At 40.1% G+C, this 57671-nt stretch carries 38 protein-coding genes and 1 tRNA gene (2 of these 39 cut by a window edge); 36 read left to right on the top strand and 3 right to left on the bottom strand.

Annotated elements, in window-relative coordinates; all coding sequences use genetic code 11:
- The 3 genes from ACY2A0_RS00395 to ACY2A0_RS00385 form a co-directional block, all read left to right on the top strand.
- Positions 1 to 218: the end of an MFS transporter gene (locus tag ACY2A0_RS00395; protein WP_113638886.1), read on the top strand. 1222 nt of this gene lie to the left of the window's left edge; only the last 218 of its 1440 coding nucleotides appear in the window; the start codon falls outside the window, past its left edge; the stop codon is at positions 216 to 218.
- A gap of 85 nt (positions 219 to 303) precedes the next feature.
- Positions 304 to 1923 carry an NADP-dependent glyceraldehyde-3-phosphate dehydrogenase gene (locus tag ACY2A0_RS00390; protein ID WP_461787660.1) on the top strand — a complete coding sequence of 540 codons (1620 nt, stop codon included), beginning with the start codon at positions 304 to 306 and terminating at the stop codon, positions 1921 to 1923.
- 312 nt (positions 1924 to 2235) lie between these two features.
- Positions 2236 to 4260 (top strand): FUSC family membrane protein, encoded by a 2025-nt coding sequence (locus tag ACY2A0_RS00385; RefSeq protein WP_461787659.1) that lies wholly within the window; start codon positions 2236 to 2238, stop codon positions 4258 to 4260.
- Between the two features lie 72 nt (positions 4261 to 4332).
- Here ACY2A0_RS00385 and ACY2A0_RS00380 read toward each other — a convergent pair whose 3' ends face one another.
- Entirely contained in the window at positions 4333 to 5721 is a 1389-nt protein-coding gene (locus tag ACY2A0_RS00380) for an MBL fold metallo-hydrolase (protein ID WP_461787657.1), read from the bottom strand.
- Between the two features lie 333 nt (positions 5722 to 6054).
- Here ACY2A0_RS00380 and ACY2A0_RS00375 point away from each other — a divergent pair, with 333 nt between their 5' ends.
- The 27 genes from ACY2A0_RS00375 to ACY2A0_RS00245 all read left to right on the top strand — a co-directional run bounded on the left by ACY2A0_RS00375 (position 6055) and on the right by ACY2A0_RS00245 (position 49877).
- Positions 6055 to 6573 carry a YMGG-like glycine zipper-containing protein gene (locus ACY2A0_RS00375; RefSeq protein WP_461791199.1) on the top strand — a complete coding sequence of 173 codons (519 nt, stop codon included), beginning with the start codon at positions 6055 to 6057 and terminating at the stop codon, positions 6571 to 6573.
- 146 nt (positions 6574 to 6719) lie between these two features.
- Positions 6720 to 7103, top strand: a complete 384-nt coding sequence (locus ACY2A0_RS00370; RefSeq protein ID WP_461787655.1) for a hypothetical protein — start codon at positions 6720 to 6722, stop codon at positions 7101 to 7103.
- Positions 7094 to 7942: a hypothetical protein gene (locus tag ACY2A0_RS00365; RefSeq protein ID WP_461787654.1), complete on the top strand. Its 849-nt coding sequence runs from the start codon at positions 7094 to 7096 to the stop codon at positions 7940 to 7942. The genes ACY2A0_RS00370 and ACY2A0_RS00365 overlap by 10 nt, the downstream gene beginning before the upstream one ends.
- Positions 7935 to 8882: a tRNA (adenosine(37)-N6)-dimethylallyltransferase MiaA gene (miaA, locus tag ACY2A0_RS00360; RefSeq protein WP_461787653.1), complete on the top strand. Its 948-nt coding sequence runs from the start codon at positions 7935 to 7937 to the stop codon at positions 8880 to 8882. The genes ACY2A0_RS00365 and miaA overlap by 8 nt, the downstream gene beginning before the upstream one ends.
- Positions 8875 to 10854: an alpha/beta hydrolase family protein gene (locus ACY2A0_RS00355; protein ID WP_461787652.1), complete on the top strand. Its 1980-nt coding sequence runs from the start codon at positions 8875 to 8877 to the stop codon at positions 10852 to 10854. The genes miaA and ACY2A0_RS00355 overlap by 8 nt, the downstream gene beginning before the upstream one ends.
- Positions 10855 to 10902: 48 nt before the next feature.
- Positions 10903 to 11994 carry a hypothetical protein gene (locus ACY2A0_RS00350; RefSeq protein WP_461787651.1) on the top strand — a complete coding sequence of 364 codons (1092 nt, stop codon included), beginning with the start codon at positions 10903 to 10905 and terminating at the stop codon, positions 11992 to 11994.
- A 401-nt stretch (positions 11995 to 12395) separates the two neighbouring features.
- On the top strand, positions 12396 to 15422 hold the full coding sequence (locus tag ACY2A0_RS00345; protein WP_461787650.1) for an Ig-like domain-containing protein: 3027 nt from the start codon (positions 12396 to 12398) through the stop codon (positions 15420 to 15422).
- 29 nt (positions 15423 to 15451) lie between these two features.
- Positions 15452 to 16204, top strand: coding sequence for a hypothetical protein (locus ACY2A0_RS00340; RefSeq protein WP_461787649.1), 753 nt, complete (start codon positions 15452 to 15454; stop codon positions 16202 to 16204).
- A 21-nt stretch (positions 16205 to 16225) separates the two neighbouring features.
- Complete coding sequence (locus ACY2A0_RS00335; RefSeq protein WP_461787648.1) at positions 16226 to 17146, top strand: T9SS type B sorting domain-containing protein; 921 nt, start codon at positions 16226 to 16228, stop codon at positions 17144 to 17146.
- 1 nt (position 17147) lies between these two features.
- Complete coding sequence (locus ACY2A0_RS00330; RefSeq protein WP_461787647.1) at positions 17148 to 18131, top strand: PorP/SprF family type IX secretion system membrane protein; 984 nt, start codon at positions 17148 to 17150, stop codon at positions 18129 to 18131.
- Positions 18132 to 18209: 78 nt separating this feature from the next.
- On the top strand, positions 18210 to 22343 hold the full coding sequence (locus tag ACY2A0_RS00325) for a hybrid sensor histidine kinase/response regulator transcription factor (protein ID WP_461787646.1): 4134 nt from the start codon (positions 18210 to 18212) through the stop codon (positions 22341 to 22343).
- Between the two features lie 345 nt (positions 22344 to 22688).
- Complete coding sequence (locus ACY2A0_RS00320; protein WP_461787645.1) at positions 22689 to 25862, top strand: SusC/RagA family TonB-linked outer membrane protein; 3174 nt, start codon at positions 22689 to 22691, stop codon at positions 25860 to 25862.
- A gap of 6 nt (positions 25863 to 25868) precedes the next feature.
- A complete protein-coding gene (locus ACY2A0_RS00315) occupies positions 25869 to 27557 on the top strand; it encodes a RagB/SusD family nutrient uptake outer membrane protein (protein ID WP_461787644.1) in 1689 nt (562 codons plus the stop codon).
- 50 nt (positions 27558 to 27607) lie between these two features.
- Positions 27608 to 30646: a SusC/RagA family TonB-linked outer membrane protein gene (locus ACY2A0_RS00310; protein ID WP_461787643.1), complete on the top strand. Its 3039-nt coding sequence runs from the start codon at positions 27608 to 27610 to the stop codon at positions 30644 to 30646.
- Between the two features lie 4 nt (positions 30647 to 30650).
- Positions 30651 to 32399, top strand: coding sequence for a RagB/SusD family nutrient uptake outer membrane protein (locus ACY2A0_RS00305; RefSeq protein WP_461787642.1), 1749 nt, complete (start codon positions 30651 to 30653; stop codon positions 32397 to 32399).
- Positions 32400 to 32407: 8 nt separating this feature from the next.
- Positions 32408 to 34228, top strand: a complete 1821-nt coding sequence (locus ACY2A0_RS00300) for a glycoside hydrolase family 2 protein (protein ID WP_461787641.1) — start codon at positions 32408 to 32410, stop codon at positions 34226 to 34228.
- A 182-nt stretch (positions 34229 to 34410) separates the two neighbouring features.
- On the top strand, positions 34411 to 35487 hold the full coding sequence (locus ACY2A0_RS00295) for an endo-1,4-beta-xylanase (protein WP_461787640.1): 1077 nt from the start codon (positions 34411 to 34413) through the stop codon (positions 35485 to 35487).
- A 13-nt stretch (positions 35488 to 35500) separates the two neighbouring features.
- Positions 35501 to 37981: a T9SS type B sorting domain-containing protein gene (locus ACY2A0_RS00290; RefSeq protein ID WP_461787639.1), complete on the top strand. Its 2481-nt coding sequence runs from the start codon at positions 35501 to 35503 to the stop codon at positions 37979 to 37981.
- A 32-nt stretch (positions 37982 to 38013) separates the two neighbouring features.
- Positions 38014 to 38895, top strand: coding sequence for a PorP/SprF family type IX secretion system membrane protein (locus ACY2A0_RS00285; RefSeq protein WP_461787638.1), 882 nt, complete (start codon positions 38014 to 38016; stop codon positions 38893 to 38895).
- 37 nt (positions 38896 to 38932) lie between these two features.
- Positions 38933 to 40570 carry a T9SS type A sorting domain-containing protein gene (locus tag ACY2A0_RS00280; protein WP_461787637.1) on the top strand — a complete coding sequence of 546 codons (1638 nt, stop codon included), beginning with the start codon at positions 38933 to 38935 and terminating at the stop codon, positions 40568 to 40570.
- 160 nt (positions 40571 to 40730) lie between these two features.
- Complete coding sequence (locus ACY2A0_RS00275) at positions 40731 to 41981, top strand: endo-1,4-beta-xylanase (RefSeq protein ID WP_461787636.1); 1251 nt, start codon at positions 40731 to 40733, stop codon at positions 41979 to 41981.
- 24 nt (positions 41982 to 42005) lie between these two features.
- Positions 42006 to 44225 carry a beta-glucosidase BglX gene (gene bglX / locus ACY2A0_RS00270; protein ID WP_461787635.1) on the top strand — a complete coding sequence of 740 codons (2220 nt, stop codon included), beginning with the start codon at positions 42006 to 42008 and terminating at the stop codon, positions 44223 to 44225.
- A gap of 157 nt (positions 44226 to 44382) precedes the next feature.
- The gene (locus ACY2A0_RS00265) at positions 44383 to 47304 is read left to right on the top strand and encodes a DEAD/DEAH box helicase (RefSeq protein WP_461787634.1); all 2922 of its coding nucleotides are present in this window, start codon (positions 44383 to 44385) and stop codon (positions 47302 to 47304) included.
- Positions 47305 to 47559: 255 nt separating this feature from the next.
- Positions 47560 to 47991, top strand: coding sequence for a cold shock domain-containing protein (locus ACY2A0_RS00260; RefSeq protein ID WP_461787633.1), 432 nt, complete (start codon positions 47560 to 47562; stop codon positions 47989 to 47991).
- Positions 47992 to 48013: 22 nt separating this feature from the next.
- A complete protein-coding gene (locus tag ACY2A0_RS00255) occupies positions 48014 to 48205 on the top strand; it encodes a cold-shock protein (RefSeq protein ID WP_461787632.1) in 192 nt (63 codons plus the stop codon).
- Between the two features lie 326 nt (positions 48206 to 48531).
- Positions 48532 to 49707, top strand: coding sequence for a mannonate dehydratase (gene uxuA / locus ACY2A0_RS00250; protein ID WP_461787631.1), 1176 nt, complete (start codon positions 48532 to 48534; stop codon positions 49705 to 49707).
- 96 nt (positions 49708 to 49803) lie between these two features.
- Positions 49804 to 49877 (top strand) — tRNA-Arg (locus tag ACY2A0_RS00245).
- Positions 49878 to 50005: 128 nt separating this feature from the next.
- Here ACY2A0_RS00245 and ACY2A0_RS00240 read toward each other — a convergent pair.
- Together ACY2A0_RS00240 and ACY2A0_RS00235 are read right to left on the bottom strand one after the other, a co-directional pair.
- The gene (locus tag ACY2A0_RS00240; RefSeq protein ID WP_461791198.1) at positions 50006 to 50464 is read right to left on the bottom strand and encodes a JAB domain-containing protein; all 459 of its coding nucleotides are present in this window, start codon (positions 50462 to 50464) and stop codon (positions 50006 to 50008) included.
- 380 nt (positions 50465 to 50844) lie between these two features.
- The gene (locus tag ACY2A0_RS00235) at positions 50845 to 51426 is read right to left on the bottom strand and encodes a hypothetical protein (protein ID WP_461791197.1); all 582 of its coding nucleotides are present in this window, start codon (positions 51424 to 51426) and stop codon (positions 50845 to 50847) included.
- A 480-nt stretch (positions 51427 to 51906) separates the two neighbouring features.
- Here ACY2A0_RS00235 and ACY2A0_RS00230 point away from each other — a divergent pair, with 480 nt between their 5' ends.
- From ACY2A0_RS00230 to ACY2A0_RS00205, 6 genes are all read left to right on the top strand, one after another.
- Positions 51907 to 52386, top strand: a complete 480-nt coding sequence (locus tag ACY2A0_RS00230) for a hypothetical protein (RefSeq protein ID WP_461791196.1) — start codon at positions 51907 to 51909, stop codon at positions 52384 to 52386.
- A gap of 191 nt (positions 52387 to 52577) precedes the next feature.
- Complete coding sequence (locus ACY2A0_RS00225) at positions 52578 to 53030, top strand: hypothetical protein (RefSeq protein WP_461791195.1); 453 nt, start codon at positions 52578 to 52580, stop codon at positions 53028 to 53030.
- A gap of 858 nt (positions 53031 to 53888) precedes the next feature.
- Complete coding sequence (locus ACY2A0_RS00220) at positions 53889 to 55148, top strand: transposase (RefSeq protein ID WP_461791194.1); 1260 nt, start codon at positions 53889 to 53891, stop codon at positions 55146 to 55148.
- Positions 55149 to 55545: 397 nt separating this feature from the next.
- Positions 55546 to 56616 (top strand): IS110 family RNA-guided transposase, encoded by a 1071-nt coding sequence (locus tag ACY2A0_RS00215; protein ID WP_461791193.1) that lies wholly within the window; start codon positions 55546 to 55548, stop codon positions 56614 to 56616.
- A 468-nt stretch (positions 56617 to 57084) separates the two neighbouring features.
- A complete protein-coding gene (locus tag ACY2A0_RS00210; protein ID WP_461791192.1) occupies positions 57085 to 57528 on the top strand; it encodes a MarR family winged helix-turn-helix transcriptional regulator in 444 nt (147 codons plus the stop codon).
- Positions 57525 to 57671 carry the start of a TolC family protein gene (locus ACY2A0_RS00205; RefSeq protein ID WP_461791191.1) on the top strand. 1236 nt of this gene lie beyond the right edge of the window, so the window shows 147 of its 1383 coding nt (coding positions 1-147); it begins with the start codon at positions 57525 to 57527; its stop codon lies beyond the right edge, outside the window. The genes ACY2A0_RS00210 and ACY2A0_RS00205 overlap by 4 nt, the downstream gene beginning before the upstream one ends.

Below are 57671 nucleotides of genomic sequence, written 5' to 3'. Positions count from 1 at the left end.
GTATTGGCGGTTTAGCGGGTGGCTTAGGCTCTACTTTCATCAATAAGTTTTCTGGTTGGTTGTTTGACCACGCCGAGCAAACCCAAATGAAATTCATGGGCTTTCAAGGCATAGAAGCTGGTTACTTCATTATTTTCTCTTTCTGTGCAATAGCGTATCTTATTGCTTGGGTAGTAATGAAATCTCTAGTGCCAAAAATGAAAGTAATTCAACTTTAATCGAATATATCCTCTCTTTAAATAGGAGAGGATATATTAATAATTCAAAAATCTAGTAAATCTATAAACTAAGTAAATAAATCAAATGTCCCTAAACCTAGAAAGTCTGTTTCCAGTAGAAACGGATATCCCAGAAGCCTATGCGCTTGAAGGACCTTTAGACCAGCGTAGCTATTTATCCAATGGAGATATGCTTACATGGTCGGGAGATGTACACACTGTACTGTCACCCATTTGTGTTAAAACCAAAAAAGGCTTGGAACGTAAGCTGATTGGTACTTATCCGCTTTGCGGCGAAAAGGAAGCACAGATCGCTTTAGATGCTGCAGTAGCTGCATATAACAATGGTCGTGGCGAATGGCCAACCATGAGCGTAGCACAACGTATAGATTGCGTGGAGAAATTCACCCGAGATATCATGGCCAAAAAGGATGAAGTGGTAAAACTCATCATGTGGGAAATTGGCAAAACCTACGGCGATTCAGTTAAGGAATTCGACAGAACCATCGAATACATTAATGCCACTATCGATGCATTAAAAGACATTGATCGTCAGTCTGCAGGTTTTACCATCGAACAGGGTATTGTTGCGCAAATTCGCCGTTCTCCTTTGGGTGTGGTTTTATGTATGGGACCATTTAATTACCCTTTGAACGAAACTTTTACCACACTTATTCCCGCCCTAATTATGGGTAACACCATTTTATTTAAACCGCCCAAGCATGGTACATTATTGTTTTATCCACTGTTAAAAGCGTTTAGAGATAATTTTCCTAAAGGCGTAGTGAATACCATTTATGGTCGTGGGAATAAAATTATCCCAGGTTTAATGGAGTCTGGAAAAATCAACGTACTGACTTTAATTGGCTCAAGCAAAGTAGCAGATCAATTGAAGAAAATGCACCCTAAAGTAAATCGTTTACGTGCTATTTTAGGTTTGGATGCTAAAAATGCGGCCATTATAACGGCCAATGCTGATTTAAACTTGGCTGTGAAGGAAACGGTACTCGGTGCTTTGTCTTTCAACGGGCAACGTTGTACAGCACTTAAAATTATTTTTGTACATAAAAAGCAGGTTGATCAATTTGTGAAAGACCTTTCTGAAGAAATAGCGAAGTTGAAATTTGGAATGCCTTGGGAAGCTGGCGTTTCGTTAACGCCGCTGCCCGAGCCACAAAAACCTGCTTATTTAAAGGAACTTATTGACGATGCTTCCGCTAAAGGAGCGCAGGTGGTTAATCCAAACGGTGGGCAGGCTAATGAATCTTTCGTTTATCCAGCGGTAGTATATCCGGTAACGAAGGAAATGAAATTGTACACCGAGGAGCAGTTTGGACCGGTAATTCCTGTGGTAACCTTTGATGATATCGAAGAACCAATCAATTATCTGATTGAATCTACCCATGGTCAGCAGGTGAGTATTTTCAGTAACGACCCAGCAGAGGTTGCAGCGTTAATTGATCCAATTGTGAATCAGGTGAGTCGTGTGAACATTAATTGCCAGTGCCAGCGTGGACCAGATGTGTTTCCATTTACCGGAAGAAAGGATAGTGCCGAGGGTACACTTTCTGTAGTTGATGCGCTAAGAGCCTTCTCCATCCGCTCTTTAGTTGCAACAAAATTGAACGATAACAACAAACATTTGCTCAACGAAATCATCGATGGCAACAACTCGAATTTTTTAAGTACAAAATATTTATTTTAATGTATTCGCTTAATACTTCGTTTACTGCATGTTATGGATAAGCGAAAAAAATATTCTTACTTTTTTTTAAATAATGTATTGAATATTAAAAAAATGTTTTTACATTTGGGCTTACCCTTTCGGGGGTATGTTTTTCATAGGTAGATGTAGGGTCAGGAACTAGTTTCTTGGCCCTTTTTTATTTTAGCTGGTTTTTCGTGGTTTTAAGTTGATTTAAAGTACTGAAAAAGACGTTTTGTTATTTCCGCTTACAACCTGTGCGAATTTAACATCGCTTTATACTTGTGAAATTTGTCTAACTTTGCGCCCGAAATGAGATTTGAGCTTCGGAAAATCCCTTACTTGCTGCGGGAAATTGTAAAAAGCGAGCATACGGTTGATGCTTTGCGAAATACTTTGGCAGTGATCATTCCAATTGTCTTCTTTTTTTACATTGGCTGGCCTACCACGGGTATTGGTGTGGGCATTGGTGCATTGATGATTTGCATGACAGATTTGCCGGGAAACCGCACTGAGAAATTTAGGGCCGCCTGGATTAGTACTTTGATTTTTGCTTTGGTAGCATTTTTAGCCGCATGGAGCACACAATCAGCCTTGCTAATGGTTTTTACGGTAGTTGGACTCACTTTTTTGCTAACGATGGTGGGTGTAATGGGGCAGCGTATGTCGGCAATTGGTTTAATGGGAATCATTTTGGCTACTTTCACCATTGGACTAAAACCTAAAAATCCATTACTTTATGCTAATTACATTTTATTTGGCGGGGCGTGGTATTACTTGATTAGTTTATTACAAATCTCGATTTTCCCTTATCGGAGTTTAAACAGAGCTATCGCCCAAACTATTCGAGAAACAGCTGAACTTCTATTTTTAAGAGCAAAAGGCTATAATCCGCTAGCAGATTTAACCGGATTTAACCGACAAAATATACGCTTGCATTTAAGGTTAGCTAATCAGCACGAGCTGATCCGACAGTTATTGCTAAGCGACAAGCGTACCATGCAACAGCGGGACACCAAAGCGCAGCTACTTCTCGAAAAATCTATTAGCTTGATTGATTTGTATGAGCAAGTAAGTGCGGTACATTATGATTATCCTTATTTGAGGAAGAAACTCGCTAATACCGGGGCACTACCTTTGATTAAGGAAGGAATAGAGGTGATGGCAAAACTACTAAGAAAGCCAAATTCGCCAATGTTGGAGAGTTTTGACAATATCATTGCTGATTTAAAAAAGACTGCCGCAAAATTACCCGTGGAGGAGCAAGCTTTGGTTAGCCAAATATTAGCAAACATTGATGAGATTTTTGCTTTAATCAATGCCATACATTCTCCTAATAGCAATAGGCAGTCCGATGAAAGTTCGGGCAGATATACTGATTTTCTAACAACAAGTCCTGTACAAACAACGGCGTTCAAAAAGCACTTTTCATTACAGTCCTCTACATTTCGGTTCTCACTTCGTTTATCAGCTCTAAGTTTGGCGGCTTTGCTTTTAATCAATTGGTTATCGCCTCAACATTACAGCTATTGGTTGTTACTTACTATGGTAATTGTGAGTAGGCCAAGTTATGGACAAACTTTAAAAAGGAATGTTGAACGTTTGAGCGGTACATTGCTTGGTTTGTTGATAGGATGGGGGCTAACGCAAACCGATAGTATTTCGTTGCAATTATTCATTAGCGTTTTTGGTTTGTTTGGTTTTTTTGCATTTAATCGGATTGCTTACGGTGTAAGTGTGGTATGCATTACTGTTTCAGTTATTCTGTGCTTAAATGCCTACGAAGGAAATTTATGGCAACTGCTCACCGATAGAGTGGTTTTTACTATTGGCGGTGTGCTTTTGTGCTTGTTGGCTACTTTCTTATTTCCTATTTGGAACGCACCAAGGTTGGGAGATTTGTTTGCGCAGGTGATCAATTCTAACCTCGATTATTTTAAATCGGCAAGTGCCTTAACCCCATTTGATTTGGAGAAACTACATGAGAGCAAATTGGCTAGAAAACAAAGCCATAGGCAATTGGCTCAATTAAGCGAAGCCATTTCAGCAGCTTTGAAAGAACCATTACGTAGGAGACTAAATTGGCGACTGATTAAAAGGATGCAATTGCTCAATTTTCAGTTCAATGTGCTGAATGCCACTTTTGCGAGTAGTCAAAAACAAGGACTATCCCTGCTTTCTTTGGAAGATATCAAAAATATTGAAGCTGATTTGTTCCAGTTGCTGGATCAAATTCAAAACATGGATTGGTCAAACCCTAAAGAACTTCCCATGAGGGATGAAAAGCCACTTAACCTAAATGAAGTGTGCAAAGAGATGCTGATGTTAACGCATTAGTTGTTTTTTAAATAAAAAGCGAAACTTTACTTTTTTGGAATACTTATCGGTCGAGAAGGCTGGCAAGTATGCCTATAGTTCATAGCTTACACCTCGTTGCGGTATTTCAGCTTGGTAACCATTTTCTTCTAAAGCGGTTTTAAATGCCGTTAAACTATTGATTTCTCCATGTACCAAAAACACTTTTTTAAGCAAATTTGGAATTTGTTGTTTTACGATATCCATTAAGTCTTCATGGTCGCCATGGCCGCTTAGTAAATCTGTTTTGGCTATTTTAGCGTAAACCATCAAATCTCTATTTCTTAATCTGACAATTGGATCACCTCGTAAAAGCCGATCACCTAAAGTACCTTTGGCGCAGTAGCCGATAAATAAAATGGTACAATAATAGTTTTGTATGTTGTAGTAGATATGGTCTTGAATTCTGCCTCCTTCGAGCATGCCTGCAGAGGAAATGATAATGCAAGGATCAAGATAATTAGTGACCGCCATGCTTTCTTTTTGCGTTTGCAGGTAAGTCAGGTTCTCAAACTCAAATTCATCACCCTTTAACTGGTAAAAACTTTTCGCCTCCTCATTCACATACTGATGATGTTTTCTATAAATTTCAGTCGCGTGGTTAGCTAAAGGACTATCCACAAATACTTCAACTGGAGGTAACAATTTTTTACTGAAAATCTGATTGAGTTTGAAAATCAGTGATTGTGTACGACCAATACTAAATGCCGGAATAATCAGTCTGCCCGGGTTTTTAATGCATGTATCTTCGATAGTTTTAATCAGAACATCATCTAAAGAAGTGTCTTTGGAATGAAGGCGCCCACCGTAAGTGGATTCGCAAACCAAATAATCTACTTGCGGCAGTGTATCGGGATTTACCAATACCGGGTAGTTTTTTCTTCCAATATCGCCTGTAAATGCAATTTTTTTGGTGGTTCCGTTTTCATTTACCGTTAACACTGCTGCCGCTGCGCCTAACAAATGACCAACAGGTACAAAAGTCAATTCAATATCTCCGTTGATTTTAAAAGGTTTATGAAAACCGATAGTTACAAACCTATCCGTTGTTTCCATCACATGTTTTTGCAGATATAAAGGTTGTGGGCCGCTACTAAATCTCCGTCTTCCCTTAGGTTTGCGCTTTTGTTTGCCTAGAAAGATGTTTACCGAGTCAAACAATAGGATCTCAGTAAGATCCGCCGTAGGCCCTGTGCATAAAATCTGACCTTCGTAACCAGCTCGAACCAAAGTTGGTAGGTTGCCTGAGTGATCAATATGGGCGTGTGTTAAAATCACTAAATCAATATCAGCTGGATTAAACGGGAACATTAAGTTGGCTTCTTGGTAAGTGCCTTTCTCGTAGTCCAGTCCGCAATCAATCAATATGTTGTAGTTGTTGACTTGTAGCAGATGCATGCTTCCAGTTACCTGTTGTGCAGCTCCCCATATAGTTAGTTTCATCAATAGCAGTAAGAAATAAACGCACAATATATGTTTTTTGTACGGAATAGTCGACACTCGCTACATACTTTCAGTTCATTTTATGTCATTCCAATTAGGAATTAATTCTATCAAGTTATCGCTCAAAGCAGTAGAAAAAAAATATTTTATACAAAATTTTCGCTCTAATTTTTATCGTTATAGCTATTTGTTGTATGTTTTTTTGTTGTTGATCATAAAATCAGACGAATTTACTTTTACATTTTTGGCACAGTTTTTACGATTACCGTATCAAATCATTATTGATAAATCGGTAGTTGTTTTTTAATTAAAGCGCTACAATCAATACTGACAATGAATAGAATTACTAAAACTAAAAATATCAATAAGATGAAAAAGATAATGGCAATAGTCGCAATTGGTGCAACAGTTTTGGCCTCTTGTGGAAAAAGCGAAAAACAAATAGCATTAGAAAAGCAACAAGCAATTGCTGCTTATCAGGATAGTATTAAGTTAGATAGTTTTAAAAGAGCAGCCGCTGAAGAGCAGCAACGGAAAGTAGAAGAGCAGCATCAGGCTGAACTTGCAGCAGCTAGACGTAGTGCAGCTGCATCTGCAAGAAGCTATCGTTCGTCAAATACGGTAACTACATCGTCTGCTGGTGTAACAAGCACTCAAGCTCAAAAGAAAGGTTGGAGTGATGCTGCTAAAGGTACAGTGATTGGTGCTGGTGTAGGTGCGCTTGGCGGTGTTTTAATTGATAAAAACAATGCTCGTGGTGCTATCATCGGTGGTTTAGCTGGTGCTGGTGCTGGTTACGCAATCGGTCGTGCAGAAGACAGAAAAAGCGGTCGAGTTCAACCAAAGCAATAAACTCTATCATATATAAACGAAGCGCCCATGTGTTAAGCATGGGCGCTTTTGTTTTAAAAGAAAAGCCTAGAACATTTGAGTTTTTTAGGTGTTATAGCATTAAAATTACTTTAATTTGTGGACAAGTTCCATATAAACGGAATTGTATGAAAACTGATTCAATCGAGATATTTCAAACTATTAGAGCTGCAATGCAGCCATACACCGCACTTGGCTTTACGGCCAGGGCTAATACTGATGATCATTACGATTTATGGAGCGAGAAAAACGTAGTGATTGATGGAGGGAAAAAATCAGAGTTACATTTTGCAGAAGTTAAAGTGTCAAAAGATACGGTACAATTTTGTGTGTATGCAATTGAAATGATGGGCGAAAACAAACAAAGCGTCATTGATCAAAGCTTGTCGGCCTATCAAGACAATGATGCGGGATGTTTTTCGATAAAACAACTTGACGAGTCGTTGCTTGAAAATTTGACAGAAGTGCTAGAACGATGTTATCAGTTATTTAAACAGAAGGAATGGGTGTAAACGTTGAATTTTATAATGAGTTTTTTGAGGAAATTAAACTTCGATTTTATGGTGCTACTTGGATAGAGCTGCCGCCGTTTAAAATTGTTGCAGTTAAAGATGATGTCTACGTTAATCTTTTATCTGTTAAAAGCTCCTTTACTCCTCAACAGCTCATTTCTCTTCAAACGTTACATGCTCAAAGTGGTATTTTATTGGTGCACCTTTGGGAGGATGTTTGGGAGCAAAAAAAATCCCAGGTCTTGAGCCGAATTAACTCTTTTTGCGGTTTAAATCAAACACTTCATGCTAGGCAAGCTAAAATTTTGCCTGTCGATGCGGCTCAAGCTAGAGATTTTCTAACACTACATCATTTGCAGGGTTTTTCAAAGGTGAAGCATCATTTAGGTTTAACTATGGGTGGAGAGTTAAAAGCGTTAGCCTGTTTTGCTTCGTCTCGTCCTATGAAATCAAAAGGAGCGCATTACAAATCTGCCGAATTGGTGCGTTTTGCTACACAAAGTGGTTTTACCTTGGTAGGGGGTTTAAGCAAGTTGATCAAGAGTTTTCTTCAAGAAATCAACGCAAATGATTTGATGACCTACGCAGATCGAGACTGGTCGGTTGGCAAAGGCTATGATAAATTAGGTTTTCAGTTAACTGCTGCAACTGCGCCAGTGGAATTTACGGTTGACACTAGTGCCATGACACGATATTACACGCATCGTTTGCCGAAAAAAATCTTAACTAATTTCGAAGCTCAAAATGTGTTAAATTTGGATGAATTTTTAGCCCAAAATGGATTTGTAAAAACTTTCAATACGGGCAATCTTAAATATCATCTTTATACTAATGTCTGATCCGAATATCCTGATAATTTTAGGTGCAACGGCTACTGGAAAAACACAGTTGGCAGTTCATTTAGCTGATGTTTTTGGAGGAGAAGTGATTAGTGCGGATAGTAGGCAAGTGTTTAAAGGAATGGATATTGGTACTGGAAAGGATTTGCACGAATATGAGATTAATGGAAAACGGATTGTTCATCACTTGATAGATATTAAAAATGCAGGTGAAAAATATCAGGTTAACGCTTTTAAAGAAGATTTTTATCGGGCGTTCGAACAAATCAATCGGCGTAACAACTTGCCAATTTTATGTGGTGGCACCGGTATGTACATCCACAGTTTACTGCAAAACCATGAACTCACCGCTATTCCGGTTAACCAACTTTTGCGTGATGAACTGACACTTTTGTCTAAAGAGGAACTGCAAAACAGGATCAAGCAATTTCCTTTAGCTTTACGTTTACACGTAGATTACAGCTCTGCTAAGCGCTTGGTTCGAGCCATTGAAGTTGCTGATTTTTTAAATAAGAATGAGCTTGTAGATGTGCCACGCCCTACACTTAATCCCGTTGTTATTGGACTTTATAACGAAGTGGAAACCAGAAAGCATAAAATTGCCGAACGATTAAGATTGCGTTTAAAGAGCGGATTGATTGAAGAAGTTGAAAAGTTGATAGCTAGTGGCGTAACTGAAGATGCATTGAATTTTTACGGTTTGGAATATAAGTTTGTAGTTTCCTACATTAGGGGCGAAATGGATTTCGACACAATGGCGGAACGGTTGCAAACGGCAATTTTTCAGTTTGCTAAAAGGCAGATGACTTTTTTTAGAAAGATGGAAAAAGACGGTGTGGCTATTGTTTGGTTAGAAGCAGTCGAAAATAAAGCCTTAACCAACAAACATGCTGTTGAGTTAGTGAATAGATTTTTTAAAAGAAGCTCCAAAGATGCATAGATCACTTATTGCGATATTTTTCTTTCTTTCAACTTTTCAAGCGCAGGCTCAAAAGCAATATCAGGTAATGGATTGGAAGACTGACGTGACTTTGAACACCTTTTTGGTGCAGCAAATGAAAAGTCAGTACGAGGAACGCGTTCAAAACCTAAATAAAGCGTTGTTAAGCAAAAGTACGGCAATCGAATATCAAAATGAGCTTAAGGCAAACGCGAAATTGTTGTTCAGCAATATGCCTCAAAAAGCTGCGCTTAATACAGAAGTTACTGGTTTAATACAACAGACTGGTTATCATATCGAAAAAATTGTTTACCAAAGCTTCGAAAATCATCACGTTACTGCAAATTTGTACGTGCCTAGTAGCAAGGGAGTCTTTCCTGCGGTGCTGCTTTTTTGTGGTCACGAAGATACATCCAAAGCCACAGAAAGCTATCAGAAAACAGCCCAGCTTCTTGTTAAAAACGGATTCATAGTTTTAGTAGTTGATCCAATTTCTCAAAGCGAGAGGGTGCAGCTCACTGATGGAAATGGGAAATCCTTAACTAGAGGTTCAACTACTGAGCATACCTTGTTAAACTTACAATCCAACTTGTTGGGCACTTCTGTAGCGGCTTATGAGTTATTTGATAACCAGTGCGGCTTGGATTATCTACTGACTAGAAAAGATGTTGATGCTAGTAAGATTGCTTGCGTTGGCAACAGCGGGGGCGCTATACAGGCTATTTACTTTGCAGCAGTAGATGCGCGTGTGAAAGCAGTTGTGCCTTGTAGCTATTTATCAAGTCGCGAAAACACGTTGGCTACCAGCGGCGCTGCCGATGGTTGCGCTCAAATTCCAAATGAGGGTGCTTTAAAGCTTGAAATGAGCGATTATTTGATAGCTGCAGCACCGAAGCCAATTTTGGTTCTAGCAGGCAGGTATGATTTTATCGACTACAATGGTACGTTGCAATCAGTTGCTGATTTGCGGAAGTTTTACGCCAAAGTAGGAGCTTCAGACCGTGTTAGTTTGTTTACTTACGACGATGGTCATGGGATATCTAAACCTAAAAGAGAGAAAGCAGTTCAGTGGTTAAGGAAATGGTTCTACAACGATAATAGGAAAGTTGTTGAGGCGGAATTGGCTGTGTTGAGTGAAGCCGACTTATTCAGTAGTGCCAAAAACAAAGTCAGTTTGAGCTACCCAAAGGAGATTACGGTGCAGCAGTTCAACTCACAATTGTTTGATCAATATGCGCAACGTAGAGCTGAATTTTCAAAAAGTCCGATAGATTTTAGATTGAAGAGCTTACAGCAGCTGTTGAATATAAATCCATTAAAGAAAAGTGTCGAAACAGAGCAGGTGGGGCGTGTAAACCAAATGAATTTGAGTTTCGATAAAGTAATTTTACGAACAGCGGGTGAAATTCCGATGCCGGTATTGTTGTATCGCCCAGAAAAGTTGGTTAAAAAAGTAGTGATATTTATCAGTGATGCTGGAAAAGCAAATTTGGCCGACAGTATTTCATTGTTTAAAAAATATGTAGATGATAATAGTACGGCAATCATTTTATCCGATTTAAGAGGTTTAGGTGAAACGACTGACAAACCTTCGTTAAACGATCCGAAATATTTCAGCGACGATTATCGCAATGCGATGCTGGCCTTACATGTTGGAAAACCAATGCTTGGACAGCGCACTACGGATATGCTTACGCTGCTGGATTTTTCTGCAACACTTAATGAGGTCGGGAATCTTGAAATTGCCGTTGTATCCTTTGGTAATGTAGGTTTGGCAGCACTACATGCATCATTGTTTAATGATAAGGTTACGAAAGTGGAATTGCATCAATGCCTCAAATCTTTTAAAGAAGTATTTGAACATCCGTTAGCTAAAAATAGGTATGGTTTGGTAATAGATGGCGTTGCCAAATATTATGACATTCCAGATTTAATACGTTGGCAACAGGGCAAGTCGATCAAATTTTATTAGAAAAAACGAGCCTTCTCGCTTTCATTTCAGTCTATCTTAAAAAGATTGATGATGAAATTAAATAAGCTTCGATTGGCGCTTTTGGCTTTGCCAGCAACTGCGTTGGTAATGTCGTTTAATAAAGGGCGTAAACCTGCAGAGCCGCTATTTGTGTATGAAGGCAAAGACTACAAGCCTGGCGATACAGTTTTTGGGTATAAATCCTATACAAAGTTGGTGGTTGGAGATAATGATGCTCCCTTGTTATTAGGTGTGCCACATGACGGCGTGGCGGTAGGAGAGCCTGAAATTCCCGAAACTGGAACTACCGGACGAGACATTAACACTTTGCCATTAGCTTTTGAAATTGCGGCCAATTTTAAATCGGCGACAAAGAAAAGACCTTGGATAGTAATTAATACCATTGCCCGTAAACGTGTTGATCCTAATACTTTTCCTAACGAAGTTGATAAACGCTACACTAGTCCTGAGGCAAAGGCAACTTACTTAAGTTATCATTCGCTACTTGCAGCAGCTCGTGCACAAATGGCGGCAGCCCAAAAAAGTGGAAGAGGCGCACTGTTTTTAGATTTGCATGGTCAGGCACATAGTTATCAAACTCCCCAGTCATATCTCTCCGTTTCTGGCAAAACTTTAAGTAGTAAGTTTATAGATCAAACCGAGTTGGGATATGGTTTGAGTAATTATGCTATTTCGCAAAGCGATGATTATTTGAACAAATTAGCTGATTCCTCTTCCATTGCCGCTATTGCCAAAGCCAATCCTAATGTTCCGTTTTCAGAACTGATTAGAGGGCCGTATAGTTTCGGCGGGCTGTTAGAGGCGCAAAAAGTAGTAGCTGTTCCGGGTACCAATATTAAAACCCTAGATGCCAACGAAGCGCTTTTTGGAACAGATGCTAGTGGGGTTGCCAAAAAGCGACCTTATTTTAATGGAGGTTATTGCACAAGAAAATACGGTACGGTAGTTTTGGGTTCAACGGTTGGATTTGCCGATAACATTTCGGCCATACAAGCGGAAACTCCAGGTATTACCGTTAGAAACAACGATGCTATTCGGAGTGTTGCCGGAGAAAGATTCTCCAGAGCAATCATTGCTTTTATCAATAAATGGTATGGATATCAATATCCTATAAAATAAAATTCTATCAATTTCAAGACAGTTCCCTCATTTAATTTTAATCGCTCAACCAAGTGCCGACCGCAAGTCGGCATTTTTTTTTAAACAAATTTTCGTTTTGTTTGTTGTGTATTTTTGGGGAAATTTCATACCGTTTTCATGGTATCTTTTATTGGTGTTTCAAGATTTTATTGTGTATAAATTTACACGATAATATTGATTTTAGGTGGTAAAAATCAATATGTGTAGAAAATATTTCTCTATTTGTGAAATTAAACTTATTTTCGAAAGGTTGATCAGTTTTACTGTTTTGAAGATGATCAATTGCCAAACACAATAAAAAAATACACACCATCTTGTTAGGATTTTTGCTTTTAGAAATGAATGCTTAAACAAAACTTGTGCAGGTGTTTTAGTGAAAAATGCCAATTAGAACGCTAAAATTTACTGTATCAAATAGTGCGAAGTTTGTAGAAAAGCTAGGCCTAGTTGCGTTTTTGTTAGTTTTTCTGAGTTTCTCATTGCAAGCGCAGGTTTGTGGTACTTCTGGTATTGATGGTCCAAGTACCAACACCAATCCGATAAATACTTATTATCCCGTTTCTGGAAATCGCAGTTTGAATGCTGGGGCAAAGTCAATCCTGTTGGAAGCTGTTCCGGCCACAGATGCTTACGGTAATAATTACGGTAATATTGGCGTGCGCCCCGGCGATTTAATTCTGATTATTCAGATGCAAGACGCGATAATCAATTTTAACGATAGCGATTTATATGGTGGAGGAGCTAGCAATACTGGGCCCGATGGATTAGGTGGTACGGGTTATACTAATATTGGTTTTTCAGGAAAATTCGAATATGTGATAGCCCTGAATGCAGTACCAATTACTGGCGGTACCCTAAACTTTAGAGGTGGTAGCGCAGGCGGTGGGGTGGTTAACAGTTACGTTAATGCAGCGCCAACAGCTACAAGGGGCCAAAGGCGTTTTCAGATCGTGAGGGTACCTCAATATTCAAACCTTACGTTAACCTCGGATATTACTACGGTTCCTTATAATGGAAAGGCTGGGGGTGTAATTGCATTTGATGTAGCTGGTAACATGAATTTCAATTCCTTTAAAATAGATGCTTCTCAGAAAGGTTTTAGAGGTGGTTATGGGAAACAGGGTAATTCTGGTGCAAATGTCGAAAATGTATATGTGGTTAATTCTTCCAGCACAGTTTCGGTGGGCAAAGGCGAGGGAATTGCAGGTACGCCCCGGTACATGTATGATGGTTATAAAGACTTTGATAATATAGCTGAAGGTCTACCTGGCGGCTCCTATGGTAGAGGAGCGCCTGCTAACGGCGGAGGCGGGGGTAACGATCATAATGCTGGTGGTGGCGGCGGTGCTAACGGAGGCTTTGGTGGTGTTGGTGGCTGGGGCTGGCAAGGAGCTGGCGGCTCTTCTCCTAGTGGAGGCAGGCCAGGTACAGCTCTTCCGCAAGATTTAACTCGACTTATTATGGGCGGCGGCGGCGGCGGCGGAGATGCTAATAATGTTTTAATAAAAGATGAGAACGGAAATCCTCTTTCAGCCGTTAAAGGAGGTGTTGGAGGGGGAATCATCTTGGTTAATGTGGAGAAAATTACAGGTGCTGGTTTAATTGTAGCCAATGGGGGAGCCGGTGCACCAGGCGTTTTGGGATCCGCTCCAGATGGTGCCGGCGGTGGCGGAGCCGGTGGTACTGTATTCGTCAGATCTTTAGCCAATAGTGCAGGAGCTACGCTTACTATTCAAGCAAATGGTGGCAGAGGTGGCAATACAGAAGGTGATAGAAATAACGAGCATGGTCCTGGCGGTGGAGGTGGTGGCGGTGTGATATATCATAATGTGCCAGGCGCTGTTATCACACCAACAGCTACAAAGGGTCTTTCCGGGAAAGCTGATGAAGGTAACGGTACAAGTCACTATGCAGAGGATGGAACCGCTGGTTTAATTGTCGGTTTTTTAGACAATCAGCTTCCTTCGCATTTACAAGGTGGTGGAAAAATTTGTTATCCAGAACTTACTACAGTACTTGCTGAAGCAAATCCCGGCATTCCGGGGAGTAGAAACCCTGGGACAACTGCCACTTACACGTTAACAGTAACTAATGCTAATACCGGTGGAAACGCTGGTGGTGTACAGGCGGCATTTCAACTTCCAGCGGGTTTCACTATATCGTCTATTGCGGCAACATTAACTGGTGGCGCTGCTGGTGCTACCAATCCGCCTTTCATGTTAACCGGCGGTATTTATCAAATCGGGGCCGCTAGCGTGGCCGATGCTTATAACATTCCGCCGGGAGGTCAGGTGACTTTTACAATTAATGTAAATATTGCTAACAATGTTGCAGAAGGGATGCATCATGCCAGTGCGCAAGCTACTTATCTAGATCCAACACGTACTTCGGTGAATCCAAATAGAACGGTTACCGCAAAAAATAATGCCTTTTCTGGAAGTAATATAGCGTATGAAACTGGTGGAGCTGGAGATGTTACCGGAAACAATTATAACGGAAATGCAGTAGCAGCGACCGCAGAAGATGTACATATCAACGCCAAACCTCGTCCAAACGCTTTTGAAATAGATGTGATTGAGTGTAATCCTAAAGCTGAAGGAACGCTAACCGCAAATGATCCTGATGCGGCTCACACGGCCTCAACTTTAACTTATTCCTTAGAAGGAACTTATGACACCAGCAAAGGAACTTTAACACTTAATGCCAACGGATCTTTTTCATTTATTCCTTTAGTTAGATTTTTCGGAACCATCACCATACAATTTAGAGTTACTGATCCGCTTGGTGCTTATGATATCGGTACGCTAAAAATCAATCAGCCAAAGCCTTTAATTGCTATTACCGAAACAATTACTCATATCAGCGCTTATGGTGCTAATGATGGCTCAATCAATATTGTTTCTAGCGGCGGCGTGGGAGTGCGTACGCACAAGTGGTTGTATCCTGACGGTTCTCAAGTAAACGCAACAAGCATCAGTAATTTAGCGCCTGGATCTTATACACTAACCGTCACAGACGAGAATAACTGTAAATACAGCGAAACCTATATCGTTAGGGAACCACCTTTAGTGACCTTATTGCCCGCCAACGGTATTTGCGTTGGAGAAACATCCATTCTTTTGCCTTTTACAAATCCCAAAGTTAACCCTACTACGTATAGCATAGTTTGGGACAGTGTTGCGCTAGGCGCTGGATTAGCTAATGTAAGTAACGGCACTTTGCCAAACATTGTTGCTCCGGCCACGCAAGCAAATATTACCATCACCGTACCTGCAAATATCGCTATTGATACCTACAACGGAGTGTTGCGGGTGCAAAATGCCAATGGAGATAGTAGCGGTACCATACCATTTACCATTGTCATACATCCTTACCCTGTGAAGGCACTTATTCAGCTCATTAATTAAATTATATAATCACCGTAAAATTCGTTAAAATGAAAAAAACAATTACCCGCACCGCACTTGTAACGTTAGTTCTGCTAATTACAACAGTAGTTTCCAGTTACGCACAAACTTATTACAACCTTTATTTATGTGACGATGCCACTGCAAAACTGCGTCCACAGCAGGAGGCTACTTTGGTTGCCGGCGACAAGGTACACTGGTTTTTAAATGGAACTCCAGTTGGATCACCAATTACCTATACGGGTACGTCAGGTTCTACTGACTTGACTGTTCCTGCCAACCTATCCGTTGGACTACATAAATATACTACAGCTATCGAATCGAAAGATGGATGTTTGGGGCCACAGTCTGACGCTTTTGAGGTTTATAAACTTCCTACTAAAACTTTGGCTTTAAGTGCTCCTACATTTGCTTCATATTGTGGTGATGCTAGTGGAGCAACTGCTAGTTCACAAATTACTGCGACAAGTACGCCAGCATCGGCTTTGCCTGATGGAATTGCTTACACCTATACTTGGTCGGCTACTTTTAATGGAACTGCTGTAACGCCAATTACAACTATTGGTTCAAGCAACGGTAGTACAGGAAATACCAATGTGTTTACTTTAAACACCATCACAGCGGGTACTTACGTATTTAGTGCAAAAGTAGATTATACACTAACTGCGGCAAATACTGGTGTATTGAAAGCAGGCGCAGGATGTAGTGTTTCGTCTACTACTTCACAAACTATTACTGTTAATCCTAGACCTGGTAAACCATCAATTATGTTGGTAAACTAAGTAGGTTAACCTAAGCTGCTTTTGTTTGGTAGACTGACATATGTTTTAGTGCTGCTATTGTGGTGCGTATGTACCCAAGCGCAAGCCCAAAACCCGATAAGAGTGCCGCTTGGTACGCCAGTAACCCTTGGCGTCAATAATGCAAACGGGACTTACACTTATCAATGGTATAGGGATGGCCGTGCTTTGCCTAATGAAACCCGGTCTACTTTTACCACTACCTTGGGTGGACAGTACCAAGTTAGGGCGATCAGTCAAACCAATTGCGTTTCAGAGCTTTCGGACATTTTTACGGTGATTTTAATGTCGTCAGATCTGCAGGTAATTAAAAAATCTGAAACAAGACCAGTTGGGCCAAACGAAGCCTTTACCTACACCATTAAAGCTCGAAACAATGGGCCAATGGATGATACGCAAATTGTAGTTACAGATCACCTGCCTTTAGGACTGGAGTACGTAGGCATGAATTCGACGGCTGGTAATGCTAGTATCAACGCAGGTTTAATCACTTGGAGGATTCCTCTACTTCGGAATTTGGATGAGGCGAGCTTAGTAATTACGGTTAAAGGAAAAATGGCAAGTGTAATAACCAATACAGCAACCATTACTGGCACATTGCCTGATCCTGTTCAGGGCAACAATATTTCCACCGATGAGAAAAAAATTGTAGGTAATATCAAAGTGCCTAACGTAATTACACCTAATGGAGATGGAAAAAACGATGTGCTCAAAATAGAAGGTATTGAGCTTTATAAAGAAAATACCTTAGCCATTTTCAACAGATGGGGTAATGAAGTTTACCGAAGTGCAGGTAACTATCAAAATAACTGGAGTGGCGATGGTTTAAGCGAAGGTACTTACTATTACGTGCTAAAGCTGGTATCCAAGGAGGGGGTTGCTAGTAGCGCAACAGGTTATATTACTTTATTAAGAGATAAATAGTATGGTGTGTAGACGTTGGTATATTATCTTTTTGGTTGTATTGGCGAGTTTAAACAGCTTTGCACAGCAAGATGCGCAATACAGTCAGTATATTTTTAATGCAGTTTATATTAACCCAGCATACGCAGGTTACAGGGAGCGTTTAAACCTTAACGCTACCTACCGTAACCAATGGACCGGCATTAATGGCGCACCGCGAAGTTTTTCGATAGCTGCGGATATGTTGATGCCAAACGAAAGGGTAGGATTGTCGCTCATATTAGGGGCAGATCAGTTAGGTGCTCAAAAAAATCTGTCCGCATTTGCAAATTACGCCTATCGGTTCCCTGTAAACGAGGATGAGACTTCTAAATTGGCCTTCGGCGTTGGCGCCGGTTTTCAGCAATTTGGTATCAACGGTGATTTGTTTGATCCAAGTGATCAAGGTGATAATTTTATTCCGGTAGGACAGGTTAACGAGCTGGTGCCAGACATCAGAGCTGGTGTATTTTTCTCTACACAAAAGGCGTACATCGGCGCCTCGGTAAATAGTTTAATTAGCAAATATATTTTAGATAAGCGTAAATTAGATTTCAATTTTCCTACACCAAAGCCACATTATTACCTCACTGGCGGCGTTTTAATTCCACTTGTTGAATATGAAATCGACTTTAAGCCATTTTTCTTAATTAAGGATGATGCCGCTGGCCCAACAGTGCTAGATATCAATGCTTTCTTCTTGTTTAAACAAAAAGTTTGGATTGGTGCAGGTTACAGAACAGGCGTAAAGCTTTATAATAAACCCGCTGTGGTAGGTAACGTGAAAAACTCCAATGCCTTAATTGGCATGGCTGAAATATTCATCAGCGAAAAACTACGCTTAGGCTACTCCTATGATCACAGTGTGGGTAGCTTGGCTGGCTATAGCGGTTCAACTCATGAAATTTCAGTAAGTTGGAACTTCATGAACGAAAGAGAAAGAAGAATCAATTTCTGCTATTTTTAGCTCTCTCTTAAATGTTTTTGTTGTACATTGCATTAATAGCCAAGTAATAAATATATTTACGGCCACTAAGCAATCCATTTGATTTTAAGACGTTACATATTTCTTCTGCTTTGTGCAGCATTTTCAGCTATTTGTCCTCTTTTAGCGCAACAACAACCTATTGCTTTTAATCATTTGTCGTTTAGGGAGGGCTTGGCTCAAAGCCCAATATCAACCATTATTAAAGATAGAAAAGGATTTATATGGTTAGGCAGTTGGAAAGGACTTACACGTTACGATGGCTATACCTTTAGAATTTTTCAGCATCAAAATAATCAGTCCAAAAGCATTAGCAACAATCGGGTTAATGCCATTGTAGAGGATAGTAAGGGAAAATTGTGGATAGGCACTTCTAACGGCTTAAACATTTACAACCCTGCCACAGAAGTTTTTAAGCGAGTAGATATTAGAGACGTAAAAGGTGGCAGAAACTACATTTCATCGGTATTGATTGATAGCTACAAAAACGTTTGGACCGCCACTTTCGACGGTATTAAACAGGTAGATACATTAAACTGGAAACTCAAGGAGATTAATGGTTTAAAGGATACTTCTGCTAGCAGTCTTTACAATTCGGTAACGTTCACCATGTTTCAAGATCAGGCCAAACAAATATGGGTGGGATCTAAATTTGGGGTGAAACGCTTCAATCCAAAAACCAAGCGTTTAACGCAGCTACCGAGCGCAATAGCTAATTCTAAAGCGTTAATGAGCGCAAAAATTATCGTTATTAGGCAAGATAGACAGGGTAATTTATGGTTCGGATCGGAAACGTCGGGTTTATTCAGGTACAATTCAACAAACAATGAACTCAAAGTATTTAACTACGATGATGCTAACAATAACAGTATTCTATCCAATTGGATAAGAGATGTTTATGTTTATGATAACAAACATATTTGGATAGGTACACGGAATGGTTTAAGTATTTTTAACACAGAAACACAACGTTTTGATAACCACACGCACAGCCCGCTAAATACCAAAAGCTTGAGCGACAATACCATTTGGAGCATCATGCAGGATGAGGCTTCGGGCATTTGGATTGGGACTTTTGCTGGTGGCTTAAATGTTTACTATCCATCGAACGCCAATTTCAATAATATAGGTGAACGGGTAGGAGATCGGATGGGCTTGTCGCATTTAGTGGTAAATGCCATCTCCGAAGATAAAAATGGCGCACTTTGGGTAGGAACTTACGGCGGTGGCATCAACTATTTAGATAGAAAAACCGGTGCATATCGTTATTTCGATATCAGGAATGATCAAAAGCAAACCAGAAATGGTGTGAAATCATTAGCTGAAGACGCCAACGGCAATCTTTGGGTAGGTACGCTTGACGGCTTGTGCCATTTCGACAAGTCCACTAAAAAAATCAAATTCTTTAAATTTGCAGTAAGTCAGGGTAAATTCAGTGAAAACTTAATCAATTCTATCATTCCCGAAACGGATGGCGTTTGGGTGGGTACTAATGGCGGTGGTATGAGGCACCTAAATCCCGACGGTTCGTACGAAACGTTTGTACATTCGCCCAAAGACAGTACTAGCATTAGCGATAATTTTGTGGTGGCTTTAATTAAAGATGCGCAAAACAACATTTGGATTGGTACCCAGAACGGCCTGAACTACTACGACAGAAGAAAAAATAAATTCAAGCGTTTCATCAAGCGCAATCAGCCAAATACACTTAGCAATAATAGTATCATCACGTTATTTAAAGATGCAAAAGATAGGCTTTGGATTGGAACAGATGGTGGAGGATTAAATTATTATAACCCCATTACCAATAAGTTTTATGCTTTGAACGAAATTGAACCACTAACTGATGAGGTAGTTCATGCCATACAAGAAGATGAGAGTGGTGATATTTGGTTGAGCACTGACAATGGTTTATACCGATTGCATTTTAAAACTTTTGACCTGCCTTTTACATCAAAGAGTGTAGAGGTTACGCATTACAACGCGGATGACGGCTTAGCAAGCAATCAATTTCAAACGAATGCGGCACTACGCTTAAAAAGTGGTGAGTTGCTTTTTGGGGGGATCAATGGATTAACGTCATTTTTTCCTGATAAGTTAATTAAAAACAAAACTAAGCCGAAGGTTGCATTCACTGATTTTTTAGTAAGAAATAAGCCTGTTTTGGTCGATTCTGCCGATTCTCCGTTGGAAAAATCAATCACTTTTGCTGACCACGTGGAGCTAAAGTACGACGAGGGCTATATCACCATCAAGTTTGCTGCGCTAAATTTCATCAATCCCGAGAAAAATCAATATGCCTACAAAATGGAAGGTGTAAAGGGTGATGATTGGCATTATTCAGGCACCCAGCGTGAAGCGCATTATACCAATTTAAGTCCCGGAAAATACACTTTCAAAGTAATGGCAGCCAATAATGATGGGCTTTGGAACACCGAACCTATTAGCCTGTCCATTACCGTATTACCACCTTGGTGGCAAACGTGGTGGGCTTATTTAATTTATGTGGTGATACTTTATTATCTGGCTAACACCATTTATAAGTTCCAAAAAAACAGACTGAAATTGAAGAAGGAACTTTATCTAGAGCACTTGGAAAAAGAGCGTCAGGAAGAGCTGCATCAAATGAAAATTGATTTCTTTACCAATATTTCTCATGAAATTAGAACGCCACTTACGCTGATTTTAGGTCCATTAGAAAAGGCTTTGGGTAGTGCGAGTTTGGCAACCGATGCAAAACGCCAGTTGCAACAAGTGCAGCAAAATGCCAACAGATTAATGCGTTTGGTGACGGAATTAATGGACTTTAGAAAAGCCGAAAGCGGACACATGAAGCTCAATTTTTCTGCTTGTAATGTGGTGCATTTTGCCGAGGAAATTTACCTGTCATTTCAAAACTTGGCTTACGATAAGCAAATTAGCTATTCCTTTAAAAGTGATGTAGACCAGCTGGAAGTATATTTTGACAAAGACCATTTGGAGAAAGTGCTTTTTAACCTTTTATCTAATGCTTTTAAGTTTACACCAGAGCGTGGGGAAATTGTCTTTGCCATCCAAAAACTTGAAAACGAAGTAGCGATTAGCGTAACAGATAATGGAAAAGGAATTTCGGAGAAGAATATCAATCAGTTATTCACCAAATTTTTTCAGGTTTATAACGATGAAGTGTCCAACAGCGGCTACGGAATAGGTTTGGCGCTGTCTAAAAGTATCATCGATTTGCACCAAGGTAAAATTGAGGTAAGTAGTGACCTTACAAATGAAACCAATAAAAGTACAGTGTTCACCGTAACACTTCCATTGGGTGCCGCCCATTTGGATGAAAAGTCCATCATTCCAGAGTACATGAATAGCGATAATCCGGTGCATTATTATCTACAATCGGAAGTAGGAGGGATCATCAATGAGCCTAGGATCAGTGAAGGGGATAAAAAGTACACAATTTTAATAATAGAAGACAATACAGAACTGCGCAATTTTATCAGTGATTCATTTAAGGAGGGCTACAAAATTTTGCAAGCTACAAATGGTTTGGAAGGACTTGAGCTGGCATTGAACGAGCTTCCCGATTTAATTATTAGTGATGTAATGATGCCGGAGATGGACGGACTGGAGCTCTGCAGGCGCATCAAAACGGACGATCGGATCAATCATATTCCTGTGATTTTACTAACTGCAAGGGCCGCCTACATTCATCAGATCAACGGCTATGAAAAAGGTGCCGACGCTTACATCACCAAACCTTTCAGTATACAAGTTTTAACGTTAAATGTTAAAAATATCTTATCTACTAAAGAGGCTTCCCGACAGAAATTTGTGAGGGATATTTTGTTAAATCCGGCACCAATTGCCGTTGAAACACCAGACGATAAATTTTTGGCGAAGCTGATGAAACTTATTGAGGATAACCTGGATAATACCGACTTAGATGTTTCCTTTTTGGTGGAAGCTATTGGTATGAGCAAAACGGTATTGTATAAGAAAGTTCAAGCCATCACTAATTTATCTGTAGCCGACTTAATAAAAACGGTTCGTTTGAAACAAGCTGCTTTACTGTTGGAACAAAATCAAATGAGCATTGCAGATATTGCTTTTGCCGTAGGTTTTAACGACCGAAAGTATTTTAGTAAAGAATTTAAAAAGCAATTTGAGGTATCTCCATCTGAATATATTGCAACGAAAGATGCGAAATAGGAGCATTTTCCTTATCAACTATTAAGCAGCTAATTTTTATCTACATAAATCTGAAATTACAGAAATTAGCTCGAAAATAGCTTTAAATACAATTTTACCCCTATTTAAGGACAATTTTACCCCTCGTTTTTTGATGCGTAACTACATCTTTGCTACAACCAAATATTGTATGATGCAATCTAACCAAAACCAAATCGAGGTGTCGCTTGGTATCGCAACCAAGTTCAACAATTACTACACTTTGCTTGTCAGAAATTATTTATCCGCTATCAACTTTAGTTCGGTCGCATAAGCCTTGCTATATAACTGTATATTTTAACAACCATATATATAAGCCCAATTTGAATGATACTACTTTACAAGAAAATTAGTTTTTATTCGCCACGTTTATCCATAGCTCACTTCAAGGCAGTATTGCTTTTGACGCTGATGCTGGCATGTAGTCACATGCTTTATGCTCAAAATAGATCTATTAAAGGCGTAGTAAAAGATAATGTAGGCTTGCCTATACCAGGTGCATCCATTAAACTAAAAACTGGTAGCACAACAGCAATAAGCGACGGTGATGGTAATTATACCATTAATGTACCCGCTGGTCCGGCCACTTTGGTTTTTAGCTTCATTGGCTTTACAGCGCAAGAAATTACGGTTGCTGCGGGTGTAAGTGTACAAAATGTGAGCTTGAAAGAAGACAACACTAATTTGAATGAAGTTGTTGTGGTAGGATATGGAACGCAGAAAAAATCTACCCTTACTGGCGCAATTAGCACCATTAGCAGCAAAGAAATTCTTCAATCGCCAACATCCAACGTTACCAATAGTTTGATTGGCCGCACACCGGGTTTAGGAGCGGTGCAGCGTAGCGGTCAGCCGGGTTCCAATAGTGCGGTAATTAACATTAGAGGTTTGGCCACTTACAACGGTTCAGGTGCAATTGTGGTAGTTGATGGTATCGAACGTCCTGATTTCGGAGACATCGATCCTAATGAAATTGAAACAATTAACGTTTTGAAAGACGCTTCTTCCACAGCCACCTTTGGTATTAGGGGAGCAAATGGCGTTATTATCGTAACTACAAAATCAGGGAAAGAAGGTAAACCAAAAGTGAGTTACAGCGGTAACGCCAGCATACAAACTTACACTGGTATTCCAAAGGCTTTAGATGCCTATTCCAATGCTTATTTAATTAACGAAGCCAACAGGAATGATGGGCTAACTTCAGTTACTTGGAGCGATGCGGCTTTGCAGAAATTTAAAGATGGTTCTGATCCAATTGGCTATCCAAATATTGATTGGTTTGATTATGTGACCAGAAAATACTATCCGCAAACGCAGCATAACGTTAATGTGAGTGGCGGAACTAAAATGGTTAAATATTTTGCTTCGGTTGGTTATCTTTTTGAGGATGGTATTTTCAAGCAGTTCGATTCTCCGTACCAAATCAACTCTGTTCCGAATTACAATAGATATAATTTTAGATCGAATTTAGATATTAAACTTACGGAAGATTTAGAAGTGAGTGTACGTTTAGGTGGTCGTCTGCAAAAGCGTTACCAACCTAGCGGCTTGCGTTCAGGAACTGGATCTTTCTCGTATGATAACGTGGAAGCGATGATTTCCCGTATTTTACAAGTGCCTGCATTTGCGTATCCGGTAACTTTACCTGATGGAAGGTTGGCACAAAATCCAAGCGTTGGTACAAACATTTGGAATCCATTAGGGGTGTTAACACGTTGGGGTACACGTAATGATGATTACAACAACGTACAAAGCACATTTAACATCAATTATAATTTAGGGAAGTTTGTGAAAGGACTTTCTTTCAAAGCTAATTTAGGCTACGATTCATATTTTGAAAATACGACACGCCGTAATGCTGTTTGGGCTGCTTACGTAATTGATAGAGATACCAAGGAGGTAACCATTGCAGGTGACAGACCAAGAGACGAGCCTTTAAGCGGATTGATTGCGGATAATGGCGGTACTATTCATACCAACTTACAAGCGGGTTTCAACTATAATCGCAACTTTGGCAAACACAACTTTACCGGATTAATTTTAGGCACCCGTCAGCTAATTAACGTACAAGGCTCAACGGCTACAACAGCTCCTCCACGTGCTTCACAAGGCGTAGTTTCAAGGATTACTTACAATTATAACGATAGATTTTTCGCAGAGTTCAATGCAGCCTACAACGGTTCTGAAAACTTCCCGGTAGGATTAAAGTATGGCTTTTTTCCAGCGGTTTCCGCGGGTTGGACCATCAGCAACGAATCTTTCATGGATGATGTGAAATGGCTAAGCTATTTAAAGTTACGTGGTAGTTACGGTTTAGTAGGTAGCGATGAAATTGGTCAGCGTTTCCTTTATATCACCAGCTATTTACGTAATGCGGCGGGTTTCACGGCATCAACGCCAGCATTTACTCGTCCGGGCATGCCGGTGCATTTTGGTGATCCAACCAGTGTGGTTACTTACCCAGTGGTGTATTTGCCGAGCAGCAGCATTGGTAACCCAGAAATTACTTGGGAAACAGGTTTGAAAAGAAATATCGGTATCGAAAGTAAGTTCTTCAAAAATTCATTGTCGCTAAACATTGATTTATTTGATGAAAACCGAAAAGATATTTTAACACAACGTAACTCAGGTTTAACGTCGTTGGGACAAGGCTATCCAGCATTAAACGTGGGCGAGGTTTACAACAAAGGCTACGAGGTTGAACTTGATTTCAATAAGCAAAAGGGCGAGTTAATTTACGGTTTGAATGCGCAGGTTTCTTTTGCTCGTAACAAAATCATCAGTAGAGATGAGCCAGTTGGTGCGCCAAGCTACCAAAAACAGGAGGGTAAAAGGGTAGGACAGTTCTTTGGTTACGTAACCAATGGTTTCTACACGTCACAGCAAGATATTGATAGCTATGTGCCGAATGAGTTAGGTCGTCCAATTCCTGGAGATTTGAAATATGTAGATATCAATGGTGATGGTCGCATCAATAGTGACGACAGAACAGCAATTGGCTATTCAAGAGTACCGGAATACATTTTCAGTATTTCTCCTCGAGTTTCCTACAAAGGTTTTTCTGTAACGGTGATGTTCCAAGGTGTAACCAATGTTAGCTCAGATGTGATTTTGACCGAACAAAACAACGGGCAGCAAATGTACGAGTTCATGCTAAATAGATGGACGCCACAAACTGCGGCAACGGCAACTTGGCCAGCCTTACATTCTAGAGGAAATACTTTCATCAGTTACCAGTTGAATGATTTCATTTTACAAGATGCCTCTTACCTTAAACTGCGTAATGCCGAAATTTCCTACAACCTTCCAAAAAGATGGTTGGAGCCATTAAAAATTTCATCGCTTAGGGTGTTCTTAACTGGCCAAAACCTAGTTACATGGACTCGCTTCAAAATGTATCTCGATCCAGAGAACATCAACGTTAGCAACAGCGATTTTTCGAGACAATCAATTTATCCAACCTCAAGAATTTACAACTTGGGTGTAAACATTCAACTATAGCTTAACATGAGAAACAGATATTATCACCTTATTTTTCTTTTTGTAGCTCTTGTACTTGGTTCATGTAAAAAGGACTTTCTTGACCGCACACCATCTGCAGATTTAGACGAGGAAAAAGTATTTAAAGATCCTGCTTTGGTAGCGGCTTATGCCGATAACGCTTATAATCATTTGATAGATGAATATGCCCGTTTTAATGCACATCGTGGTACTACATCTCAAGCGTCAGATGAAGCGGTTTCTGGCAACACCGATGTGTCGGTACGTACTTTAAATCAAGGTTTGTTCCATGATCATTACGAACGTGGCGGTGCACAACTTAATGACATTGGAGATGTTTGGGACAGAGCTTACGCCGGAATTAGGATAGCTAATGTGATGCTAACCAGAATGAAAGCTGCCGAACCTAACACCATTGTAGCTAATCAAGTTCGAGTAACAGGCGAAATGCACTTCATCAGGGCGTTCCTCTATTTTGAGTTGATTAAACGTTTTGGTGGCGTGCCAATTTTCGATAAGCCAGCCAGCATTTTTGATAACATCGACATCCCAAGAAATTCTTATCAGGAATGTTTAGACTTTATTTTAGCTGATTTAACGCAAGCGGAAAGCATGTTGTCAGATAGTTACAATGCGTCCAACTACGGTCGTGCTACTAAATCTGCTGCCATTGCGTTAAGGGCAAGAGCGTTACTTTACGCCGCAAGTCCGTTGAATAACCCAAATAACAGTACTGAAAAATGGCAAGCAGCAGCTGATGCAGCGGCATTATTACTCGATAAATTCAAACTTCATCCATCCTATGCAGAGCTGATGAACCTGCAAAGCTCCGAGGAGTATATCATGATTAAAATTCGTCCACCACGTGTAATTGATGGTTTCTTACTGGATTTTGTAATGTCTCCAGGTTCGGGAGGCGCACAAGGCTCTATGAATCCAACGCAAAACCATGTGGATATGTACGATATGCAAGCTACAGGCTTGCCCATTACTAATGCTGCCTCAGGTTACAATCCGCAAAACCCTTACGCAGGCCGTGATCCTCGTTTTTACGCTAATATTTTGTATAACGATGTGTCTTGGCAAGGACGTAAAATGGGCATGTGGTCGCAGTACAATGCTACTACCGATACTTATACTTACGGTGCTGATTTCAGACCAAATAATATAATTTACTCAGCTACTCGTTACTATTGTCGTAAAATGTGGCCTGAAGTTTATGTGCGCAACGCCACTCAAAGAGCACTTTTCAATTTCATCTTTTTCAGGTATGGGGAAGTATTGTTGAACTACGCTGAGGCCATTAATGAAAGTGCTGATAATGTTGCCAATCGCAACTTGGCTATGGCAAGAGTGAATGAAATTAGAAGCAGAGCAGGTATGCCTAATTTACCGGCAAACTTAACTCAATCTCAGTTGAGAGATGCTATCATCAAAGAACGTGCAATTGAGTTAGCTTTTGAAGATTTCAGGTGGTACGATTTAATCCGCTGGAAGAAAGCAAAAGAAGTGCTCAACCAGCCAATGAAAGCGATGGATGTGGTGCGTAACACCAACGGCAGCTTTACCTACAGTGTGGTCACATTACCTAATATTTATCAAAAGAAATTTGAGGATTACATGTATTTGTATCCAATCCCAAGGAGAGAGGTTTTTAAAAGTAATGGCATCTTAAAACAAAATCCAAGTTGGTAAAAGTGTAAAAAACTTACACTTAATAACCTAAATAGTTTACAACAGAAAATATGATGAAATTTCTAACAAAATATCTTTTACTTTCTATACTCAGCTTGGCGATTTCATCGTACGCTTGGGGGCAAACTGAACAACTTACGGCAAAAGGCAAGGTAGTTGATCAAGCCGGAGCTCCAATTGCTGGTGTGGCCGTTATTGTGCAGGAGAAAACCAGCGGTGTAAGCAGCAATGCAGAAGGTAAATTTAGCATACAAGTGAATACAAATGATCGAATCGTTCTTAAAATGAACGGTTATAATACCGCTTACATTCCGGCTTACGAGTTATCGGAAGTGAAGCCAGTGGTATTGGTGAAATCGTTAATTGAAGCGGGAGATGACGATAATGTGTACATCCCATCTGGTATCAGAAAAAAACGTGAAGTAACGGCGACGATAGCTACTGTAAATACGCAAGAGCTGCCACAAATTCCCTTGTCTACGCTTAACAATGTATTAACTGGTAGGTTGTCGGGATTGCATATTCAGCAGACTGGTAATCGCCCGGGAACGGATGATGCTACGTTTTTGATTAGAGGTAGGTCATCATATAATAGCGGGCAATCACCTTTGGTATTGGTTGATGGAGTAGCCCGTGATTTTGTAGACATGGATTTGAACGAGGTTGAAAGTATCAGTGTGCTTAAAGATGCTGCTTCTTTATCATGGTACGGCATGTATGCAGCTAACGGTGTAATTTACGTAACTACTAAACGCGGCAGTGCTAGCGCTACAAAAGTAACCTTCGATGCACAGGGTGGCGTACAAACTCCCATCACGCTAATTAACCCGCTGAATGCTTACGCTCATGCTTATTTGTACAACGAGGCTCGTCAAAACGATGGCCAAGCACCGCAGTACACGCAAAATCAGCTGATTGGTTATTATACCAAATCAGATCCTTACCTATATCCAGATGTGGATTATCCATCGGAATTTTTAAAGAAAGCTTCGCCTGTGCAACGCTATGTAGCAACTGTAAGTGGCGGCAACGCATTTGCAAGATATTTTACTTCGGTAAGTTTTTACGATCAGGATGGTTTATACAAGGGTGGAGAAACACCAAACTATAATTCAAATACCAATTTCAGAAGATACAACTTCCGCACAAACTTAGATATCCATATCAATAAAACATTGGATGTAACTTTGGATGTTGGCGGTAGAGTATCTAATCTACGCTATCCACGTGATGGCAATACCAGTTTTTTAACGGCCATTTTTGGTACACCTGCAAATGCTTTTCCTCTACTCAATCCAAACGGAACTTATGGCGGTAGCTCTTTATTTCGTACCAATCCTTTGGCTATGTTGCAGGCAAGAGGTAACGTGACCGACGTATATCGTACGTTGTTGGCTACCATTACTGCCCGCCAAAAGTTGGATGCTGTATTGCCCGGCTTATCGTTAAATGTGGCGTACACCTATGATATGACAGGTTTGTACACTTATGGTTTCAACCAAAACTATATGGTTTACGAGTGGCAAGGCGGCAGCTCTTATCAAGGTTATGGTACAGAAACACCTTTAAATTACGCTTCGAGCGCATTTAGTGCCAACTTGCGTAACAACGAATTTTGGGGCGGCCTCGATTACGATAAAACCGTGGGCGAACATGGCTTTAAATTTTCCACACGTTTCCAAAGAGCGGTTTCTGCTTCGGCAACTCGTTTAGATGATAAGCGTGAAGGGATTTCGAACCGATTATCTTACAGCTTTAGACAACGTTATTTCGCTGATGCTATTGCCACTTATTCTGGTTCGCAAAACTTCAGACCAGGCAAAAGATATGGTTGGTTCCCAGCGTTAGCCGCTGGTTGGATTGTGACCGAAGAGAATTTATTAAAAGGAAACAAAATAGTGGATTATTTGAAGTTTCGTGGCTCCTACGGGATAGTAGGCAATGAAGCGATTGGAGCTTCTCGCAGGTTTGCATTTAACGATTACTTCACTCGTGGCGGTTCGCAATACTTCTTCGGAACAGGTTATAGCGCAGTGGCCAATACTGATCAGTTGGATTTAAGCAACCCTAACCTGACTTGGGAAAAAGCAGCTAAAGCAAGTGTAGGATTCGATGCACAGTTTTTAAAACAGTCGCTAACATTAAGTGCTGATATTTTCAGGGAAAAGCGAACTAATCTGCTAACCGCTGATTTGGCACCGTCAATCATCGGGCAGCCTTTGGTAAACATTAATGCTGGAGAGGCGCAATATCAAGGCTTTGAAACGAACTTAAACTATAACAAAACCATCAACAAATTCACCTTTGGCGTTTTTGGAAACTATACTTATGCTAAAAGCGAAATTTTAAAACTGAACGAAGAAGCAGGGATTCCATCGTATCAAAGACAAGTAGGCTATCCAATTGGAGGTGTGGTAAATGGTAGCGGTACGGTACGTCGATTTTTAATTTCAGAAGGTTTATTTCAATCTGAAGAGGAAATTGCTGCTGCACCAGTGCAACGTTTCTCAGGTAATGTAAAACCAGGCGACATTCGTTATAAGGACATCAATGGTGATGGCGTAATAGATAACCTGGATTTTGTAAGCACCAACTATTCGGATATTCCAACTTCATATTTTGGATTTGGAGGCTCGATAAAATACAAAGGTTTCGATGTTAACTTCTTATTCCACGGTGTTTCTGGCCGTACGGTTCAAATCAACACGTTAGTTAATGCGGGTACTTCAAACACGGGTTACATCAATCAGTTTAGCGCTTATCGTTGGTCGCAGGCCACTGCCGATGAAGCTCTGTATCCACGATTAACCATCACCGATCGTGCTAACAATACTCAAAATTCGGATTTTTGGTTGCGCAATGGCGATTTTATCAGATTAAAACATATTGAGTTAGGTTACTCGCTTTCGGCTAATACACTTAAAAAGCTTAAAATTTCGCAGTGCCGATTTTATGTGACGGGCTTCAATTTGCTCACTTTCGATAAGCTAGACGGTTTCCCAATAGATCCTGAAATGCCAGATGCCGGCTATAATTCATCTTACCCTGCTTTAGCAACTTTTGCATTGGGCTTAAATCTTAAATTTTAACAAGATGGCAGTAATTTCTATACATAAATACAAGCATATTTCTACTAAGGCAGTAACGGTATTTGCTCTGCTAGCGTTAGGTTTTTCTTCCTGTAAAAAGTCTTATTTACAAGATGGTAGCATCACCGATGGCTCCATTACTGGAGAGCAGGTGTGGGGCAATGATGCTTACGCCCGTGGTGTACTAAATAGTGCTTATTTTAACATTCCAGAGGGATTTAGCATTGATGGCAACGGCGGGATGTTGGCTTCTGGTACTGATGAAGCGGTTAACTCTGGCGTAAATGCAACTTTGAGTATTTTTAACAATGGTACTTGGAGTCCACTACGTACCGTAGATGATGAGTACAGCAACTTGTACGAAGGATTAAGAAAAGTGAATTTGTTCTTGGCAAATTTACAAGGCAGCCAAATTATTCCTACTGATGGTTTAAGCGTAGCTGATGACAAGAGTAGGCTAGAAGGCCAGGCTTATTTTTTACGGGCCTTATTTCATTTCGAACTGGTAAAACGTTACGGAGCGGTTACTTTGGCTACGCGTGTGTTTAGCAGAGATGAAAATTTAAACTTGCCGAAAAACACTTACAAAGAATGTGTGGATCAAATTATAGCCGACTGCGATAAGGCAATAGCTACCAAACTGCCATTGTTTACTAGAGAAGCAGTAACTGATGCCAACCCTTACCCTTGGCGTACTGGTGATTATGGTAGAGCTACCAAAACTGCTGCAATGGGCTTGAAATCGAGAATGTTACTTTACGCCGCTAGTCCGCTTTTTGCTGCGCAAAGTGGGGTAACGTGGCAACAAGCTGCTGATGCTGCCAAAGCTATTATTGATTTGAACGTACACAGCTTGCGTACCAATTACACCAATGTGTTCAATTACGGAGCTGATGCTTATAATTTGGAAGTGCTATTTGCCACTAGAGCACAAAATCGTAATGATATTGAACAGCAGCAAGCACCAATCAGTTATGACGGCGCAACCGGTCGCACCAATCCAACGCAGGAAATGGTGGATGCCTTTGAAACTACTAACGGTCGTTTAATTACTGATCCAGCCAATACATTATACAATCCAAATAATCCTTATACCAACAGAGATCCCCGCTTTGCGTTAACGATTAACCACAACGGAAGGGTTTTTAAAGGGAAGGCAGTACAGTCTTATGTTGGCGGTGCCGATGGTTTGAATCGAAACATCAATGCGACGAAAACAGGCTACTACATGCGTAAATTTTTAAGCGAAGCAGCTACTTGGAACCAGCAATCTAACACTTTAGCTCGTAGGCCTTGGGTTGTAATGCGCTACGCGGAAATTTTACTGAATTACGCAGAAGCTTTAAATGAGGCACAAGGCATAACAGCAACTACCGAAGTGCTGAGAGTGGTGAACTTGATAAGAGCTAGAACTGGCGTTGCCATGCCAGCTTTGCAAACCTCTAATCCTACTGGTAATGGCTACGTAGCACTTAATAAAGATGCCATTAGGGAACGCATTCAAAACGAACGTAGGGTAGAGTTATGTTTCGAAGGACATCGCTTTTACGATGTAAGAAGATGGAAATTAGGTGAAACGTTTTTAAACAAGCCAGTAACTGGCATGCGCATCACTATCGATGGTAGCGGGGCAACTACCTACTCAAGATTTGAAGTGGAGCGTCGTGTATTTCAAGATAAAAACTATCTCTATCCTTTCTCTCAAAATACGGTAAATCGTCAACCTGCATTAGCTCAAAACACCGGTTACTAAAATTGATTATGATTAAATTAAATAGATACTTCCTTGTTTTTTTTCTAGCGTTTGTTTCAATTTCAGCAAGCGCACAGTTGGTTCAAAATATTTTTGGCCGTAAACACCTCAGTTTAAATGGGCGTTGGAATTACATCATTGATCCTTATGAAATGGGCTATTACGATTACCGTCACGAGCCATTTGATCAATCAAAATCTGGTAAAGGTGGCTTTTACGATGATAGGGAACAAGTCAACAAGTCAGAACTGATCGAATATAATTTCGATTTATCTCCAACGGTAAAAATCCCTGGTGATTGGAATTCTCAGGTTGAAAAATTAGAGTTTTATGAGGGTACAATTTGGTTTAGACAAAAGTTTGTAGCCAACCCGACAGCCAATAAAAAATACATCCTTTATTTCGGTGCGGTAAATTACGAAGCCCACGTTTATCTCAACGGTAAAAAATTGGGTGTGCACAAGGGAGGATTTACGCCTTTCCAGTTTGATGTGACCGGCAAGCTCAAAGAAGGCGAGAACTTCGTAGTGGTTAAAGCCGATAACACACGTAAACAAGATGAAATTCCAACAGTAAATACCGATTGGTGGAATTACGGAGGAATTACACGTGATGTACTCTTAGCTGAGTTGCCTAATAATTATATCGCCGATTACAAAATTCAGTTGGCTAAATCTAATGCAAAGCAAATCGAAGGTTTTGTAAAATTAAGTCAGGCAGGTGCAGGGCAAACTGTAGCAGTAAGTATTCCCGAGGCTGGTTTGAAAACTAGCGTTAAAACTGATGCTAATGGAATGGCTAAAGTGAGTATTCCGGTGAAGAATTTGAATTTGTGGAGTCCAGAAAATCCGAAATTATACCAGGTTTTGATCACAAGTACTGAAGATAAGGTTGAAGATAAAATTGGTTTTAGGACTATCGAAACCCGTGGTCAGGATATCTTATTAAATGGTAAATCTATCTTTTTAAGAGGTATTTCTATGCATGATGAAAATCCTTTAATTCCCGGTAGGCTACGCGGTGAAGGCGATATGCGCATGATGTTGCAATGGGCAAAAGAACTGAACTGTAACTACGTAAGGTTGGCGCACTACCCACATAACGAAGAAATGAACCGTTTAGCCGACGAAATGGGCTTATTGGTTTGGGGAGAAGTACCGGTGTATTGGACCATATCTTGGGAAAATCAGGAAACCTACAACAATGCCGAGCAGCAATTAACCGATTTAATTGAGCGTGATAAAAACAGAGCTGCAGTTATCATTTGGTCTATTGGCAACGAAACGCCATTAAGTGAGCCTCGTTTTAAATTCATGAGCAAATTGGCCGATAAGGTAAGGGAACTAGATCAAACCCGATTAGTAGGTGCTGCTTTAGAAGTACACAGAAAAGGCTACAGCGTAATTGTTGATGATCCTTTGGGCGAGAAACTGGATTTGGTAAGTTTTAACCAATATGGTGGCTGGTACTGGGAAACACCTAAAGAATTGCCTAAATACAAATTCGAAATTAAGTACAATAAACCAGTAATCATTACCGAAGTAGGCGGAGATGCGCTAGCGGGTTTTCACGCAGACGAAGATACGCGTTGGTCGGAAGAATATCAGGAGTCACTTTATAAATATCAGATACCTTTCATGAATACCATGAGCGGGTTACGTGGTATGACGCCTTGGATTTTAACTGACTTCCGTTCGCCCCGCAGACAACATCCATTTTTCCAAGATTTTTGGAATAGAAAGGGCTTGATTTCTGAAACAGGCAAGAAAAAGAAAGCATTTTATGTGCTGAAAGAATATTACGATCAAACAGAAGTGAAATATAAGTAGGTGTTAGGTGTTAGGGGTTAGTAGTTAGGAATTAGGAATTAGGAATTAGGAATTAGGGATTAGGGATCAGGGATTAGGGATCAGGAATTAGAGGACAGGAATTAAATGCTAATTATAGTAACTAAACAACTAAAAAACCAAACAACCAACATCCAAACAACCAGAAAAAAAACAATAAAAAGATGAAAAGATATAGCATTTTACTAGTGACGCTCGCTTTAGTTTCTGGCGGTTGCTTGAAAGGTCAAAACGATCCGGTTTTTCCATCACCAGAACTTACTATCCCGGTGGATGAAAGTGTTACCTTGCAAGGTAGCCTGCCTTTCAAGTTTGGTGCTGCAGTCAACAACAGTCTGTTGCGCAGTCGTGCCGCTTACCGTAATGTGGTGATTAAGGAGTTCAATAGCCTCACGGCCGAAAATGCAATGAAATTTAATCAGTTGCATCCCTCTGAAAATACCTACACTTGGACAGAGGCCGATTACCTTGTTGACTTCGCTCAGCAAAACGGTAAACGTGTACACGGTCACACCTTAATTTGGTATAAAAACCCGCCAACTTGGGTGCTTAATTATCAAGGTGATGCCGCTGCTTGGGATAAATTGCTGAAAGATCACATCCAAACGGTAGTTACTCGCTACAAAGGCAAGGTTGCTTCTTGGGATGTGGTAAACGAAGCGGTAGCTGAAAATGGCACCTTAAGAGATTGTATCTGGTTGCAAAAACTAGGGCCAGAATATATCGAGAAGAGCTTTATTTACGCTCATCAGGCAGATCCTGATGCGTTACTATTTTACAACGATTACGGCCACGAATACGGACCTACTAAAAGGACGGGCATCATCAACCTTGTAAATAGCTTAATTCAGAAAGGTGTGCCCATCCACGGCATTGGTTTGCAAATGCATACGCGTTACACGCAGTCAAATGCCAACTTAGCTGCAGCAATTTCCACGGCAGTTGCTACTGGATTAAAAGTGCACATTGCAGAGTTGGATATTGCTATGAATCCAGATAATATTCAAGATTTGACCTACACCGCAGGTTTGGCTGAGCAGCAAAAAGCGAAGTATGAGTTTATTGTACGCACCTACAACGCTATTCCTAAAAATCAGCAATTCGGTATCACTACGTGGAATGTTGGCGATTCAGACAGCTGGATTAGAGGCGAATATAACCGTCCAGATTGGCCGCTACCATTTGATGATAATTACAACAGAAAAGCAGCTTACCAAGGTATTTTGGATGGCGTAAAATAAATCGATCCTTAAAATGAAGAAAATATTTTTATCGGTAGCCTTAGCCTTTGCCACATTGAACTTTGCTTTCGCACAGTTTACTTCAGATAATGTGGTGGTGTATCGTTACGGCGATGGCAGTGCGGTTGCTAACGGTGCAAAAGTACCTGTGTTTTTAGATGAATATAATCCTAAAACTGGGCAGCTAGTTCGTACCATTACAGTGTCAAGAACTAGCGTAGGTAGTAACATTGGCTTGGAGGGCTTAGGACTTACAGGCGCTGGTGCTTATGAAACAGAAGGATTTCCAGCTTTGTCAAGAGATGGAGAAGTACTTTCTTTTATAGGAAGGCATGCAACCCAGACTAACCAATTTGTCGTAGCTACTGTTAATTCTGCTGGTACAGTTAACGCTAATACTTTAATAACCGATGATATCGGAGCACCTCGTTCAGCGGTAGTAGAGGGTAATGCGGTGTACTATAATGGCTATCAAAATGGCGTGTTTTACAAAATTTTAGAGACACTTACTGGCGGAACAAGGGTTTCGGCAGGTCAAGCGGCTCCCCGAGTGCTGTCAATTTCAGAAACAGTATACAACGGCGTGGAAAGCGTAAGGATTTTTGCGCCAATAGGCGGAAGCTCGCAGCCCGTATTGGCCAGTGCATCGCCATTGCCTACCACTTCGGTTACTTTTGCTACTACACCTAATTTTCCGTCAACTGCTAGGCCATTTAACGTTCATCAAGCAATTGCGTTTAGAGCTTACGGTCGTACAATTGTTTATTTAATAGACGATGGAGATGCTACCGGCTCAGCTCCTTTAATTAGGAAATACCGAAGCAATGCTGGTGGTACCGATTGGCTTTCCTTAGGAAGCATCAGCGTACCAGCAAGCACAAAAAATTTCTCAGCGAAGTTTGATGGAACGGGGGTAAGGTTGTATTTCACGACTTTAGGCACGCCGGGTACGCAAAACTCCCGGCTTTATTCCGTTACTGATATTTTCAATGACGATAATGACGACACGAAACAGCTTACAGAAACGCCTGTTTTGATTGCTACTGCGCCTGCAAATACTTCGTTCAGAGGAGTAACCATGACACCGGGTTATCGTAAAGCGCCATCTACTTTAACTGCGAATGTAATTTCGTTAACTCAAGTTCGCTTGAACTGGTTAGATAACTCAACCTCAGAAAGTGGTTTTCAAATTGAGCGTTCAACTGATGGTATCAATTATACCTTATTGACTACCACTGCACAAAACATAGTAACTTATATCGATAATACCATTACCGCTGGAAACACCTATTACTACCGAGTTAGGGGAGTGGAAGGCTCAACTTTTACCATTTATACTAATCCAGCTTCGGCAGAACTTGGCGTTGGTATGATTACTGACATGAGTTTAGCAGCACAACAGGTTTACGAAAACCGACCAGTAGGCACTTTGGTGGGTACACTTTCCGTACAACCAACAACTACAACTGGCGTAACTTACACACTTGTAGCTGGAAACGGCAGTGTTGATAATGCTAAGTTCAGAATCGTAGGTAATGCTTTACAAAACGATGTGCTTTTGGATTATGAAGCACAGCAAACTTATCAAGTAAGAATTAGGGCGACTTCGGCAACAAGCTTCGTTTTTGAAAAGACCTTCATCATTAGCATTCTGGATGTTAACGAAGCACCTACAATCGCTACTGTAGGAAATAAGGGCGCTTGTGCAGGAACTGATGAAAGGGTAATTGCTTTAACAGGTATTACTGCTGGTCCAGAGCCGGGACAAACATTGACCGCAACAATTACTAGCGACCAACCAACGATGTTTCAAAGTCTGCAAGTGAATTTAACAGGCGGAGGTAACGGCGAAGTTCGTTATCGTTTAAATGCCAATGCCACCGGAGAAGCAAATATTTCGCTAACGCTTAAAGATAATGGCGGTACAGCAAATGGCGGTGTTGACACTTTCGTAGAAAACTTCAAATTAACTGTTTACGCTTTCCCTGTGGTGGCTATTACTTCCGATAGAGGAAACAATGTTGATAAAGGCCTTGCTGTTAAGCTAACTGCAACTGGTGGTACCAGCTATCAATGGGAAGCTAATGGAAGTATAGTTGGTGCTACTGATCAAGCAACAATTACAGTGCGACCAACTGCAAATACCACCTACAGAGTTACCGTGGCTAACGCTGGTGGCTGTACTTCTGTGGCTGAATTTACTTTAAGCGTAGCTGATAATTACGAAATCGTAACGGCAGCAAATTTAGTATCGCCTAATGGAGATGGTATCAATGATTATTGGATCATCAAAAACATCGATATGTATCCAGAGAGTGTGGTAAAGGTTTTCGACAAAACAGGTCGTATCATTTTCACTAAAAAAGGCTATCAAAACGATTGGGATGGAAGAGTTTCTGGATCTTCCTTAAAAGAAGACAGCTACTATTATATCATTGATTTTGGATCAGGACTACCGAAGAAAAAGGGTTCCTTAACAATGATTAACAACTAATGGCCAATTGTGCAATTAAACTAATAACTGGAATGAAACAAAAACCGCATATCAAATATTTGCTCCTATTTTTTGCGCTAATCTATATGGAAACTGCCGTTGCGCAGCTTAGCCCAATGGGAAACATGTATTTTTATAATCAGTATTTAGGGAACCCAGCCATGGCTGGCGCAACTAGCAAAGTCAACTTAAATGTGCTTTTTCGTAAGCAATTCAACGATGTCCCTAACGCTCCAAAATATCAAGTTTTTACCGGCGAATTCGCTTATAGTAGAAATTCGGCGGTTGGTTTAAATGTGGATTTATCTAACAGCGGGTTATTTAATAATAGCCGCATCATGGGAACTTACGCTTATCATTTGCCGGTGGCTGCTAGTGCAAAATTACATTTCGGGTTGTCTGCTGGCGTGTCTAAAGAGTATGTGGATAGGCAAGATGTTACTGCCGACAGCTATGATCCGGCAATCAACCGTTTCAACGATAGGGGCTACAGGTTTGACGGCGATTTTGGTGTGGCTTTTACTGATGAACATCTTAATTTGCAAGCTACTTGGCTAAACCTCCACAATCAGCTCAATACCGATCCTAACTTTATAACTGGAATCAACTACGCCACCTTTTTTACCTCTGCTTCTTACAAGTTTGACACAGGGAAAGACCTCGCTATTGAACCAAAATTGGTTTACAGGGGCATTAAAGGAATGGATAATATTGTAGAAGGCGGTTTAGGATTCTCTTATCAAGAGAAATTCAATTTATTTGGCCTTTACCAAAGCACTAATAATGCTACCGTTGGCATGGGCATCAATTACAATCAGTTTAAACTTACTGGTATTTATAGCATAGGTCCGTCTGCTCTTCGCTCATTTACTGGCGGCGATTTTGAAATTGGCTTAGGCTGGAGTTTAAAGTAACCGAATATCAATCTAATGTTCACTAAAATATAACTGTATGAAAAAAAAGCTACTCACTATTGTATTAACTGCATTTGGCGCATTTAGCGCTTTTGCTCAATTTACCGCTGGTAATTTGGCGGTTTATCGCTACGGCGATGGAACAGCTTTGGCTAACGGCGTTCGTGTGCCAGTGTTTGTGGATGAATATACGCCAAGTGGCACATTCGTGAAAACCATTAGCATTCCTAGATCCGCCAATGGTGGCAATTATGGCTTCGAAGGATTGGGACTTACTGCAGGAGGTCTTTTCGAGGGTGAGGGTTTTCCAGTACTTTCTAAAGACGGCGCCACTTTTTCTATTATCGGATACAACCCGGCACAGTCTGGACAATTTGTAATAGGTACGTTGGACGCAACTGGCACTTGGACCGCAAATACCTTGGTGGTTGATGCCATTGGTGCGCCTCGTTCGGCAGTAGTTCAGGGTTCCTCGGTGTATTTTAACGGTAATGATTTGGGTGTACGTTACAAAGCACTGGGCACAACTACCGCATCGGTTAGGGTTTCTGATCAACAAAACGCACCTAGGGTACTAACCATTGCAGAAACAATTTATAACGGCTTGTCTGCAACTAAAATCTTCGCTCCAATTGCAAGCACATCATTGCCTCAAGCTAACCTGCCAACGGTTTCAACGGTGTTTTCTTTGGATAAAAATTCTAGTCCGGCAGTACCAAGTATTCCGAGTGGAAATCCGCTGGTAAGTGCTCACCAAGTTTTAGCTTTTAAAACTGTTGGCGGCAGAACAATTATCTATGTGTTAGACGATAACGGTGGCTCTCCACAGATTAAAAAATATCGTTCCAATGCAAATGGGCAAGATTGGGTACAGTTTGGTAATATTTCAGTTCCGGCGAATACCAAAAGCATAGCGGGCGTTTATACGGCTAATACAGGTGTGACTTTGTATTTTACTACTTATGCCAACACAAACGCAAGTAATGCATCACAACTTTATAGTTACGTTAATGCTTTTACCAATGCCAATGAGGCCGATCCAGCCCTTGCTGGTTTAACTGGTAGTGCCACACTTATTGCTACTGCTCCAGCAAACACTACTTTTCGTGGCGTAACATTAGCTCCGGGTACAGGCGTATTGCCAGTGAATTTGACGGCGTTTAACGCAAATGAGAAAAACGGCACGATCCGTTTAAACTGGACAACAGCTAGCGAAAAAAACAATTCTCACTTTGAAATCTTGCGCTCATCAAACAAGGATAACTTTTTGAAAATTGATCAGGTATCTGGTAGGGGTAATGCAACCGAAAACACTAATTATGCGTTTGTTGATGAAAAACCGATGCCGGGTGTAAATTATTATCAATTGAAGCAGGTAGATTTCAATGGTGATTTTGAAGTATTTGGACCAGTAAGTGCGACGATTGCTGTGGAGAAAACCAACTTTGATATTGTTAAAACTGCAACTGGAATAGCATTGCAAGTTTATTCGGATAAAGCGCAAAGTGGAAAAATTGAAATCACAGATGCGAGTGGAAAGGTAAATTCGCAACAATCGATTAATTTAGAAAAAGGCTTCAATAAAGTACCAATCAACAATAATTTAAGTAAAGGTTTAGCGATCATTACTTTAAAAACATCCGATAGTAAAATCACTAAGAAAACAATTTTTTAGTCTGTTTCTGGGTATAATCAGAATGGCTTATTAAGCTACTAGCTATCAAAAATTAGCCGTTCGTTTCGCTCTCGATGCATTTATGCAAAAGCCTATTCGACATTGTTAGATCAATTTCGAATAGGCTTAAGTTACTTACAACCTCTAACCAATATAAATCATGAACAGAAAAGTAACTATCACCGCATTGGTGCTTAGCGGTATGCTTTGCGCTTGCGAAAAACTGGACCAGACAGTTAACACTGACCAAGTTAATCTGTCGTCCGAAAAACTAATGTCGGCTTCCACAGCTGCTGTAAGTACGATATTGCAGGAAGTTAATGCTAATGTTATTATTGGAGCAGCAGTTAATTCCAATAAGTTTAGTGTGACGGCTTACAAAGATTTGGCAAAGCTACATTACAATAGCATCACTGCCGAAAATGATATGAAAATGAACAGCCTTAATCCTGTAAAGTACACTTGGGATTTTGGAATTTTAGGGAATGGCATAGAAGAGAAAAACGAAAAGATACCAAATTTGGCAAAAGACTACGGTGAAAAACGTATCCATGGACATGCACTGGTGTGGCACAGGGCATTACCAAATTGGGTTGAAGATGTGGAAACTAATACTGCCGTTGGAGCAAGAGCCGATACGCTAAATGCGATAATGAAAAGACACATAGATAAGACGGTAGGATTTTACAGCAACTATTATCAGGGTGGCAGCCCTGCCTTGCCATTGCTAAAATCATGGGATGTGGTAAACGAAGCTTATTACGATGATGGTACATTGCGAGGCAACCTAAATTTGGATGCACAAGGTAACGATATCGGAAGCATTTGGAAAAGATACATGGGAGAGATTTATATTGAAAAAGCTTTCAGATATGCCAGATTAGCGGCAAGAGCCAATCAAAATTGGAAGCTCAAACTTTTTTATAACGACTATGGTCACGAGTATTCAACGGCTAAACTAAACGCAATTTATAACAAAGTAATGGAGTTAAAACCAATGAGAGAAGGTGGAGATCCTATCATTAATGGCGTTGGATTGCAGATGCACATTAGGTACAACACACCACTGACAAGCATCAGGGCGGCCATACAAAAAATGAAGGAAACAGGTTTGTTAGTGCACATAGCGGAATTAGATATTTCGCTGTTAGGCGCAAATGAAACATCGGTGCCTGCTGCAGATTTGACTAATCGTCGTAACTTGCAAAAATCATTGTACTATAACGTCGCTAAAGCTTATCAGGAAATTGTACCGATAGATCAGCGATGGGGCATTACTTTGTGGAATATCGGTGATGCCGACTCGGCATGGGGAACCAACGCCGAAGCAACTTTATTTGATACGGTGTACGGGCAGAAACTCAATTTCTGGAATTTCAGAGATGGGCTTAATCTGCAATTGACACCTTAATTTTAATACCTAACACAATTTTAAATGAACAAATTTTTAAGCCTCAGTTTCTTCCTTAGTTTAGTATTCATTGGCCAAGCGCAGGCACAGCGTAAAACGATCAGTCAACGAGTAGATTCGGTGATGAAACTGATGACACTTGCTGAAAAAGTAGGGCAATTAAATCAGTACTCTGGTAGGGAAGTGACTGGCCCAGCTAGTGATCGTAAAAATTACCTGCTCAACGATATCAAAAATGGGATGGTGGGCTCTATGCTGAATGTAAAGGGTGTGAAAGATACGAGGGAAATACAAGCCATCGCGTTACAATCACGGTTAAAAATTCCTTTGTTGTTCAGTTTAGATGTAATCCACGGTTACAAGACGGTATTTCCAATCCCTTTGGCGGAGTCCGCTTCGTGGGATTTGGAGATTATTAAACAATCAGCTCAAGTCGCTGCGGAAGAGTCTGCTGCTTCGGGAATCCATTGGACATTTGCGCCGATGGTAGATATTGCCAGAGATCCACGTTGGGGCCGCGTAATGGAAGGTGCTGGAGAGGATACTTATTTAGGTGCTCAGATAGCCAAAGCAAGGGTGTTAGGCTTTCAGGGTGAAAAGTTAGGTGAGGTAGATCGGATAATGGCCTGTGCTAAACATTTTGCTGCGTACGGAGCATCCATGGCTGGTAGAGATTACAATCCAGTGGATTTGAGCAAACAGCAGTTGCACGAAATTTATTTACCGCCATTTAAAGCTGCTGCTGCTGCTGGAGTAGCTACCTTTATGAACTCTTTCAATACACTTAATGGTATTCCTGCTACCGGAAACGCTTATTTACAACGTCAAATTTTAAAAGGCGATTGGAAATATAAAGGGTTTGTGGTAAGCGATTGGGGTTCGATAAAAGAAATGACACCTTGGGGATTTGCGAAAAATCTAAGCGAAGCTGCGCAGAAAGCCATTGTAGCTGGTAGCGATATGGATATGGAAAGCGAGGCCTACAAAAAGGATCTCGAGAACTTGGTGAAAACCGAAAAAGTAGATGTGAAGTTGGTTGACGAAGCTGTTCGCCGCATCCTTCAAAAGAAGTTTGAATTAGGTTTGTTTGACGATCCTTATCGTTTTTCCAACGAACAGCGTGAGCAAAAGGTGATGAACGATCCAAAATATCAAGTCATTACTAAAGCTGCAGCTCAAAAATCTATTGTATTGTTAAAAAATACCAATCAAGTACTGCCTTTGAGCAAATCTTTAAAAAACATTGCTTTAATTGGTCCATTGGTGAAAGCAAAAAGAGACCAAGCGGGAAGCTGGGTAGTATATGCTGATACAGCCAATATTGTAAGTGTTTATGAAGGCGTTAAACAAAAAGTAGCTAATGCTCAAATAGGCTTTGCGCAAGGTGCCAGCATTACTGATACTAGTACTGTAGACTTTTCAAATGCGGTTAAGGTGGCAAAAAATGCCGATGCCGTGGTGATGGTACTAGGCGAAAATTGGGAAATGAGTGGTGAAGCTAAATCTCGTACCGATATTGGATTGCCGGGTAAGCAGGAGGCACTTTTTAATGCAGTTAAGGCCACAGGAAAGCCCGTAATTGTAGTTTTAATGGCAGGCCGACCGCTAGTGTTTAACGATATTACAGCAAAAGCTGATGCGATTGTTTATGCTTGGTTTTTAGGTGATCAGGGAGGTAATGCCATTGCGGATGTACTTTTTGGAGATTATAATCCCTCGGGAAAACTACCGATTACCTTCCCTAGAAATGTAGGTCAGATTCCAATTTTCTACAACCACTACAATACTGGTCGTCCGGTGACTAAACCTACGGATATTCGCTATAAATCAGCTTATATTGATGCACCAAACGACCCCGCTTATGCTTTTGGCTATGGCTTAAGCTACACGACATTTGCTTACAGTGATTTGAAATTGTCGAATGCTAATCCGCAGAAAAATGAAATCATTAAGGTAAGTTTTACGCTAAGCAATACCGGCAAAGTAGCTGGAGAGGAAGTGGCACAGCTTTATATCCAAGATACTTTTGCTTCGGTGGTAAGACCAGTGAAAGCATTAAAGGATTTTGCGAAAGTGAAATTGAATCCCGGAGAAAGTAAAGTGATCACCTTCGAAATTACTCCTGATAAATTGGCTTTTTACGATGAGGAAAAAGGATGGATTACCGAGTCGGGGGAATTTAAAGTGATGGTGGGAGGCGCTTCCAACGATATCAAGCTGAAATCAAGCTTTGAGCTAAAATAATCTGTTCTAGCATGCCAAACTTCGTAGGTTTCCAAAACCTACGAAGTTTTCTATTAAGCTGAAACCAAACCGTAACCTATAACCCATAACTCGTAACCCACAACCCGTAACTCACAACTCATAACCGCAACACCTCTAAAATTCCTATCTTTATGCCATGCAAAAAATGGATGATGAACTGAAAGGCAAAATAGGTTACGATAAACTATTGCCCATCATCCATGGTAACCCAAAGCTTCCATTTAAAAAGCAACATGAAGGAAAATTAGTTATCGTTTTTAGTAGGCACAGGCATTACAGACATTTGGTAATTGAGCTTTATCAGGCGCAGCAAACTAAACAAGGTAAGCTGAAAAATCCTTTACAATTGATCGATCCGCTTGAGTTAGCTTGGAAATCTGAACAGCAGGATGAAATCAAGTTTTACGCTGCAATCAGTAAATTCAAAAATCATTACCAAGAAAGTCAAACTACTTCCGATGTAGCAGCATTGAAGGCCATCGTTAAAAACCCATTTAACCTTTCCGTTTACCTGCATGATGAAAAGCTAGCGGCCACGATTACCGCAAACGCTCTACAGCAGGTGGATCTACACGTACTCAGTCCGTCAATAGAACTGAATGTTGATCGGAGAGGAGATGATTTCTTTATAAGTGGCCTATTGCATTTTGGCAATCAGACGGTAGCATTGGAAATGGCAGAAGTTCGTTTGCAGTATTTCATGTTAATGAAACAGCAGTTCCATTTCATTGCCGACCCAATATTGCTTTCATTGATCGAATTCTTTAAACACCATCGCAATCAGTTGGTATTGGATTTGGAGACTTATGAAAATTTTCAGCGTGATATTCTTGATGCGTTGGAAGAGAAAGTGAAGGTCAACTATTCTTATTTAAAGCCAGCCAGCAAACAACAAATTGTAGAGCAAGGTTTTGATTTGGATAACGAGCAGCTCATCTATCTGACCGAATCTGAAGATTTTGTTTTGCTAACGCCCGTGATGCGTTACGGTGGATTGGAAATTCCGGTCATCTCCAAAAAGCAAATCAAGGCGAAGGATAAAAAAGGGCAGGTTTTCACCTTACGGAGAGATGAAGAACGCGAACTGCAGTTCATTACCGATATAGCAAAAATGCATCCCTATTTTGCGGAACAGGCGGAGGAATTTGCCGAGCAACGCCACGCCGATTGCTTTTACCTGCACCGCAAACATTTCTTATCACCCGAGTGGTTTTTGGATGCTTTTGAAGCTTGGCGCAGTAAAGGCATCGCTATTTTAGGATTTAATGCCTTAAAGGAAAATAAGCTGAGCGAGTTTAAAGCAGAGATAGATATTAAAGTGATCAGTGGTCTCGACTGGTTTGAAACGGCCATTAGAGTGCAATTCAACAAGCAAACGGTATCGCTAAAGCACCTGCACAAATCCATTCGTAACAAAAGTAAGTTTGTGCCTTTGGATGATGGTACCATTGGCATCTTGCCAGAAGAATGGCTGTCGAAATTTGAAGCTTATTTTGCGAGTAGTGAAATTGTAGAAGATCAATTGCGTACGCCGCATATCAGCTATGCTACGGTGGAGGATTTATACGAAGATGCTTTTTTAAGCTCGGAGGTGAGAGACCGATTGCAATTGTACCGCTCAAAATTGGCTGATTTTAAGGAAATAGCAAACACCCCAGTACCTAAGCTGTTACAGACTACGCTTCGGCCATACCAGCAGGAGGGTTTAAACTGGCTTAATTTTTTGGATGAATTCAATTTTGGTGGTTGCCTTGCTGATGATATGGGATTGGGTAAAACCGTTCAGATATTGGCTTTTATTCTTTCCCAAGCCGAAAAGGGCGGGCATAATACTAACCTCATTGTAGTTCCAGCATCGCTGGTGTTCAATTGGCATCAGGAAATCAGCAAGTTTGCACCGAGTTTAAAAGTGCTAACCGTTTATGGTGCCGACAGGGCAAAGCTTGCCGCTAATTTCAATCAATATCAAATTGTGCTTACTTCTTATGGCACTTTACTCACAGATATCGCTTGGTTGAAAAACTATCGTTTTAACTACGTTTTTCTGGATGAGTCGCAAGCCATTAAAAACCCAGATGCCCAACGTTACAAAGCCGTTCGTTTATTGCAATCACGGAATAGGGTAGTGCTTACTGGAACTCCGATAGAGAACAATACTTTTGATTTGTATGGGCAACTTTCGTTCGCTTGTCCGGGCTTATTGGGCAATAGAGAGTACTTTAGGCAACAGTTTTCGGTACCTATTGACCAATTTAAAGATACCAAAAGGGCGGAGGAGCTACAGCAAAAAATTAAACCGTTTATTTTACGACGTACCAAAGCACAGGTAGCCACAGAATTGCCAGATAAAACCGAGATGGTGATTTATTGTGAAATGGCGGAGCGGCAACGTGAAATTTACAACAGTGTAAGGAACGATATCCGCGATTATTTGATGGGGCGCTCGGAAGACGAGCTGCACCGCAGTAGCATGCAGGTATTGCAGGGAATTACCAAGCTTCGGCAGGTCTGTAATTCACCAGAGTTGATCAGTAAGGAAGCCTATTATCGCAATTCCTCAGCAAAATTGGATGTATTGTTGGAACAGATTGAAGCTAAAGCGCCTTACCATAAAATTCTGGTCTTTTCGCAATTTGTGGGGATGCTCAATTTGGTGAAAGCCGAGCTAGAAGACAGAGAAATCAAATTCAGCTATTTAACTGGCCAAACTAGGAATCGCGAAGAAGTGGTCAATTCTTTTACCAAGGATGAATCACAGCGGGTATTCCTGATCAGTTTGAAAGCGGGTGGTGTAGGGCTTAACCTCACCGAAGCAGATTATGTGTATCTGATAGATCCGTGGTGGAACCCTGCTGTAGAGAACCAGGCCATTGATAGGAGTTACCGTATTGGTCAGCACAAAAATGTGATGGCGGTGCGGCTCATTTGTCCGGATACCATTGAAGAAAAGATCATGTTGATGCAGCAAAGGAAGAAAGATTTGGTGGCCGATTTAGTAAAAACAGATGCCTCTATCTTTAAATCGCTGTCCAAAGCAGATTTGTTGGGCCTGCTTTAATCAATCGCTAACACATTCGTTATTACCAATATTTTTATGTATCTTTGAAGAAATCAAGGTAGTGTCTTGCCTTTTCTGGAAGTAAAATTTCAGTCTTCGCTTTCCATTTCCCGCATTTAACATTTGTTCGGTTGGTGTTCTAGGCTAACATCAAAAGCTAACATCTTAAATATCTATAAGCAATCTCAATGAATTATCAATTGCTGATCCAATTGGTAGGAGCAGTAAATTATCAATTTTAAAAAAGGAACACGTATGGGTGAATCGTTCGCCAAAAAAGAAAGAAACAAAAACAAAGCAAAAAAGAAACAAGACAAGGCTCAAAAAATCATGGATCGTAGGCATACGGGCGGAAAATCTTCATTTGAGGATATGATTGCGTATGTTGATGAGTATGGTAACATTACAAGCGAGCCAGTAACTGCTATTAAAACGGAAATCAAATTAGAGGATATCCAGCTAGGTGCTGCTCCGGTAATACAAGAGAAAGAGCACATTGGTACAGTTACAATGTATGATGTGGTAAAAGGTTTTGGTTTTATTTTAGAAAACAAAACAGGACATAAACTGTTTGTTCATAAAACTGGACTGTTAGATACCATCAAAGAGAACGATAAAGTCACTTTTGAGCGAGAGAAAACCCCTAAGGGTTTAAGTGCAATAATGGTTCGAAAGTATAAGCAATAATCAATAATTAATAATAAATACAATGCAAGAAGGAACAGTTAAGTTTTTTAACGAAACAAAAGGGTTTGGTTTTATCACTCCATCAAACGGTGGCGAAGATATTTTTGTTCACGTAACAGGACTAAAAGATCAAATCAGAGAAAACGACCAAGTAAACTATGAAGTTGAAAAAGGTAAAAAAGGCCTAAACGCCGTTAATGTGACAATTTTATAAGCAAATAATAACAACACATTATAAATGAAAAGCTCCGTAAGGGGCTTTTTTTATTGGTTAGTTTTCAGTTTTCAGTGGGCAGTTGGCAGTTTACAGTTCACAGTTTTCAGTTCACAGTTTACAGTTTACAGTTCACAGTGGGCACATGACATACTCCATGAACTAATGCCTGACCCCTGATTCCTGACCACTAGTAACTAATAACTAACACCTAACTCCTAAAACCTAATCCCTAATCTACGCTAACGTTTCCGTAACTATTTATTGCGCTAGTTTATTGCATCAGCGGCAAATTCTGTATTATTGAGTATCCATTTATAAATAGCATGATTAATCAACAACATAAACTATTACAGACTTGGCGCTGGTACGGCCCAAATGATCCAGTGTCTTTACAAGATGTGAAACAAGCGGGCGCTAGCGGTATTGTTACTGCATTGCACCACATTCCTCATGGTGAGGTTTGGCCTTTGGAAGATATCCAAGAGCGCAAAGCGATCATCGAAGCTGCTGGACTTACGTGGAGCGTGGTTGAAAGTGTTCCAGTACATGAAGCAATTAAAACGCGTAGGGCTGATGCTGATCAATATTTAGCGAATTACAATCAATCCTTAAGAAATTTAGCGGCTTGCGGAATCAAAACTGTTTGCTATAACTTTATGCCGGTATTGGATTGGACGCGTACACAGTTGGATTTGGAGATGCCTAATGGCGCTAAAGCCTTGTACTTCAATTGGACCGACTTAGCCATTTTTGATATCTATATCTTAAAAAGACCTCATGCGGAGGCTGATTATCAAGCGAATATTCTCTCTAAAGCCAAAGCAAAATTTGAAGCCATGAGTACGGATGAGCTTGACTTGTTGCGCATCAACGTGCTAATGGGGATTCCTAACGAGAAGGAGATTGAGCTATCTACCCTAAGGGCGAGCATTGATGAATATCAGGCGATTGGTCACGAAGGTTTAAGAGCTAACTTGGCTTGGTTTTTATCTGGCATAGCCGATACTTGTACAGATTTGGGCATTAAAATGACTATCCACCCCGACGATCCACCTTATCCCATTTTAGGTTTGCCTCGTATTGCTAGCACTAAAGAAGATTTTGAGGATTTACTAGGCAGGGTAAATCAGCCTTTTAATGGGGTTTGTTTCTGTACGGGATCATTGGGAGCTGGGACAGTAAATAACATCGTTGAGATTTTTAATGTAGTAAAGGATCGAGTTTACTTTTTACACCTGCGTAATGTGGCTAAAGACGAGGAAGGAAATTTCTTTGAAGCAGATCATTTAGGTGGAGATGTAAACATGTATGAAGTGATGAAAGTAGTGACCGAGGAGAATGCCAAACGTGCTGAGCCTATACCATTTAGACCTGATCATGGACACCAAATGTTGGATGATTTGAATAAAGTGACCAACCCTGGTTATTCTGCCATTGGCAGGTTAAGGGGCTTAGCGGAATTACGTGGTTTGGAATTAGGGGTTACGGGTAACTACTAGGAAGAATAAATTTTAAAATTTTTTAGATTAATCCTGCAAGAAATTATATCTTTGCACCACCATAATGAAACGGTATCTTATTGTTTTATTATAAGGGCCTCCATAGCTCAGCTGGATAGAGCACCGGTTTTCTAAACCGTAGGTCACAGGTTCGAATCCTGTTGGGGGTACAGCGAAGGGCTTTTAGGTAACACTAGAAGCCCTTTTTATTTTCAGCTTTTAAAGGATATCTCTAGGATTTGGCGCGCATTTGGCGCGCAGTTTATAAATCTAATTAATTAAAATCACGTTAATTCCGTTATATCATTGCTTCTTCAGCCATGCTAAAGTAACCATTTTCGCTTATAATCAAGTGATCGTGCACTTCAATCTCTAACAGCTTACCAGCCAGCTTCAACTTCTCTGTTAACCTAATATCTTCACTTGATGGTCTTAGATTGCCCGATGGGTGGTTATGTGCCACCAGAATGCTCGTAGCAGTTGCTTTCAATGCTGTGGTAAATATCACTCTAGCATCCATTACTGTAGAAGCTCCACCGCCTGTAGATAGGTTGATGATACCAAGTACCCGATTGTTTCTATTTAATAATATCATCTTAGCTTGTTCAATGAAGTTGATTAGCTCCATATCCCAATTGGCTAGTAATAAATCATAAGCTTGCTTAGCGCTTGTAATCTTAGGGCGTTCTTGCGCTTTAAAATGCGGCTTGTAACTTAGTTGCACCTCAGCAACCTTGAATAGTTCTTTCTGTTCCATGTTAATGTATTTAAAATTAATAATAGAACCAGAGCAAGCTTTCTAACCAACTAAGCAAAGAAGCAACGCAATAAATGGACTGTGCGGTTGGAGTTGTGGGTTTATGGCGGAATTTCTTTAAGCGTGTTGGGGAGACAGGCTTATCTTTGAGTAATGTATTATTGGATAGATTAACTTCCTTTTTTGCCTGTCCTATTTCAACTGTCTACCTTTTAAACAGACAGGAAACGATCAACATCAAGCTATCAATTTATCCAAGATTTAATCAATTGCGTTTACTTAAGGGGGTTAGACAAATTCTTGGATGGCAATACCATTGATGAAACGAGGTAGAATTGCAGTCATTACGGGAAGAATAATATGAAGCAATTTAACAATCACTACAAATCGTCTTTAGCCTTAGCTCTAATTATGTCGCTATTTAACTTATCCATATAAATAAGACTAACTGAGCATTTATAATCCTTTTGAACGATAGTCAATTGTATATCACCTTTATCGGTTTTCCATATAGTATAATATTTACACCTGTCAAATTTAACCGCGCTCATTTTCCCATTATCATCCCTAGGCGTGTAACTATCAAACTTTTCAACTACATCTGAGGGCGTCCCGTACTTTTCGGTAAGCAATTCTTTTAGGTTAAAGTAATTACCAGAAAGTAAAGACCATGTTTCACTCTCAGGACATAATACTGCTATTTTATGTACTAAATCTTTGTCCTTTAAAGTGGAAACGCCAATATGGCAATCCTTGAAACCAGCAAAATCGCCTTTTAGTATTGCCAAGCCGTTCTCAGAGCTCACGGTTGCAAAACCACTCTGTTTCATTTTTAAAACATACTGACTTAGGCTTCCATCGATTGGAACTCCTTTAAAAACTAAATGTTCCGATACAGCTGTCTGGGCAAATGAACATGTAGTGAGTATTAATAGTAGAAGGAGTGTGATTTTAAACTTCATGGCAATGAGATTAATTCAAATGTTAAAGCTAATTTACACATTCTAACATAACTTGCAATCTAATGGTGGTTTAAATCATTTTATCAAAAGTTGACAGTTGATTTCTGCCAATTAGAATTCAAAGCGCAGCCCATTTCAGAGGAAGTGCCAAATCCGTGATTTTTAGAGGGGGTATATAGAAGCTTAAAAAAAGTGGACACTTAAGCTGATTGGGTAACAAGTTTTCCTAAACCTCACTTGTTTAAAAGGTAGGAGGTTTCCCACCTTTTATATAGTACAGATTTAAGTGATAAATCACGTGTTATTTGTTAAAGAATTAAGATTTAAAATGTTGATTATCAATTATTTAATATATTAAAAATTTATGATAAGCGACTAATTTTTCGTATCTTTACATTAGTTAAGAAGATCAGCCTCTACAGATACACTGAGTGACAAATCTGTCCTCACTTGAATCATAAACCTTTAATTATTTATAAAATGACTACAAATATCACTATAGGTATGCATATACCTGAACTAGACCTTTCAAACTTTACAATTGCCGAAACTGGTAAGATAGATATAAACAAGTATTTCAGCCAACTCGGCGACATTACATCGACAGTTAAAGATGATAACATTAAAAAAGATCTTTTCAACAGATACATATTGTTCAGACTAGAAAATATTCCAGACTTTGCAGCCGCCCACAATGAATGGTTTAATATCGCATTTGATAACACTTTTAAGTGTGAAGTGGGTAAAACATTGCGTGTTGGTGAATTCTACACAACAGAAGAGGCTAAGAAGAAAATTAAAGACCTTTATAATCACGAATTCGCTCCTCTTGAGTTCTTTAATCGAATTGCGAAGTTAACAGATTTAACGAAAAATGGTTGGTTTAAATACAAGTATTCAACTCGTATAATTAACGGCGAAAGAGTTAGAGGGGTTTGGATAATTGATTGTTTGTTTTAAAATCAATCTTCAATGATGGAGGAAGCTCAATTATCATTTCCAGACGTTAATTCGTAAGATAGTGTGTTAGTTAAACACACTACTTGCTAAATTCGCCATGAATGCCTACAAGGTAAAAAAATCAATTTAATATGTTAAAATAAGCCATCTAGATCAATTAACGCAATTACTTATCAATTAAATTAAAGAAGATGAATGCACATAACGCTTTAGGTACAAACGTATCGCAAGAACAACCACTAACCGTAGATAACAACCACATTCTAGATTCAACCCCGTACTTTAAGCGGTTAGCGAAGGTGCTGGAAGATACAAAAGATAAACAGGGCAGGATTGAAACGATACTTAATTTCAAGAACGAATTCTTAGAAAAATATAACAAGTTCTTCAATCAGTCGGTCAATGAATATATGCTCAGTGAACTTAGAAAAGCTTTTACTGTAGGACAGTTCTACGAAACAAAAGTAGTCAAGCAGAAATTGAAAAGCATTTATAATAATGAATTCACACCTGCGGAGTTTTATAAAAGAACTCCTAAAATGATTGATTTACAGAGATACAAGTGGTTTAAATTCGTTTACAAAAGTCTTCCAGATTCAGATGAGCACCTAAAAGGAATACAGATTTTAAGTTCGTTTATATAAATAGTGGTTTTTGTTATTTCCCTCAGTTGAAAAGCTGGGGGATTATTGCTTTTGTTTAAAATATGCTAATACGATTCTTCAAATAGGCAAATTTGGATTTAAATCTATCGTTCTTGCTGTCTATTGGTAAAATCCACGAATATTAAGAAGGGGTATATAATAGGTAAAAAACATGGACAGCTTAGATATCCGGTTTAGAAATATAGGTCAGCCTTGTAATTTGAATGGCGGGTAACTAATTCACCTTGTAAACAAGCAGGATTAACTTCTAATCTCTAGTGGTAAAAATAATAGGTAAAAAACCATTCTTGCCCCTTACTTTCTATAAGGTGGTATGTCTAAATTGTGTTCTTACTACATCTCTTCTGTGTTGCATTTAATCTATTTTCTTAAAAACAGAATTGTACTAACGTCAAAGTCGACATTAAATCACGATTTGCTACTTTACAGACGTGTAATCCACGAATGTTAGAAGGTGTTATATAGTGGTAACAAATTTGGTGTACGATTGAGTGGCATTTAGAATTATCATTTCAACCTGTCTGTCTATAAGGTAAGAAGTTTGTTAACTTCCAATAGTAAGCCAAAGTGTGTACTAATTAATCAAACTTCTCATTTAAGGGGGTAATTCTATTTTTGGTTACTTTTATATATTCAATAATAAAACTGATTTTAATCCCTAAAAAACGACTTTCGGCTTTGTGAAGAAGCGGATTTCGGAGCTCAAAACTGTCAACATACCACAAAAGTTGGTGCGAGGTAAAATGTTCAATTAATCACTTCACCCGCCATTGAGCCAAACGCCTGTGCTTGTTGCACAACTCTCTAAAAATAGATAAATAATTCGTATCTTCCTATATGCAAGGACGTAAGAGTTTTCATCCCCAATTGTTCTATCAGTTAAGTTTGGAAGAACTAGTTCCCTCCGACAATTACTACCGCCATTTATCATCTCAGTTAGATTTACACTTTTTGTATAAAGCAACCAAAGCTTATTACGGTAAAGAAAGACAAGAAAGTATAGATCCTGTTGTTTTTTTTAAGATACTGCTAGTGGCTTATCTCAACAACATCAATAGCGATAGAGCGCTATTACGTTATTGTGCCGACAGTTTAAGCATTCGTTTATTTTTAGGTTACGATTTGCAGGAAGAGCTGCCATGGCACAGTACCATCAGTCGCACCCGTCAACTATATGGCCAAGAGGTATTTTTAAGCCTGTTTCAAGAAGTGCTTCGCCAATGCGTACGTAAAGGGATGGTAAGGGGCAAGCGCCAATGTGTAGATAGTGCTTTTATTAAGGCCAATGCCAGTATGGATAGTTTGCTAGAAAAAGAAATAGTAGCTGACGCCTCGGCATTTGTGGATGAGCTGGAAGCTAATAGCCAATACAAGGTAACCAGTGCCCGTAAAAAGATGGTAGAGCGGCACCACCAATGGAAACAGGAGGAGTATAAAGGGATGCCTGGGCATGTTGATAGTGCCCGTTTAGATGAAGAAGGCAAAGAGATACGCCCTAAATACCTGAGCAACCATACCCATTATAGCCCCACCGATCCCGATGCAAAGATATCGACCAAGCCCGGCAAACCCCGCCAATTGAACTATGCTGGGCAGTTGGCCGTTGATGATGCCCAGCATGTAATTACCGGGGCATGCGCCAGTACGGCAGGCAGTAAGGACAGCGCTATTTTCTCGGATATCATGGAGCAAACGATAGCTAACCTAGCGGATAACGAACTTGAAATAGACCAGGTGATTGCCGATGCTGGTTACAGCAGTGGAGAGAGTTTGCAGTATTGCCAAGACCACCAAATAGATGCCTGGATACCCAACTTCGGGCAATACAGGCCAGAGCGAGTAGGCTTTATCTATAACCAAGAAAAAAACCAATACGAATGCATACAGGCAGGAGGTAATGGTGCTATTTTGCCATACAAAAGCACCCATACCGATAGCAAGGGCTACCAGAAGAAAACTTACCGCAGCAGTGAGAGCGATTGTAAGCAATGCCCACTTAGGGAACAATGTTGCGGCAAGATAAGTAAGTTTAAAAAGCTAGATGAAAGCATCCATAATTCCACTTTTCTGAATTTAAGGTGTCTGCAAATCCAATAGCATTGCCTAAAAAGTTTTCAACTTTGGAACGTGTTTCACTGTCAGGAAGTAATTTTTCAAAAACTCGTTTTGCGTCTTGGGAACTATTTCGGTCAATTTTTGCCATTTATTTTCGGTGTCGTCTTTTATAATGAGCCATAACGGTTCGGGGCTTTGCGAGGGAGAGGATTAGAAAGCACAAACTTTCAATTTAGCACCAACGTAGCAAAACCATTTTTTTATTTGCTAATTTACACTTTTCAAGCAAATAAAAAATGGTTTTTGCGGAATAGAAGCACAAAAGTTGAATTTAGCACTTAACCCGCTCTCTTGCAAAGCACCCATGTAAAAGCAGCAATCCTGTTCCATCCAAAAAAGATGTAGTCTAACGTTAATTAGCTACCAAAACAATTGAAATATGGCAACAGAAATTACTGCTTTACCGAAGTTATACATTGGTATCGACATTCACAAGAAAAGCTGGTCGGTTCATATCCGAAGTGATATTAGCGACCACAAAAGTTTCACCGTTCCGGCAGACCCTTCAGTGGTTTATGATTACGTTGAGCGGAACTTTCCCGGTTACGATATAGCGCTCACCTACGAGGCTGGTTGTTGTGGTTTTAGTGCGGCACGTTATTTTATGCAGATGGGCTGGGATGTAACGGTTGTAAACCCAGCAGATGTGCCCACCAGCAACAAGCAATATTACCAGAAGACCGATAAACTTGATTGCCGTAACCTGAGCAGGCAACTATCGTTGGGCGAACTGAAGGCTATTCATATTCCAACTGATTGGGAAGACGAACTAAAAAGTCTTTTAAGGCATCGGGCTGCCATTACCCGCCAGCTTCGGTCGGCTAAAACACACATCAAGAGCTTGCTGCTTTATCAGGGCATAAAAATTCCCGAGGCCCATGACAATCCCAATTGGACCAAGTCGTTTATCGAATGGCTTAAGCACATCGAATGGCGTTCTGCTACAGGCCAGCAATGCCTAAACAGTAAGTTGCGTGTTTACGAGTTTATCTATGGCGAATATCTGGAACTGGCCAACCAGCTACGTTCACATTGCCGTAAACACCATAAACAGGATTATTATCTGCTTAAAAGTATTCCGGGTATTGGCGGTTATTTGGCCAGTGCCTTAATTGCCGAACTGGGCGATATTAGGCGGTTTGGCAACGAGGCAAGTTTTGCGAGCTACATTGGACTGGTACCGATGATGCGCAATAGCGGAGGTACAGAGAATGTGTTTGGGGTAACCCCACGTTGCCGAGGTTTGCTACGTAGTTATATTATAGAAGCTGCTTGGGTTGCCCTGCGGCTAGATCCACAGATGCAGTCCTATTACCGTACACATATTGGCAAGAACCCAAAAAGTATTGTAGTTAAGATTGCCAGAAAATTATTGAACCGTATCCTGTCGGTTATCAAAACAGGGAAACCTTATCAGATCAATCACCAAAAACCACAGGCTATGGCATAAAAAGGATATATATATAGAAAACATAATTGTTAAAAGCTCATCAAAAAACAAAATCCAGACTACAAAACATGGGTTGTGAAGCTTGATGCTTTCACACCGCAAAGCAGGTAGCTGTATTTAAAATCAATACAACCATACGGGTGCAGGTGGTGTTTCCGCGTAGAAGCAGCCACACATAGGAGCCTGAGCTTAATGATTATCGAGGTGTTTGAGGAGCATTAATTTAGTCCCCAAATGTCAATTTATTGGAATATTTAAAAGGAATGATTAACTTGGTTCTAGGAAAACTGCTTTACATAGGAACCCTTGTTAGTGGCTGTGGCTGTTTGTTTACTCTTTGTTTGATACATTTATCTGTAAATCAAAAGATTAAAAAACTTTTGCATTTTCTCGAAATGTTAATTTTTCCAAAAAATATTTTCAGGATAAAAATATTCTTTACTTTTGTTGTCGTAACAACAATTGTTTATGCAGTCAATTTTAGAATATCAGGATTTTTACAATCTGCTTACGGGTAGAACACCACAGGCATTTAATCGTATTTTGAATAAGAATTTCAGACAGAATGAAGTAGAATTAACCAAGGAACAATGGTCTATTTTGGCTGTTTTGTGGGAAAATGACGGTTGTTCGCAACAGCATTTGGCAGATAAGAGCTTTCGGGACAGACCAAGCGTAACCCGTTTGATTGACAATATGGAAAAAGACGGTTTGGTCAAGCGAAAACCCGATGTAAACGACAGAAGGTCCAATTTGATTTTTCTGACAAAAAAAGGGAAGCAAATACAGGAAAAAGTTATGAATCTTGTCAATGCTACCGTAGAAGAATCTATTAAAGGAATCAGTGTTGAAAATATATTGACAGTAAAAGAAGTGTTGCATAAAATATATCAAAATTTAGAGGTAAAATGAAAATTAAAAAATTACTGCCTATACTTGTCTGTTTTTTGGCTTTTGAAGGAAAGGCTCAAATTGATGTGAGCCCGTCTTTGCAGGAAGCAATTCAGAAAGCAATCGACAAAAACGCTTCTATCCGAAACAAAGATTTGGAAGTG

Origin of the sequence: Pedobacter sp. (assembly GCF_965249885.1) — a bacterium.
Classification (GTDB): Bacteria; Bacteroidota; Bacteroidia; order Sphingobacteriales; family Sphingobacteriaceae; genus Pedobacter.
The sequence above is the reverse complement of the archived record's forward strand: the minus strand, read 5'-3'. Positions and strand labels throughout refer to the sequence as shown.

What these genes read in the sequence shown, in the direction of transcription:
- ACY2A0_RS00295 (WP_461787640.1), top strand. Translation starts at nt 34,411, where the DNA reads ATGAAAAGATATAGCATTTTACTAGTGACGCTCGCTTTAGTTTCTGGC.
- ACY2A0_RS00310 (WP_461787643.1), top strand. Translation starts at nt 27,608, where the DNA reads ATGATGAAATTTCTAACAAAATATCTTTTACTTTCTATACTCAGCTTG.
- ACY2A0_RS00385 (WP_461787659.1), top strand. Translation starts at nt 2,236, where the DNA reads ATGAGATTTGAGCTTCGGAAAATCCCTTACTTGCTGCGGGAAATTGTA.
- ACY2A0_RS00320 (WP_461787645.1), top strand. Translation starts at nt 22,689, where the DNA reads ATGATACTACTTTACAAGAAAATTAGTTTTTATTCGCCACGTTTATCC.
- ACY2A0_RS00225 (WP_461791195.1), top strand. Translation starts at nt 52,578, where the DNA reads ATGAATGCACATAACGCTTTAGGTACAAACGTATCGCAAGAACAACCA.
- ACY2A0_RS00390 (WP_461787660.1), top strand. Translation starts at nt 304, where the DNA reads ATGTCCCTAAACCTAGAAAGTCTGTTTCCAGTAGAAACGGATATCCCA.
- ACY2A0_RS00380 (WP_461787657.1), bottom strand. Translation starts at nt 5,721, where the DNA reads ATGAAACTAACTATATGGGGAGCTGCACAACAGGTAACTGGAAGCATG.
- ACY2A0_RS00215 (WP_461791193.1), top strand. Translation starts at nt 55,546, where the DNA reads ATGGCAACAGAAATTACTGCTTTACCGAAGTTATACATTGGTATCGAC.
- ACY2A0_RS00280 (WP_461787637.1), top strand. Translation starts at nt 38,933, where the DNA reads ATGAAAAAAAAGCTACTCACTATTGTATTAACTGCATTTGGCGCATTT.
- ACY2A0_RS00315 (WP_461787644.1), top strand. Translation starts at nt 25,869, where the DNA reads ATGAGAAACAGATATTATCACCTTATTTTTCTTTTTGTAGCTCTTGTA.
- ACY2A0_RS00355 (WP_461787652.1), top strand. Translation starts at nt 8,875, where the DNA reads ATGCATAGATCACTTATTGCGATATTTTTCTTTCTTTCAACTTTTCAA.
- ACY2A0_RS00285 (WP_461787638.1), top strand. Translation starts at nt 38,014, where the DNA reads ATGAAACAAAAACCGCATATCAAATATTTGCTCCTATTTTTTGCGCTA.
- ACY2A0_RS00340 (WP_461787649.1), top strand. Translation starts at nt 15,452, where the DNA reads ATGAAAAAAACAATTACCCGCACCGCACTTGTAACGTTAGTTCTGCTA.
- ACY2A0_RS00300 (WP_461787641.1), top strand. Translation starts at nt 32,408, where the DNA reads ATGATTAAATTAAATAGATACTTCCTTGTTTTTTTTCTAGCGTTTGTT.
- ACY2A0_RS00260 (WP_461787633.1), top strand. Translation starts at nt 47,560, where the DNA reads ATGGGTGAATCGTTCGCCAAAAAAGAAAGAAACAAAAACAAAGCAAAA.
- ACY2A0_RS00370 (WP_461787655.1), top strand. Translation starts at nt 6,720, where the DNA reads ATGAAAACTGATTCAATCGAGATATTTCAAACTATTAGAGCTGCAATG.
- ACY2A0_RS00305 (WP_461787642.1), top strand. Translation starts at nt 30,651, where the DNA reads ATGGCAGTAATTTCTATACATAAATACAAGCATATTTCTACTAAGGCA.
- ACY2A0_RS00235 (WP_461791197.1), bottom strand. Translation starts at nt 51,426, where the DNA reads ATGAAGTTTAAAATCACACTCCTTCTACTATTAATACTCACTACATGT.
- bglX (WP_461787635.1), top strand. Translation starts at nt 42,006, where the DNA reads ATGAACAAATTTTTAAGCCTCAGTTTCTTCCTTAGTTTAGTATTCATT.
- ACY2A0_RS00365 (WP_461787654.1), top strand. Translation starts at nt 7,094, where the DNA reads ATGGGTGTAAACGTTGAATTTTATAATGAGTTTTTTGAGGAAATTAAA.
- ACY2A0_RS00230 (WP_461791196.1), top strand. Translation starts at nt 51,907, where the DNA reads ATGACTACAAATATCACTATAGGTATGCATATACCTGAACTAGACCTT.
- uxuA (WP_461787631.1), top strand. Translation starts at nt 48,532, where the DNA reads ATGATTAATCAACAACATAAACTATTACAGACTTGGCGCTGGTACGGC.
- ACY2A0_RS00220 (WP_461791194.1), top strand. Translation starts at nt 53,889, where the DNA reads ATGCAAGGACGTAAGAGTTTTCATCCCCAATTGTTCTATCAGTTAAGT.
- miaA (WP_461787653.1), top strand. Translation starts at nt 7,935, where the DNA reads ATGTCTGATCCGAATATCCTGATAATTTTAGGTGCAACGGCTACTGGA.
- ACY2A0_RS00275 (WP_461787636.1), top strand. Translation starts at nt 40,731, where the DNA reads ATGAACAGAAAAGTAACTATCACCGCATTGGTGCTTAGCGGTATGCTT.
- ACY2A0_RS00240 (WP_461791198.1), bottom strand. Translation starts at nt 50,464, where the DNA reads ATGGAACAGAAAGAACTATTCAAGGTTGCTGAGGTGCAACTAAGTTAC.
- ACY2A0_RS00350 (WP_461787651.1), top strand. Translation starts at nt 10,903, where the DNA reads ATGATGAAATTAAATAAGCTTCGATTGGCGCTTTTGGCTTTGCCAGCA.
- ACY2A0_RS00375 (WP_461791199.1), top strand. Translation starts at nt 6,055, where the DNA reads ATGAATAGAATTACTAAAACTAAAAATATCAATAAGATGAAAAAGATA.
- ACY2A0_RS00345 (WP_461787650.1), top strand. Translation starts at nt 12,396, where the DNA reads ATGCCAATTAGAACGCTAAAATTTACTGTATCAAATAGTGCGAAGTTT.
- ACY2A0_RS00290 (WP_461787639.1), top strand. Translation starts at nt 35,501, where the DNA reads ATGAAGAAAATATTTTTATCGGTAGCCTTAGCCTTTGCCACATTGAAC.
- ACY2A0_RS00255 (WP_461787632.1), top strand. Translation starts at nt 48,014, where the DNA reads ATGCAAGAAGGAACAGTTAAGTTTTTTAACGAAACAAAAGGGTTTGGT.
- ACY2A0_RS00265 (WP_461787634.1), top strand. Translation starts at nt 44,383, where the DNA reads ATGCAAAAAATGGATGATGAACTGAAAGGCAAAATAGGTTACGATAAA.
- ACY2A0_RS00210 (WP_461791192.1), top strand. Translation starts at nt 57,085, where the DNA reads ATGCAGTCAATTTTAGAATATCAGGATTTTTACAATCTGCTTACGGGT.
- ACY2A0_RS00330 (WP_461787647.1), top strand. Translation starts at nt 17,148, where the DNA reads ATGGTGTGTAGACGTTGGTATATTATCTTTTTGGTTGTATTGGCGAGT.